The organism is Nocardia amamiensis (genome assembly GCF_015477605.1).
In the GTDB taxonomy this organism is placed as follows: Bacteria; Actinomycetota; Actinomycetes; order Mycobacteriales; family Mycobacteriaceae; genus Nocardia; species Nocardia amamiensis_A.
In genome coordinates, this window is sequence record NZ_JADLQX010000033.1 from 1 (window position 1) to 54673 (window position 54673).

A 54673-nucleotide genomic window follows, 5' to 3' on the forward strand; every position below is an offset into this window, starting at 1 on the left:
GGTGGACGCCGTGGTCGCGGTGTGGGCGGTGCAGAAGGCCGGTGCGGCCTGCCTGTTCGCGGGTGACCGCACGGCCGACGAGCTGACCGCCGCGGGCGCCGGATTCGGGATCACCCGGGAGCCGCTGCCCGACAGCGACATCCGCTGGGTGGCACTCGACGACCCGCAGGTGCGTCAAGACCTCGCCGCGGCCCCGCCGCACCCGGTGTCCTACGCCGACCGAGTACGCCCGCTCGGCGAAGAACACCCGGCGTTCGTCGTCACCACGGCAAACGGAGTCGTCACGCTCTCCCAGTCCGAGGCGCTGGCCCGGGCCGAACAGGTGCGCGAGCAGTACGAGATCACCTACGAGTCGACCACGTACACCACCGCCACCTCCGGCCACCCGGCCGTGCTGGAGTTCCTGGCCTCCGCCACAGCGGGTGCCCTCGCGGTCCTCCCGACCGGCGACCTGGCAGCCGACCTCACCGAAGCCGAGGTCACCCACTGGTTCGTCGCACCGGGCGAGCCGACCGACTCCGCCGACGACGAGATCACGATCGTCGTCGTGGAGTAGGGATACGACGAGTGAGTTCCGCCGATGAAGGGCACAGATCCGTGCCCTTCATCGGCGGGTTCGTCTCGGTCGGTCGGATAGACTCGAACGGAATCGGCGGCGATTTTTCGCCATCGTTTGACGAGGTTGGAGGTGGTTTTCATGGCGATGCCGGTGCCGCGCGCCGACAGCTGGACGGCTGCCGACCTCGATCACATGCCCGAAGACGGATTGCGTTACGAGGTGTTGAATGGTCAGCTCGTCGTGAATGCCGCGCCGAAGCCTCGGCACCAGTTGCTGATCAGATGGCTGGGGCGTGCTCTCGACGCGGTGTTGCCGCCAGATCGGCTGGTGGTGGAAGGCGTCGGCGTGCTGATCGGTGACGACGAACCGATTCCCGACCTCATGGTGGTGACCGACTCGATCGAATTGGATGCCAGGGGAGTTCCTGCTGATCAGGTAGAACTCGTGGTAGAAGTGGTGTCCAAATCTACGACGTTGCAAGACCGCATGGTCAAACCTGTGGTCTACGCGGAGGCGGGTATTCCGAACTACTGGCGGTTCGAGCCCAATCCGTTCAAAGGGCAGCTGCCGGGCGAGTCTCTCCCCGTCCTGTTCGCACACGAACTCGGGGCCGACCGCACCTACGAGCTGACGCACAGGGTGGCCGCTGGTAATGCGGTCACCCTGCGCAGTCCTTTCGAATTCACGATCGATCCCGGGTCGCTGCTGCCCTGATCGCTGTGGACAACTTTCGCTGACACCTCAGAGCGCGACGGCGTGTTCCTCGGCGAAGACCTTGCGGCATACCGGCGCGCAGAAGGCGTAGTCGGTGCCGTCGTGGGTGAGGGGGTAGCGGGCGGTGGACAGGTCGACGGTCATGCCACAGATCGGGTCGATCGCGTGGCCCTCCGGAGCTTCGGCGTGGTCGCCGGAGGCCCGGTAGTCCTCGGTCATCAGTTTGGTGATCTCGGTGACGGTGAGCGTCCGGCCGAAGGTGCCGAGGTTGTGTTCCCGCAGGCCGATGATCTGCACTACACAGTGCGGGTCGCGGGTCAGTCGGTGGTTGTCGGTTTCGGACTCGGCGATGGCCTTGGTGACCAAGGGGATCACGTGGCCGCCGAAGTCGCTGTTGTTGGCCCATGCTCCAGGGACGGTGAGTCGCACCAGGTAGCGCGGCGCAGTGAGCTGGTCCGGCCCGCCGGTAGCCCATGCGTCGGCGCGGTGCACCAGTACATGGGTCAGCTCACGGGCTTTCGCGAGCACCGATTCCGGCGCACCGGGTTCGGTGGTCAGGTCGCGCAGGATGCGTTCGGCGAGTGCTTGTTTGCGGTCGGTAGTCAGCGTGTCGTCGGAGACGAACAATTCGACGGTCATCATGAGCGTGCTTCTTTCGCGTAGCGCAGGGTGGTCAGCACGACGAGCAGGAAGGCCACCAGGGCGCAGGTGGTGCGGGCGAAGTGGAATGCCTCCCAGCGGCTGAGGATTTCGGCGTAGTCGGACGGAGGGCCGCTGACGGCCCACACCTTGATGTGCTGGTTGATCGGGACGTTGCCCAGGCGCGTGATCAGGAATGCCGCTACGGCGAGCACGGCCGCGCCGCCCGCGAGCAGGCGGGACCTGCCGGTAGAGCGGACGGCGAGCACCAGGGTGCTGAGGATGGTCAGACCCATCAGCGACTGCATGACCTGGCCGTTGACGCTCATCAGCGCCGTGTGGAAGGTGAAGCGCACCTCCAGCGGTACCCGGCGGAAGGCGTACAGGACGTTGACCGCTCCATACCCGAACGCACCCGCCAGCAGTCCTCCGAAAAGCAATGCGAAGGCCCATGCCAGACGCGGTCTTTCGATCATCTTCACGCGCGGCGCTCCACCGCTGGGACCAGCGCGAGCAATTCGTCTACCGACCATTGGTCGTAGACGTGCGCGCCGAGCTTCGCCGCGAGGACGCGCCCGCCGGGAGCGATCAGGAAGTCGGCGGGCAAGCCGAGACTGCCGCCCTCGGGCTTGGCAGGCGGGGCGGCCTGCCTGCCGCGGAGTGTCGCCCAAGCATCGTGTGCCACGCCGCGCAATATCGCGGGCCAGCCGCGCGGGTCGAGCAGCGCGCGAGGCGAGGTCTCGACGCCGAACTCGCGGTAGAGCTTTCGGCTCGGATCGGCGATCACGTCGAGCGGCAGCTCGGCGGTGTACTTGCGCAATTCCTCGGCGCTGGAGTGGAAGACGACCACTTCGCGAATGTTCGCCGCGGCGATCTCGTGGCGGCGGGCGACGATCGAGCGCAGGTGCAAGTTGCACACCGGACATCCGGCGAATCGGCGGAACTGCAGGTGGATCAGGCAGTCCGGGTCCGGCACCTGGACTTGCGCACCGGAGACCGTGACGAGAGTCCGGTCGGAAACGGCGGTCGGTAGCGACATGGGGCTCCTTTCGTAGGTGTACGTAGTACGCCTACGACCAGTATGCGCGTAGCTTGTACGCTGTCAACCCGTGCCCCGTCCTCGCTCGCTGACCACCGCCGATCTGGCCTCGGCGGCCCTGGCCGTGCTCGACCGCGACGGCCTGTCCGCGCTCACCATGCGTGCGGTGGCCAAGGAACTCGGCGTGGCCACCATGGCGCTGTACCGCTACGTCCGCGACCGCGACGAACTCGAAGTGCTGGTGGCGGATCAGGTGTTCGCCTCGATCGACACGACGCTGCCCGCCGGTAGCGATTGGAGGGCGCGCGCGGCGGTGCTGCTCGACCACATCCGAGCCGGATTCGCGGCCCATCCCGCGGCCGTGCCGCTGGTACTGCGGCATCGGCAGTCCTCGGTCGAATCGCTGCGCGTGATGGAAGCGATGCTCGCCGTACTCACCGAGGGCGGTTTCACCGGACGCGCCCGCGTGATCGCCCAGCGCACGCTGGTCGCCTTCCTGATCGGCTACCTGCAGAACAAGCACTACGCGCCGCTGCCGGGGCGGGGGACGATCCTGATGGCCCAACTGTCCCCCGAGGACTATCCGCATCTGGCGCAGACCGCAGGCCAGGCCAAGGACATGTCGGCCGAGGACGAATTCCGGGGCGGCCTCGAGATCGTGCTGCGCGGCCTGCGGCCTTAGCGGGCGATGGGTCGTAGTGTCGCGCGGCGGCCTGACCCGATCCGGGGCCTCAACCGAAAAGCGCTGCCACCTCGACGGTCTCGGCCATCGCGCGAGCGCCCGCGTCGTTGAGGTGCATGCCGTCGCCGCTGTCGAATTCGGGGCGGATGAAATCGGGTCGCTCCGGGTCTTCGACCGCCCGCGCCACGTCGAACACCGAGTCGAAAACGTCGGTACCGCGCAGCCATTCGTTCACGCGGCGGCGGGTGGACAGTGTCTCGGCGACGGTCACGCCCTCGTAGATGCAACCGGCGTAAGGCCCGATCGTCGCGGCGTGAATGGGGAGTCCGGCCGCGTGGGCGCGGTGCGCCAGCGTGGTGAGGCCTTCGATCAGTTCGTCGGCGGTCGCGGGTGGCTGGCCCGCCATGCCGCCGAGAATGAAGTCGTTGATGCCGAAGTTCACCAGGACGCTGGTTACGCCGGGCACGGTGAGCGCGTCGCGGTCGAAGCGCGCCAGGCCGGGCTCGCCGATGTCCTGAGTCAGCAGCCGGTTTCCCGAGATGCCCTGGTTGACCGCCCAGCCGTGGTCCAGCCGCGCGTTGAGGAAGTCCACCGAGCGGTGGTTGGCGCCGATCGTCGTGCCGAAGCCTTCGAACCAGGAGTCGCCGAAGGCGACGGCCACCGGCGTGCCCGCGGGCGCGAGGACGTCGACGCCGACGACGTAGAACCGCGTCGGCACCTCCTCGGCGGCGGAGAGCGCGGCGTCCGATGCCGTGTTTCCGGCTGTGACGTAAGCGATTTCGCCCGGCTGCTGGGAGAAGGTCGCAAGGCCGGTGGGGCCGGGCAGATACAGGCTCAACGCCAGGTCCGCGCCCGCCGACACGCTCAGTTCGACCGGATCGCTGACGACGTCGGCGCCTGCTGGAATCACCACCCGCTCCGCGCCGTCGAAGCGCAGCGCCGTGTCGGTCTCGGTGACGATCTCGCTGCCGGTCTTGCGTATTGCAACGCGAGCGGCTCCGATGATCAGCGGCGCCTTCCCATAGCGGTTGGTCAGCCTGATTCGCACTTGCGTACCCCCGCCCGCCAAGCGCAGCACTTGGCGCACGGTTTGGTCGTCGAACGCGCGCGACTCCGCGAGTTTGATCTCCTCGTCCGGGCTGATCACCGCGGAGCGGAATCCGGCGAGCCAGGTGTTCGATGACATGAGAGCCTCCAGTAGTTGCCATGAGGATTAATGCGTCTGCATATTTCTACACTGGCTTATTCCTCTCGTCAACTATCCCCACGGCAAGTATTGCGGGTAGTCTGCCCGCATGGACGTGACCGACCTGTTCGACGATCCGCGCCTGACCGCCATGGGCTTGCTGTTCGAGGCGCATGCCGGCGTGGTGGCCAAGCTGGAACCGGTCTGGAACGCGCACGGGTTGTCCGGATTGGCCTTGAACGCGCTGATGCGGTTGAGTCGTTCACCGGCCCGGCGGTTGCGCATGTCGGAGCTGGCGGTGCAGACCTCGCTGTCCACCAGCGGGGTCACCCGATTGGTCGATCGGCTGGTGGCTGCCGGTCTGGTCGAACGCGAGCTGGATCCAGAGGATCGGCGCAGCGCCTACGCGGTGCTCACCGAGGCGGGCGCGGCACGGCTCGCGCAGGTGCTGCCGGACTATCTCGCCACTCTAGAGCGCTGGTTCGTCGGATTGCTGACCCCCGCACAGCTGGAAGCATTGGTCGAGGCGCTGCGGATCGTTCGGGACGCGTCCAATCCGGAGGCGACGTTCGGCGTGAGCTGATCGTCAGTCGGCGGATGCGGCGAGCAGTCGCTCCAAGCCGTCGAGGATCAGGTCGAGGCCGAAGGCGAAATCGGCAATCCCCGTGTGCTTTCCGTCGATCACGAGCTGGGCCAGCGCGTTCATGTGGGGATATCGGTCGGCAGGGATACGCGGCAGGAACTCCTCTGCGGCGGAGCCGTATTCGGACGGATCGAGCGGGAAGTTCAACTCCTGCAGAGTGAAACCGTAGAGGTGGCTGTCCAACGCGTTCCATGCGCGGTCTGCCTGCGGCAGTGAGAAACCCGCCGCCCGCAGGCATCCCACCGTGGCATCGATGTAGCGCAGCATGGCGGAGCCGACGTTAATCCTGGTGCCGATCAGTCCGGTCGCCCATGGATGACGCAGCAGCACCTCGCGAGCGGAGGTGGAGCGGGCGCGCAGGGCGGCCTTCCAGTCGCCCCCGATCTCGGGCGGCGCCATCTCCGCGACCACCAGATCCGCGATGCCGTCGAGCAGGTCGTCCTTGTTCGCCACGTGGTTGTACAGCGACATCGCCTCGACGCCGAGCGTCTGCGCCAGCTTCCGCATGGACAGCGCGGCAAGGCCGTGCTCGTCGGCGAGCCGGACGGCGGCACGCAACACCGCGTCCCTGGTCAGCGGCGTGCGGGCCGGGCCGGTTGCGGGCATGGTTCCCTCTCTTGACGTACTTACGGTGTAAGCGTACCGTCGGCGGTGTCGTACTTACACTGTAAGTAACCTGTGAACACGAGGGTCGCCATGTCCGAGGCCGAGGGCCAGCAGTCCACCATCGACAACGCCACGATGATCGCGATCGCCGCGCCGCGATACGGCTCCAGTGATGTCCTCCGGACGGAGGTGGTGCCGCGGCCCGTCGCTCGCGACGGCGAGGTGTTGGTCCGCGTGCGCGCGGCGGCGGTGTGCAGTGGCGACGTGCACTTGCTCACCGGCAAGCCCTACGCGATCCGGCTCGGTTTCGGCCTGCGGCGGCCCAAGTACCGGATCATCGGGCACGACCTGGCCGGCGAGGTAATCCAAATCGGTGCTGGCATTACCGGATTCGCAGCTGGAGACGTGGTTTTCGGTGCGGTGGATGGCGGTGCGTTCGCCGAATACGTCAGCGTGCCCGTCGAACGACTCGCGCACGCTCCCGCCGGCCTGACCATGGAAGAGGCTGCCGCGCTGCCGGATTCCGGGATGACCGCACTCCAGGGCCTGCGCGACGTCGGCGGGCTGTGTGCCGGGCAGGCGGTGCTGATCAACGGCGCTTCGGGCGGCGTCGGCACCAGCGCGGTGCAGATCGCCAAGGCGCTGGGCGCGCAGGTGACGGCCGTATGCAGCACACGCCACGTCGAATCGCTGCGCGCGCTCGGCGTCGACCACGTAATCGACTACACCACAACGGATTTCACCCATGCCGGACACCGCTATGACGTGCTGCTCGACCTGGTCGGCAACCGATCGCTCACCGCGTGCAGGCGGGTGCTGGCTCCGAAGGGCGTCTTCGTCTCGTCGGCGGGCGCGCCCGGCGGGAACTGGCTCGGGCCCGTGGTTTGGGTCGCCAAAGTGCTGCTGACCGGCCTGGTGGTCAGCCAGACGATGCGCCCCTTGCTGATGCGCCCGCGCCGGGCGGACCTGGAGTACCTGGCCGGGCTGGCCGCGGAGGGCAAGCTGCGCCCGGTCATCGAACGGCGGTATCCCCTTGGCGAGGCGGCCACGGCGGTGGGCCACGTCGCCGAGGGGCATGCCCACGGCAAGACCGTCATCGTCATCTGAACTCCTGCGGCGGGAATCCGGCCCGGTCCGGCCGACCAGATCCGCGACCGGTCCCGCGGTGCGCCGAGGGTTTGGTTCTACCGGCCGGGCGGCGTGGCGGGTCGGTGTGTATCACTCGGATCGGTCCTGGTCGCGGTAGCGGCGGACCTTGCTCAGGTTGCCGCAGCGGTCCATCGAGCACCAGCGGCGACGGCCCGGGCGCGACGCGTCCACGAACAGCAGACCGCAGTCCTCGGCCGCGCAGACGCGGATACGCGCGGCCAGCGGGCCGGTGAACAGGTCGATGGCGTCGCGCGCGAGCGTGGACAGGGCCGCGGCCGCGGTCGGGTCGGCATAGCCGCCGGTGCCGTCCACTCGAAGCTCCGGGATCAGCGGAGGCAGGGCGGCGACGGTATTGATCGTCGCGATGTCGTTGGGGAACAACGGTTCTCCAGCCGCGGCGCGGTACGCCGCATTGGTGACGGCAGTGCGCAGCCTCCGCATGGCGGGCAGATCGGACTCGTCGGCGTCGAGCTCGTCCAAGTCGAGGATCACCGCCAGCCACCGGACGAGGTCCGCTGCGGTGTGCACGATCTCCCACACCGCGAGCGCACCATCGCCTCCGGTGTGCACGAGGTCGAGCGCGGGGCGGCCGGTGCGGAAACGGCGGCGCAGATCGGGGGGCAAGGCGCGCCAAGCCCTGGCCAACTTGCAGACCTGCCTCGCCGCCGCGGGCGCCTCGATCGAACACGTGGTGAAGTGGACGATCCTGATCCGCGAGGGCGAGTCGCTGCAGGACGGATTCGCCGCGTTCGGCGAGGTGTGGGGTCGTCGCCCGAACCCGCCCGCGATCACCGTCGCGCAGGTCGCGGGTTTCGCCGTGCCAGGCGCCGTCTGCGAGCTCGAAGCTATCGCCGCCGTACCGGCCTGAGCCGGGTCAGTCGACCGCCGCGCCCAGACGAGCGGTGAGCTCGCGGATGTGCGCGATGAGTTCGGGCGGTTCGTGCACCCGGAACGGGAAGCCGAAGGTGGCGACGTAGATCGCCAGCTCGTCGAGCGAGTTGGCTCCGGTGCGGAGTACACAGCTTTCGGCGTCCAGCGCCTCGATCACTCCGATGGTCGGAGGGACGCGTTCGGCGGCGACTTCGGCGGGCACGCCCAGGGTGATGCGGGCCGGGTAGGCGTACGGCGCGGTCGTGACGCCGCGTGAGAGGTACCCGGACAGGTCGGCATCGGGCGACTCGCGCGGCATGAAGCGGGGGCCGGTGGGGATGCGGGGCTGCATGCGGTCGACGCGATAGGTACGCCAGTCGTCGCGGTCGACGTCCCATCCGACGAGGTACCAGCGTCGGCCGGTGTGGGCCAGCCGGTGCGGCTCGATGGTGCGCAGCGACGCGACGCCGTCGTGACCGCGGTAGTCGAAGCGCAGACGGTGGTTGTCGCGGATGGCGCCCGCGACGGCGGTGAGCGTGTCGGGGTCGACGGTGGGCCCGCCCGCAGGCACCGTGATCGTGGCCGCCTGGAGCATGCCGACGCGGTGGCGCAGCCGCGAGGGCAGGACCTGCTCGAGTTTGGCGAGGGCGCGCAGCGAACTGTCCTCGATGCCTGCGATGGTGCCGCCCGCCGCGGTGCGCAGGCCGAGGGCCACGGCCACCGCCTCGTCGTCCTCCAGCAGCAGGGGTGGCAGCTTCGCGCCCGCGCTGAGCCGATACCCGCCCACTCCGGGCGTCGCGTCCACCGGGTAACCGAGATTGCGCAGCTTGTCGATGTCGCGCCGGACGGTGCGCACGTCCACATCGAGCCGTTCGGCCAGTTCGGCTCCGGTCCAGTCGCGTGCGGTCTGTAAGAGCGACAGCAGGCGCAACAGTCGCGCCGAGGTTTCCAGCATGGGAAAAGTTTGCCGGAATGCTAGGGCAAAAGCTGTCCTAGGCGGGTCATACGGTCGAAGGCATGAGCAACGACATCCACCCGTTCCACATCGACATTCCGCAGGAGCAGCTCAACGATCTGCGCTCCCGCCTCGACGCCGCGCGCTGGCCCGCCCCGCTGCCGGGCGACGGCTGGGACACCGGGACGCCGACCGCTTGGCTGCGCGCGCTGGTCGACTACTGGCGCGCCGAATACGACTGGCGGGCAGCCGAACAGCAGCTCAACGCATACCCGCAGTACACGACGGAGATCGACGGGCAAACCATCCACTTTCTGCACGTCCGTTCGCCCGAAGCCGACGCGCTGCCCCTGCTGATGACGCACGGCTGGCCGGGCTCGGTGGTCGAATTCCTGGATGTGATCGGGCCTTTGACCGATCCGCGAGCGCACGGAGGCAATCGGGCCGACGCCTTCCACCTGGTCATTCCTTCGCTGCCGGGATTCGGGTTCTCCGGACCCGTCGCCGAGGCGGGCTGGACCATCGATCGGATCGCCGCGGCATGGGACGAGCTCATGCGCAGGCTGGGTTACGCGCGCTATGGCGTGCAGGGCGGTGACATCGGGGCTGCGGTGAGCCCACAGGTCGGCCGCACGGCGCCCAGCCGGGTGGTGGGAGTGCACGTCAACGGCGGGCCCGGTCCCTTCCCGCCGCTGCCGCTCGCGGAGGAGGAGCTGGCGAGCCTGACCGATCTGGAACGCGATCGCATCCGGCGGATCGAGGCGTTCATGCAGGAGGAATTCGGTTACATCGCCATCCAGTCCACCCGGCCGCAGACCCTGGCCTACGGGCTGGTGGACTCCCCGGTGGGGCAGCTCGCCTGGATCATGGACAAGTTCCGGGAGTGGACGCATCCCCGAGGCGTCGACCCGGACAAGATCATCGACCGGGATCGCTTGCTGACCAACGTGATGTTCTACTGGCTCACCGGCACGGCGGGTTCGGCGGCCTACGTCGGCTATGCCCAGGACGCCCCGTGGGGCGAACCGAAGCCGAACTCCGGCGTGCCGACAGCGGCCTTGGTCTTCGCTCACGACATCGGTATCCGCCGCTACGCCGAGACCGAGAACACCGTCACGCGCTGGAACGACGTCGACCGTGGCGGTCACTTCGCTGCTATGGAGGAACCCGTCCTGCTCACCGCGGATATTCGCGAGTTCTTCCGCGACTTGCGCTGAGAACCGATATCGATGCGCCTGTTCCGGCATGTCGTCGCCGGAACAGGCCCACAATCGGAGAGCAGGACCGTTGGCGCTCAGGAGCGACCGCCATGTGCGAACCGAGACCCCTTTCCCAGGACCGCCGCGAGGAATTCTGGCGCCGGTGCGGATGGTCACCCGAGCTGCCCGACCAAGAGCGCGACAAGATCGAAAGCGCCTGGGACGACGAATCGATCGTCGCGGCGGAGCTTTTCGGCTGGTGACGCGATCAATCCGCTAGACGGTGAGCTCGCCGGCCGATCGCCAGGAGTTGCGTTCGGCGGCGAATGCTTCCGCTTGCCTCGCGCGGAAGGCCTCGATGGATTCGGCATTGTCGGCGAGGAACTTCCGGTAGTCCGCCAGGCGGAATTCCCCGTCTTCGGCTCGTACGCCGACCTTGCCCGCGGCGAAATCGGCGCGCAGGTCGTTGAGTTCTTCCGCGTCGACCGGATACCACCGGATGCGATCGAAATACCGGAGCAGCCAGGGTGTTTCAGTTCCGGAGCCGGTGCGATCGGCACCTGGCGGCAGCGCGGGCGTCGCCGCGGCGCGGTGATTCCACACCTGGGTGGTACGCCCGACGAACTGGTAGCCGCCCGGTCCTTCCATGCCGTAAACGCACAGGTAGGCGCCACCGATGCCGACCGCGTTCTCCGGGGTCCAGGTACGGGCCGGGTTGTACTTCGTGGTGACCAGCCGGTGCCGCGGGTCGGTGGGGGTGGCGACCGGCGCGCCGAGGTAGACGTCGCCCAGTCCGAGGACCAGATACTCGGCCCCGAAAACGGTGTCGTAGACATCGGATACGGTGTCCAGGCCGTTCATACGACGAATGAACTCGATGTTCCACGGACACCACGGCGCGTCGGCGCGCACGCCGTGCATGTAGCGGGTGATGGCCTCGCGCGTGGACGGGTCGTCCCAGGACAGCGGCAGGTGGACCACGCGGCTCGGCACCACGAGCTGGTCGGAAGCGGGGAGCCGCGCCTCGGCCTCGGCGAGCAGGTCGAGCAGCGCGGGCACCGGCAAGACGTGCGGATCGACCCGGATCTGCAACGAACGGATGCCGGGCGTCAGTTCGGTCACTCCACGCATGCGAGCCGCCAGCAGGTGCTGGTGCAGGGCGTGTACGCGGGCACGCAGGCCCAGATCCAGGGTCATGGCACCGTATTCCACGAGCACGCCGTCGTCGCCCGCGCGGCGGTAGGTCACGGCGATCTCGTCGTCCACGTGGGCGCGGCGCAGCACGCCGTCGTCACCGTCGCCACCCGTCGACAGCACGGTCGGCCACGCGGCACGGCGCTCGGTCCCCAGCTCCCGGATCGAGGCGGCGCGGTCGCCGCGGATGAGTACGAAACGCACGGTGTCGCCGGGGGACAGCTGGCCGAGCTTCCAGCGGTCGGCCGCCACGACGGTGACCGGGCAGACGAAACCGCCCAGGCTGGGTCCGTCGGGGCCGAGCAGGATGGGGGTGTCGCCGGTGAAATCCAGCGCGCCGACCGAATACGGCGTGTCGTGGATATTGGACGGGTGCAGCCCCGCTTCGCCGCCATCGGTCCGGGCCCATTCCGGCTTCGGGCCGATCAGCCGGACGCCGGTGCGATCGGAATTGAAGTGCACCTCGTAATCGGTCCCGACCACGGTGTCGAAGTCGGCGCGAGTGAAGAATTCCGGTGCGCCGTGCGGTCCTTCGGTGACCGCGAGTTCCCAGCGCCGGGTCAGCACGGGCTGATCGTCCATCGGGACTGCCGCGACAACCCGGCCGTGGTGGGCCCCCAACGAAAGCGATTCCCCGGCGCACAGCGCCCCGCCGGTACTGCCGCCGAATCGGCCGAGCGTGAACGTGGCGGCGCTGCCGAGGTATCCGGGCAGATCGATGCCGCCCGCGAGCAGCACGTAGCAGCGCATGCCCGGCCCGCGCACGGCGCCCACGTCCAGCACGCCTCCCGCGGGCACTCGCACGGTGCGCCACTGCGGCACACGGATGCCGTCCACGGTCACGTCGGCCGGTGCGCCGGTGACGCACACCCAGGTCGCCGCGGTGAACCGGAGCGCGGGACCGCTGAGGGTGCATTCCAGACCGGCGGCGCCCTCGTCGTTGCCGAGCGCGCGATTGCCCAGCCGGAACGAGAGGTCGTCCATCGGTCCCGACGGCGGGACGCCGATATGCCAGTATCCGATCCGGCCGGGCCAGTCCTGCACCGTGGTCAGCATCCCGGGACGAACGACCTGCACCGTGTTCGGTTCCGCTGCGCCGGAGCGCGATCCGGTGCCTACCGGGAGTTGGGCGACGGTCATCGCGACACCACCATGCGTACCGGGGTCGGATCGAACCCGTTGCAGGGGTTGTTGATCTGTGGACAATTCGAGACCAGCACCAGCGTGTCGATCTCGGCGCGCAGGGTGACCCGCTTGCCCGGTGCGGACCGTCCGTCCACGATGCCCAGCGTGCCGTCCGCCTCGACCGGCACGTTCATGAACCAGTTGATGTTCGACACCAGGTCTCGTTTGCCGAGTCCCCAGCGCAACCCTTCCGCGAGGAAGTTCTCCACACAGGCATGCTGGTGCCGGGTGTGGTGGCCGTAGCGCAGCGTGTTGGACTCCTGTGAGCAGGCGCCCGCGATGGTGTCGTGATTGCCGACCTCGTCGGCCACGACGGTCATCAGCGCCGATCCCGCGTCGGTGCGCAGCACACTGCCGGTGGTGAGGAAGATGTTGCGCTGCGCGGCGACCGTGGCCTGCGCGCTGTAGCGCTCGGTGTGGTCGGCCGCCGAGTACAGCAGGCAGTCCACCGCCTGATTGCCGTGCAGATCGATGATCTCCCAATGGTCGCCCGCGCGGACCACGGCGGACCAGGGGGAGCGTGCGGGAACGGTCTCGTCGAGCACGATGGTGCGAGCCGTGGTCATGCGGTTGCCTCCAGAGTCAGTGCGGCCGTCCATGCCCGTTCGGTGTTCTGCACGGCCCGTAGGTATTCCGGGTCGTCGTTGACGGTCGCGGCGAGGTCTTCCGGCGCAGCCCACGCCACGACGTCGAGATCCGTGGCGGGTCGCTCGTCGATCGGGTGTGCGGCGTTGGCGACGAGCACGGTGACCGGAAGATGCACGAGCAGGTCGACGGAAGCGCCGGGGGAGGCGCTGCCGGTGGCCGTGAGCGTTCCGTCCGGCTCCACCCGGACGCCACGGAAGAATGCGATCGTCGGTCCGATGTCGCGTGGGTCGAGTCCATGTTTGGCGCCTGCCAGCCGCAACTGGGCGCGGGCCGCAGCGGTGGGTCCGCAGAGCGTGTCGTGGTGGCCGGAGGTGTCGGCGAGCACGGTCGCCAGGATGCGTCCCTGATCCGACAGAAGCGGGTGACCACCCCCCAGGTACGCCTGCCACGGCACCTTCATGGTGTCGGCGACGTTCAAGCGCTCCCACGGCGCGTCGGTGCGAACCAGCAGCAGGTGCGCGCATGCCGCGCCCGCCGGGTCGGACAGGCGGGCACGGGTGCCGCGGCCGAGCGCGACGTTCGCGTAGGCGCCCGACGGAATACGCTGGGCAAACGTGATTTTCGATGCCGGGACCGTGGAGGGCAGGTCGGGACCCGCAATGGCCGCCGCCGCGGCCTGCGATCGTGCGTGCGCTCGTGCGCCGGATGTATCCGCGGTGCTTGTCACGGTTCATTCCTTTCGTGCGCTGGTTGTGGTGACTGCGTGGCCCATAGGGGCCGACGCGGGGTCGGTGGTCGCAATGTCCGGACACGTCCGACTGGTACATGCGGTCCGGCAGGGCTGACGTGGGACCGGCGGATCTCGAGTGGCGCGGGCATTCCCGGTCGCCTGCGGCGGCGGGTCGCGGCGCGAGATTTTCGGTCCGGCCGCGGACTCCGAGGCCGAGCCTCGCCGATGCGGAGCTGTCGGAGAGTCCGATCATGCGGGTACCGGGTTTCATGTGGCCGAGGCCGGGTGCGGCGTTTGCCCGGCATCCTCGTCGCCGCACCCGGTGCCGATCAGGCGGCTTGGGGTGCTGGTTCCAGACTTTCGGCGCTGCGTCCACCGCCGACTACCAAGCGATGCACCAGCATGCCGACGCCGAGCACCAGCAGCACGAAAAGTGGTGCCGCCCAGAGCATCCACCAGCCGCCCCCGTCCGGGGCGTAGACCTCCGCGCGTGGCCAGGCCAGGTTCACCACCATGGCGATGCCCCAGGCCACGGCGAGCGCGTTGACCGGAATGCCGAAGCGGCCCAGGCTGAACAGGCGCGCATCGGTTCCCGGGTCGGGCAGCCCGGTGTACCGCCGGATCAGCAGCGGCACCGTCACCAGCAGGTATGCCAGGTACAGCGTGACGATGCAAACACTGGCCAGTGTCGTGAAAACGGCCGCGTTGCCGAGGTTGAGCAGCAGCAGGCCGATGCCGAGCGCGCCGATCACGACGGCGGGCAGCACGGGCGTGCCGTAGCGCGGGTGCACCGCGGCGAGCCTGTGTGCGAACGGCAGCTTCCCGTCTCGCGCCATCGAGAACATCAGCCGCGAGCCCGCGGTCTGAATCGCCAACGTGCACACGGTAACCGCCACAGCGACGCAGCCCAGCAGCACCTTGCCCGCCGGGCTGTCCAGCTTGGCCGTGAGTACGTAAGCCAGGCCATCGGTGGCCAGCGCGCCATCGGACAGGCTCGGCGCGGCCATCAGCGCACCGAGCAACATCAGTCCGCCGCCGAGCGCCGAGACCGACAACGCGGTGAGAATGGTGCGCGGCGCGACGCGGCGCGGTCTCTTTGTCTCCTCGGAAAGCTCACCCGCCGAATCGAATCCGACCATCACATACGCGGCCATCAACCCCGAGACCAAGAACGCGGCACAGTAGGGACCGGGCGCGGCCTGATCGGTGTGCAGCACAACGCCGGGGCCGCGCTCGGTGGTGGTGAAGAACAGCGCGATGATCGCGAGGACGCCGACGATCTCGACGGTGACGCCGATCGAGTTGATCCGTGCCATCAGGTCGATGCCGATCACGTTGATCACCGTGGTGAGCGCCAGCAGAATGCTGCCCAGCACCACGGCATTGGTCGCGCCGGATGGCGAGGTGAGCGCGGTGTCCGTGCCGATGAGCTGGAATCCGCTCCAGATCGATGGCAGCACCACCTGCAGCGCGATCGCCGCCGCGGCGGCCGTGACGATCTGCGCGATGATCATCATCCAGCCCGCGAACCAGCCCACGAGCTCGCCGCCGAGCCGTCGGGACCACTGATAGATGCAGCCCGAAATCGGATAGCGGGCGGCGAGTTCGGCGAAGTTCAGCGCCACCAGGAACTGTCCGGCGAACACGATCGGCCAGGTCCAGAAGAAGGCGGCTCCGCCGAACGAATAGCCGAAGCCGAAGAACTGGAAGATCGTGGTGAGGATGGAGACGAACGAGAAGCCCGCCGCGAACGAGGCGTAGCGGCCGAGCTTGCGATGCAAGACGGGCTGATAACCGAATCCGGCGAGGTCGGCGCTGTCGCCGCTGAGATCGGAGGAGAGGGTTGGGGCGAGGGTGGTGGCCATGGGCGGTCCTTCGGGATGCGGCCAATAACTATCAGACGACAGTTTTGCGGTCGCGATCGCGCTTTCGGTGACCTCCGTGTATCGCTTCGGGGACGTGCGGTAACTTCTGCGTTGCCGGTATTTCTATCAAGTGACAGAAAACGCGCCGAGTTCCGTGGGCAAACCGACCGGACGGCTACCGCGCCCGGGCCGCCTGCCAGAATGGCGGCGTGACGAACCTCGGTCCCGGTCGTCCGCGCGTCGCCCAGCGACGACGCCGCGGGCAGACGCCGCGTGCCGAAATCCTCGACGCCGCAGGCGAACTGTTCACCACCAACGGCTACGCCAACACCTCCACGCGTGCGGTCGCCGACGCCGTCGGCATCCGGCAGGCCTCGCTGTATCACCATTTCGCCGCCAAGGACGACATCCTCGACGCGTTGCTCGCCGAAACCATCGCGCTGCCGATCGAGCTGGCCGAACGGCTGCGCGAGGCGCCCGAACCGGCGCAGGTGCGGCTGTACGCGCTGGCCCTGTTCGATGTGCGGCAGCTGTGCGCGTCGCGCTGGAATCTGGGTGCGCTGTACCTGCTGCCGGAGCTGCGCACCGAGCGCTTCGCCGCGTTTCGCCTGCGCCGGGACGAATTGCGCGGGCATTATGAGACATTGGCCGCGCAGGTGCTGGCCGAAGGCGGCGGCGCGAGCACACCGGGCGCGGAGCTGCTGCCGTTCCGTTTGGTGGAGACCGTGATCAGCATCCGCTCCGACGAGGGCACCGCGCCCGCCTACGCGGCGCAGACGATCCCGGGGGCGGTGCTGCGCACGCTCGGCTGGCGCGGCGACCTCGACGCGATCCGTGCCGAGGCGGCCGAGCTGCTCGACCGCTTGGCGCCGCCGGCCCGATGATCAGGACTTGCCTTCGCCCCGCACCCAGTTCAGGCCCCAGCCGTAGACCTTGTCCACCTCGGTGACACCCCAGCGTGGGCGGTTCGGTGGCGGCGGGACGAAGCGGCCTTCGCGGCGCACCACCAGTTGCGTGCCGGTGTTCTCGATCAGCGCGAGCACCACGTCACGGGAGTTGTCCGCGCAGCCTTCCACGCTCACCTCGATCGGCGGCGCTGCGATCGGGTACAGCGTCGCGGTCGCCCGGATGCCGCGGAGGTCGGCGGCGCCGTCGTAGAGGGTGGCGAAGACCAGGATTCGGCGGAATGCCGCGGTGTGATCGAGATCGACCTGAAGGTTCTCCCCGGCGGCCGCTCCGGACCGGTCGTCGGCGTCCAGCCGGATGAACGGTGCCTGGTCCAGCGCGCCGAAGTTGCCGACCGGACGGATATCGCCTTTGCGACCGTCGGCCAGTTCCCAGAAGCAGCACAGGTCGAGATCCAGCGCGGACGCACTCGAGCCCACGACCGTGGCGGTCCAGTTCAGGTTGATCCGCATGATGCCGGAGGTCGCGCCCTGCTCGCTCAGCGAGACCGAAGGGAAGTTCCCGGTCAGCGCGATCTTGTCTGCGTACCGGTTTGGAATTCGGCCAGGTGATGCGACTGGCTGGCCCGGAGACATCGGGTACTGGCGTGCCGGGGGTGTGTATTGGCTTGGTGCTGGCGAGTGTTGGCCTGCTGGAGGCGAGTGCTGGCCCGGCGGGGTGTACTGGCCGGGCGGTGGTGTGACGTGGCCGTGCCATGTTGTCGCGCCGGAATCCGGTGCCGCCGGCGAAGGGTGCGCGGCGAACTGGCCTGGCTCTGGCGGAGACGGCGCCGTTGGCGGCGCGAATCGGTTCAGCTCCGCGGGTAGGGGTGCTGGTGGCGATGGGAAGGGATTCGCCTCGGATGGAATCGGCGCGAACGGCGGTGACAGCGCGCCGAAACGGCTCGGTTCGGGTGGAACCGGCGCGGACGGTGGTGGCGGCGTGAACTGGTGTGGCGGCGCTGGAGGCGGTGGCGGCGGGGCGTATTCGTGCGGCGGCGCGGGTGCGTCGTCCACCGCGATGCCGTAATCGGCGGCCAGCCCGGCCAAACCGGAGGTGTAGCCCTGGCCGACCGCGCGAAACTTCCACCCGGCTTGGCGCCGGTAGAGTTCGCCCAGCACGATCGCGGTCTCGGCCGTCGCGTCGACGTCGTCGAAACGCGCGATCTCCGCTCCGGTACCCGAGTCGACGAGCCGCACGGACAGTCCGTCGAGCTGCCCGATGGAGCCGCCGTCGGTGGACGCCGCGATCACGACGGCGTCGATCTGCGGCTCCACTCGTGCCAAATCCGCCGACAGCACGTCCACCAGCGTGGAGCCCGCGCGTTTGCCCTCGTGGCGGACCGCGCCGGAGGGGTGGGCGGGCTGGTTGTAGAAGACGAAATCGCTGTCGGATCGCACCTTTCCGGACACCACGAGCAGCGCGGAGGCATCGGCATCCGGCGCTCCCGTCCCGGCCCGCCAGGCCACCTCGATCCGGACGGCGGACGCCGGTACCGGCACGTTGGCGCCCTTCTGCATCGACACATCTGTCAACGTAACCGAAACCCAGGCATGGCGTCTCGGATGCGATCAATCCACCCGCGCGGCTATGAACGTCGGGGTGGCGTGGTCGCGGCGGTGGCCTTCGGCGTGCGTCCGGACTCCCCTCGCCCACGGACCTCAGTGCGTCGGCGGCGCGATCTGCCAGTGCTCGTGCAACGCGCCCGCGATCTGCGGAAGTACGGTGACCGGAATCCGCTTACGTCGCAGGATCGCCCGGATCTCCGTGACCTGATCGCGTTTGCGCATGTCGTAGGCGCCCGCGACTGGGCGGACCACCGGCGGTATGGACAGCAGGACCAGCTCGCCGTGTGGTTCGTCGCCACCGGACAGGTCCAAAGCCAGCGACCAGCGGGCGCGTTCGTCCAGGGTGAAGCGACCGGCCACCACCCGATCCCAGGAGATGCTGGAGACGGTCCATGGTGTGCGCCGGTAGATGGCATGGTCGGTGAGCACGACCGCGTCCCTGGTGAACAGCGCGGCCAGCACCGCGACCCCGACGACCGCGCCGGCCAGCAGTCCGGTGAACACGCGGTGCACGCCGAACGCGACGACGAACGAGCCGCAGATCGTCACGGTCGCCAGGATGCCGAGCACGCTGTAGAGCGCCGCCCGCTGTGTCGGGACCACACCCGCCCGCACCGTTGTCATCTCATCTACCTGCCTGTGGTGCATTTCCGGCACACGCTACCGCCAGGGGCGCCGGGCCACATCTGGTGATTCCCACTTGTGGCCGCCCCAGGCGCCGCTTCACACGGTCAGCGCGACCGCCGCTTCCGCGGTGTACACCAGGAACGTCAGGCTCTGCTGGAAGTACAGCTGGACCGACGTGGCGTCGTGCGCCAGGTAGCCGATGGACAGGTCCTGTCCGATGCGCAGATCGAAGTCGCCGCCGCGGGTGGTGAGCACGATCGCGCCGGTGATGGCGGGCGCCCAGATGATCTCGCCCTCCGGGATCAGCCGTTCGATGTGGGTGCGGATCGGATGGCCGTGATCGGAGGTCTCGCTGACCGCGGTGTACAGGTCGGCGCTGAGCAGCACCGAGTACGGTCCGTCTACACCGGCCAGCCGCAATGCGCTCAGCGCCTGGGCGATCGCCTCCGGCACCTGCCGGGGGTCGCTGGGCACCGTGATCGCCTGGTTGGAGGAACTGGCCCGGATGCCGATGATGTGCGCGGCCGGGTACCCCTCGAAGATCGCGCGGTCCTCGGCGAAGGCGATCTTCTTCGCGGCGTCCTTCACGGGGTCGAGATCGGTGTCCTTGGCGCCGCGCTCGACGTTGTCGAGTTCCTCGCGGGAGAGGGTGAACGGCACCCGCAGTTCGACCAGCGGCAGGACCACCCGCCGGCGGGCGTGCACGCCTTCGGCGGGCGCCTCGATCGCGGTGGTGTGCCCGGTGCTCACGCCGGAGTACTCGGTGCCGTGCGGGCCGGACAGGTCGACTACGCGGCGGCCGGCGATGTGCCGTTTGAACGTGCGCGTCGCCTCCTCCTCGATGGCCGCCCACGCCTCGGAGGTGATCGGCGCGAGTTCGCGATGGAGGTTGTTCATGGCCGGGTGCTCCTTTTCAACGTGCCGATGCCGAGTGAGCCGTCCCCCGCAAGCGTGGCGGCGCCGGACGGACCGGCGCCGTCGAGGGACACCGCCGCTTCCGCGGTCTCCCACGGCGCGGGTGGCAGATCCTCGAGGAAATCGACGGTAGGGGCGAAGAACGAGGTGCCGGTGACCGCGACGGAGAAATCCAGGATGCGGTCGTAGGCGGCCTCGTCGGTGCCGAGGAACATGCGGGTGAGCATGCGTTCGATGACGCTCGGCGTGGCCGCGTAGGCGATGTAGTAGGTGCCGAACTCACCGTCGCGCACGCTGCCGAACGGCATGTTGCCGCGCAGGATCTGCCGTTCGGTGCCGTCCGGATCGATCAGCGTGTTGACCGCGACGTGCGAGTCGGCGGGCTGGTCCTCCTCGGACAGTTCGAAGTCTTCCAGCTTGGTGCGGCCGATCACGCGCTCCTGCTCCTCGACCGACAGGGCGCGCCAGTCCGCCAGCGGATGCGTGTACTTCTGCACGGTCACGTAGCTGCCGCCGGCGAACTCCGGGTCCTCGTCGCCGACCAGCGCCGCGGCGGCCGCGGCGCGCCCTTCGGGGTTCTCGGTGCCGTCCACGAAGCCGAGCAGGTCGCGCTGCTCGAAGTAGCGGAAGCCGACGGTCTCGTCCACGATGGTCGCCGCGCCCGCGAGTCGGTCGGCAATGGCCATGGCCAGCTCGAAACAGGCGTCCTGCACCTGGGCCCGGAGGTGGAACAGCAGGTCACCCGGTGTCGCGGGCGCGGTGTGGCGCTCGCCGGCGAAACCGGGGAACTCATGCAGCTCAGCGGGTTTCGGCCCGGCGAAGAGCCGGTCCCAGGCGGCGGAGCCGATCGACGTGACGCAGCTGAGACCCGCGCCGGGAAGGCGGAAGCCCACCGAACGGCGCAGGCCGTTGATGTCGGCGAGCAGATCGCGCACCGTCGCTTCGCCACCCTCGTCGATCGTGGCGACCAGGAAGATGGCGGCCGGTGTGAGCGGTTCGAGGATCGGCTGCGGCTCACCCATGATCGAACACACTAGTGCTCGACCGGCACCGCCGCCGGGCTGGCCCACCCGCGCGTGGCGACTACTTGGCTACCGTCAACAGGAACGCGACGTCGTCGACCGCCTTGACGCTGTGCCGGGCCCTGGGCACCACGATCAGGTCGCCCGCCGAGCCCTTCCATTCGTTGGCGCCGCTGATCAGCGTCAGCGTTCCGCTGAGCACCAGCAGGGTGGCCTCGCCGTAGTTGTCGTGCTCGGCCAGGCTCTGACCGGCCGTCAAGCCGACCACGGTTTGCCGCAGAGCATGCGTATGACCGCCGTAGATGGTTTGTGAACTGCGTCCGCTCGTGGCGGTGGCAGCCAACTTCAGTTGTTGGCGCGCGACCGCAGTCAGCGATTTCTTGTCCATGGACCGCCTTTCGCAGATCACCACAGCCGATGCCGGGCTGATGGCAACGGCTCAAGGCGCTCGGACGGACAAACGTCCGGCCGCCGCATATCGGTGAGTATGCCCGACACCGCCGCGGCGCGCGTCCGGTTTGACGGGGACCGTCGCCGCGCGGTGTGTTGCACGCCGGCCTACGCGCCCGGCTGCCCATCGTCCTGACTCCATTCGGCAAAGGACGGTGAGCGGATGTCGTCGGCCCCGTGATTCGGGGACGGTGTCGGCTCGGCGGGCGTGCGGCAGTGGCCACTCTGGTTCGGCGGCGCCGGTTGCGGCCTGCCGAAGCAGTGACCCGGCTGGGCGTGTCGGCTGTGGACGCGCCTATTCGGCAGCCGAGTCCACACGGGTGTAGTGACGGATGCGAAAGCGCAGTCCCGTGCTCGAGGTACGCCAGGGCTCCGGTTCATCGGGCTTCCATTCCGGCCCGATCGCAGGTGCGTAGGCGTCGCCATCGACCGCGGTGTCGATTTCCGTGACGCACAGTTCGGTTGCGAAATCCAGTGCGGCGCGGTAGATCTCACCGCCACCGGCGACCCACACCGGGCCGGACCCGCAGCGGGCCAGCGCCTCGGGCACCGACGCGACGCGTTCGGCGCCTTCCGCCGACCAGTCGGGCTGCCTGGTCACCACGATATTGCGGCGGCCGTCGAGCGGGCGGAACCGGGGCGGCAGGGAATCCCAGGTCCGCCTGCCCATCACCACGGGATGACCCCAGGTGACCTGCTTGAAGTGCGCCATGTCCTCGGGTAGGCGCCAGGGGATGGTGTTGTGGTAGCCGATCACCCCGTCCAGCGTCTGCGCCCAGATCAGCCCGATCGTGCGGGTCACGACCGCCGGTCGTTCGGCGCGCTGTGTGGCCGGTTCACCGCTCACACGGCCACCGGGGCCTTGATGGCCGGGTGATGCTGGTAGCCGACCACTTCCACGTCCTCGTAGCGGTAGTCGAACAGCGTCGGCGCGGGGCGCAGCCGCAGCGTGGGGAACGGATAGGGGTCGCGGGTCAGCTGCTCGGTGACCTGCTCGGAGTGATTGTCGTAGATGTGACAGTCGCCGCCGGTCCAGATGAGATCACCGGGCGTGAGCTCGGTCTGCTGCGCGACCATGTGGGTGAGCAGCGCGTAGCTGGCGATATTGAACGGGACGCCGAGGAACAGGTCGGCGCTGCGCTGGTACAGCTGGCAGGACAGCCTGCCGCCTGCCACGTAGAACTGGAAGAACGCGTGGCAGGGAGCCAGCGCCATCTTGTCCAGCTCGGCCACGTTCCACGCGGACACGATGATGCGCCGGGAATCCGGGTCGGTGCGCAGGGTCTGCAGCACCTGGGAGATCTGGTCGATGTGGGTGCCGTCCGGCGTCGGCCAGGACCGCCATTGCACGCCGTAGACCGGGCCGAGCTCGCCGTGGGCGTCGGCCCATTCGTCCCAGATGGAGACGCCGTGCTCGTGCAGCCAGCCGATGTTGGAGTCGCCGCGCAGGAACCACAGCAGCTCGTAGACGATCGACTTCAGATGCACTTTCTTCGTGGTGACCAGCGGGAACCCGGCGGAGAGGTCGTAGCGCAGCTGATGACCGAAGACGCTGCGGGTTCCGGTCCCGGTCCGGTCGGCCTTGTGCGTGCCGGACGTGAGCACCAGCCGCAGCAGGTCCTCGTACTGGGTGTCGGGGGTGGAAGCCGGATCGAGCGCGTCAGGGGCCACGCCTGGCAACTCTAGTCCTCCTGGCAAGCTCGCCCGCATGCGCAAGCTCTACGTGATCGGCATCGGCGCCGGAGATCCCGGCCAGGTCACCCTGCAGGCGGTCGAAGCGATGCGGCAGGTCGAGGTGTTCTTCGTGATCGGGAAGGGCGAGGCCAAGCGGGAGCTGGTCGACGTGCGGACCGCGATCCTGGACGCCCAGCTGGACCGGCCGTACCGGATCGTGCCGATCGCCGATCCGCCGCGCGACCGCACGCCTGCCGACTACCTGGAGGTCGTCGAGGACTGGCACGACCGCAGGTCGGCGCTGCTGGAATCGGCCTTCGCCGAGGTCGACGGGGTCGGCGGCATCCTGGTCTGGGGTGACCCCTCGCTGTACGACAGCACCCTGCGGATGATCGAGCGGGTGCTCGCGCGCGGCGTGGCGCGCTTCGATTACGAGGTGATTCCCGGCATCACGAGCGCGCAGGCGCTGGCCGCACGTCATCGCATCGTGCTGCACGGAATCGGGGAACCGCTGCGCATCACCACCGGCCGCCGCCTGCGCGAGGAAGGGCTCGCCGCCGAGAACGCGCTGGTGATGCTGGACGGCGATTGCTCGTTCACCGCGATCACCGACGAGGACGTGCACATCTGGTGGGGCGCGTATCTCGGCATGCCGGACGAGACGTTGATCGAGGGCCCGCTGCCCGCGGTGCGGGACGAGATCGTCCGCCGCCGTGCCGAGCTGCGCGACCGCAAGGGCTGGATCATGGACATCTACCTCCTACGCCGTGGCGGCTGAGCGTCGTAAAGACACCTTTGGTCGTCCTACCCAGGCCAATCGGCGCTCCGTGTATGTACTTGACAGTGCTGGGCGCGGTATGTACCGGGCAGTGCTGGGCGCGCTGGGTGCCGTACCCGGCTTACCTTCCGCAGTCGTGCGCGCACCTCCGGTCCCAGCTCAGTCGACCGGCTGTGGTTGCGCGTTGACCTCGGAACATCGACGGGAGTCGAATGGTGGCTGGGGGGAGTGATCAAGCCGCCATTCGACTCCCGTCGATCAGCCGCCAGGTGGTCGGTGCGGCTGGGTACTCTGGAGCGCGTGCCCGAGCTACCCGAAGTGGAGGCGTTGGCGCAGTTCCTCCGGGAGCATGCGGTCGGCGCGGTGGTCGGGCGTGTCGACGTGGCTGCGTTGAGTGCGGTGAAGACGTTCGAGCCGCCGGTGACGGCCCTCTCCGGCCGGGACGTGACCGGCGCGGGGCGCTGGGGCAAGTTCCTAGGCATGGCATGCGACGGGCTGTGGCTGATCACGCATCTGTCGCGGGGCGGGTGGCTGCGCTGGATCGACGAACCGAGCCCGGCGCCGCCGAAGCCGGGCGGCAAGAGCCCGCTCGCGCTGCGGGTGCATTTCTTCACGCCGGAGGGGGCGACGCCCGCGTTCGATCTCACCGAGGCGGGCACGAAGAAGCGGCTCGCGGTGTACGTGGTGGAAGATCCCAAGATGGTGCCCGGCATCGCGCGTCTGGGCCCCGACGCGCTGGAGGTCACCGAAGCGCAGTTCGCCGAGATCCTGCACGGCACCTCGCAGCGGATCAAGACCGCGCTCGTCGACCAGGCGTTGCTGGCCGGCGTCGGCAACGCCTACTCCGACGAGATCCTGCACGCCGCGCGGATCTCACCGTTCGCGAACACGAAGACCCTGCCCGCCGACAAGCTGGCCGAGTTGTACGCCGCGATGCGCGAGGTGCTCACCGACGCGGTGCGGCGGTCGGTCGGCCAGGACGCCGCCCGCCTCAAGGGCGAGAAGCGTTCCGGCATGCGGGTGCACGCCCGCACCGGGCTGCCCTGCCCGGTCTGCGGCGACAACGTCCGCGAGGTCTCCTACGCCGAGCGATCCTTCCAGTACTGCGCGACCTGCCAGACCGGCGGCAAGGTGCTCGCCGACCGGCGGATGTCCCGGCTGCTGAAGTAGCGTCCGCGGGCTCAGGTCAGCGTCGGCACCCGAACGCCTTGCCAGGCGAGCCTTTTCGCCTGGTCCGGATCGTGTTCCACACGCGTCGGGTAATCGATGATCAGCGTCGATCTGCGTGCCTCGGTATAGGCGGGCCAAGAGGGCAGCGGGGCGCCGGTGCGGGCGAAGGCGAGCCAGTTGTCCTGGAACTGCTCGGTGACCGCCCGCAGCCCGCGTCGACCGCCCGCGGCGGTCAGCGCTCGGCCGAACGGGGAGTCGGCGGCGCCGAAGACCGGAATGAGGTCGGTGGCGTGCGTGGCGCCGAGCCCGGCCAGATGCAATGCGCGCGGGGCGAAGTCGTAGCGGTAGGCGTAGGTCGGGGCGTGCCTGCTGTGGCCTTCCATGACGGTCAGGGAGGGACGCCAGAAGGTGAAATCGCCGCCCGCGCGTACCGCGGCCCTCGGCTGCGGGTAGCCGGGATACGCTGCGGCGATCCTGGATTCGGCGCCCTCGCCGGAGCGGGCGAGCGCGGCGCGCAGCCGCCCGGGTGTGGTGGGCAGCTCATCGGCGAACCTGGCGAACAGCGTTCCTTCGTCCCGGTTCGTGCCGATGATCAAAGGCACCCGCTGGGCGCTGCCCGCGACGATCGCGTCGATGGGAGACTGCGGCAGGAAGTCGCCGTCCACGACGGGACAGGCGGGGAAGACGCCGGGTTGTTCGCGCAGCAACTGGTTCAGAGTGCGATCGACCGCGCGCCGGATGTCGTTGGCGCCCGCGGTGCGCAATGCGGCGCCCGCGTTCTCGGGTGTGGCGCCCAGCGCCGCCACGCAGCGGCGGGCGAAGGCGCGAGCCTCCTCGGCCGTCACCGCCCAGTCGGCGGGCGGGCTCTGCGAAATGGCCCGGTGGAAAAGCCCTTTCGCCGCCGGAGCGGCCATGAGTCCGAGCACGGCGTGCGCGCCGGCCGACTCGCCGAAGATCGTCACATTGCCGGGATCGCCACCGAAAGCCGCGATATTGGTGCGCACCCACTCCAGTGCGGCGACCTGGTCGCGCAAGCCCAGGTTCGTGTCGAACGGCTGCCCCGGCGTGCCGAACTCGCTGAAATCGACATAGCCGAACGCGCCGAGCCGATAGTTCATCGACACCACGACCGCGTCGCCGCGCACCGCGAGCCGCGCACCGGAATACAGCGTCAGCGCGGAGGTGCCGATCAGGTAGCCGCCACCGTGGATGAAGACCAGCACGGGTCGCGGACGCGTGGCCGGCGTCGCGGGTGCGGTGACATTCAGTGTCAGCGCGTCCTCGCTGGTCGGCTGGTAGGCGCGCGGTCCGATCCTGGCCCCGGAGCGATGCTGCATCGCGGCGGAGGTGAACTCCGTTGCCGAACGCACGCCGGACCACGGCTGCACCGGCCGCGGGGCGCGAAATCGCAAGTCGCCCACCGGAGGAGCAGCGTAGGGAATGGACCGCCAGCGGAATACGCGGCGGCCACGGCGGCCGCGGACGACTCCGTCGGCGGTCGCGATATCCGTTGATGCCACCATCCACCGATGGTAGCTATGCGCGCCGCGCCTCCAACAGGCGCAGCCAGAACTCACTGACCGCGGGAAAAGCGGGCACCGCGTGCCAGAGACGCGTCAGCGGCACCCCGCCGACCACCGCGATGGTGGCCGCATGCAGTTGCTCGCCCATATCGGGACCGACGAAGGTGGCACCGAGCAGGGTGTCGGCGGCCCGGTCGATCACCAGCTTGGCGCGCCCGGCGTAGTCGTCGCGGGACAGCGCCGAACCGGCCACCGCGATGTCGAGTTCGACAGTCTCGACCGCGTGGCCCGCGTCCAGGGCCGCGGCTTCGGTCAGGCCGACGGAGGCGACCTCCGGCGCGGTGAACACCACCTGCGGCACCTTGCCGTGGTCGGAACTCGCGACGAACCGCCCGTCATCCAGCGGCTTGCCCTCGGCACGCGCCGCGATCACGTCACCGCACACCCTGCCCTGGTACTTGCCCATATGTGTGAGCAGCGCGCGGTGGTTGACGTCGCCGATCGCGTACAACCACCCGCCGTCGACGCCACGGACGGTGAGATGGTCGTCGACCGCCACATAACCGCCGGGCAGTCCGACCGCGGCCAGGCCCAGCCGCTCGGTGGCGGGCGCGCGTCCGGCGGCCACCACGAGTTCGTCCACTTCTAGGGTCGATTCGCCGTCCGGGCCGCGCAACCGCAGCGTGACCGGATCGCCGTGTATCCACCCTTCGCCGGTGTCCTTCGCCACCTGGCGCTCGACGGCGGTGGGCTCGGTGCCGAACCGCACTCGCGCGCCCGCTGCGGTCAGTGCCGCGGCCACTCGCTCGCCGGCGAACGGTTCCGCCGCGGCCAGCAACGCCGAGCCGCGCACCAGCACGGTGACCTCGGCGCCGAGCGCGGCCAGCCAGGTCGCCGCCTCGCAGGCCACCACGCCACCGCCGATGACGGCGACCCTGCGCGGGATCTCGTGCAGGTTGGTGACGTCGCGGGAGGTCCAGGGCAGCGCGGCGCGCAGGCCGGGCACGTCGGGGACATTGGCGATGGTGCCGGTGGCCAGCACCACGGCGTGCCTGGCGCGCAGCCGCCGTCCGTCGACGTCGACCAGGCGCTCCCCGGCCAGGCTCCCGGTGCCGCGCACGACGTCGATCCGGTTGTCCTTCGCCCAGTCGACCTGCGCGGAGTCGTCGTGGTCGTGCACGAACGCGTCGCGTCGTCGCAGGACCGCCTCGACGTCCGGGCCGTTCGCCGCGACACCGGGCATCGCCCGCGCGGCCGCCAGCACATGCCCTGGCCGCAGCAGGGCCTTGCTCGGGACACAGGCCCAATAGGAACATTCGCCGCCGACGAGTTCGCGTTCCACGATGGCGGCCGTGCGGTCACTGCCCGCGGTGGCATAGGCGGCGGCGTTCTCGCCCGCCGGACCGCCACCGATCACGATGACGTCGTATTCCGTCGTTGTACTGGACATGGTCGTGGCTACTGCAGGTAACCCTCGACCTGCGAGACGGAATTGGGCTGGACGGCATCCGCGGACTCGCCGAGCCCGAGCCGCGCCCTGCGGTGCCGCAGCAGGTCCCACGCCTGATCCAGCATCACTTCGAGTTCGGCCAAGCGCTGGCGTTCGGTCTTCGGGTCCAACTCGCCCCGGGTGGCCTGCGAGCGCAGCTCATGCTCCTGGTCGACCAGCTTCTTGATGCGCGCCAAGATGTCCTGTTCGCTCATGCGGACAATGCTACGGGCCGGGCCAGGCACTCGGCGGCGATCGGGACGGCGGTCACCAGATCCGGCCAGGACAGCGCGGTGTAGCCGAGGGCGACGCCGAAGTGATCGCGGCGGGAGCCGAGATGATGCCTGGCCAACCCGTCGAGCGCGACGCCGCGACGCTGCCCGGTCGCGATAACGCGCTCTTCGGCGTCGGCCGAGTCCACCGGAACGACGACATGCGAACCGGCGTCGTCTCCGATCACGTCGAGCCCGCGCCTGCGCAGCTCCGTCACCACCAGCGCGCGCCGTGGCGGCACGGCGCGGCGCAATCTACGCAGGTGCCTGGCCAGATCGCCGTGCGCGGCCAAGGCCACCAGCACCTGCTGACCCGCCGGGCTCGGGCCGGTGCCGGTGCGCTCCCGGTGGGCGAGCACGGCCTCGGCGATCTCCGGTGCGGCCAGCAGCCAGCCGACGCCGAAGCCGGGGGACAGGATCTTGCTCGTCGTGCCCAAGTGGACGACGACATCGGGAGCCATGGTGGCGAGCAAAGGCAGCGGCGCGGTGTCGTAGCGCAGTTCACCGTCGTAGTCGTCCTCGATGACGACGATCCCGGTCCGTCGCGCGTGCTCGATCAGCTCGACCCTGCGGGCCGCCGGCATCCGTGCGCCGAGCGGAAACTGGTGTGCCGGAGTGCAATACACCGCCTTGATCCCCGGCGGCAACAGATCGACGCGCAGGCCGTGCGCGTCCACCGGAACGGGCAGCACATCGATCGCTGCGGCCGCGAACGCGCCGGCGGCCCGCTGATAACCCGGGTCTTCCATGGCGACGGCATCGCCGGGACGCAGCAGGGCCGCCGCCAATTCGCCAACGGCTGAACTGGTTCCGGCAGTAGCCAGCAATGTGGTGGCGCTGCCCGCGCCGAGCCCGCGGTGACGCAGCAGGTGTTCGGTGACCGCCGTACGGAATTCCGGTTCACCCGCGCGGTCTTTGCGTACCAGCGGCGGGTGGTCGGCGGCGGCCCGCCAGGCGCGGCGCCACGCGGCCGGATCGATGGCCTCGATACATGGAGCGCCCGGGGCGAGGTCGAACAGGTCTGATGCGACGTCCGTGTGGTGGGACGCGGCAGCGGGCGCGGGCGCCGCGGCCGGGGCGGTCGTCAGATACGTGCCGGAACCACGCTTGCCGCTGATCCAGCCTTCCGCGTGCAGTTGGTCGTAGGCGGCTGCCACCACTGTGCGGCTGACGCGAAGACGATCGGCCAGCGCGCGGGTGGACGGCAGCCGGTCGCCACCACGCAATCGTCCGTTGGTCGCGGCATGCCGTAGCCGGTCGGCGATCTGCACCGACAGCGGTTCCGGCAGGTCCCGATCCAGCTCGAGAGGAAGGTCGTCCAGCACGGTTCCTCCTCGGAATGGACTGCCGGAATTCTGTTGAATTGGCACTTTGATAATGCCATTTCTGCTCCGATGCTTGGTTCATGACCGAATCAGCCAGCTCACGGACCCCTCTCTCGCCGACACCTCGCAGCACACCGACCCGGTACAAGGACCGGGTGCGCACCGATCGCGCCGACCTGGACACGGTGCTCGACGCCGGGCTGGTCTGCCACCTGGGTGTCCTGCTCGGCGGTACGCCGGTCGTGCTGCCGACCATCTACGGCCGCGACGGCGACACCCTCTACATACACGGCTCGACCGGCGCAGGCAGCCTGCGCGCGGCGATCGCCCACGACATCTCGGTGGCGGTGACCCTGGTCGACGGCGTGGTCTACGCGCGTTCGGCCATGCACTTCTCGATGAACTACCGCTCCGCCGTCGTGCTCGGACGCGCCGTCGAGGTGACCGGCTACGACGAATGCCTGCACGGACTGCGCGTCATCGTCGAACACGCCGCGCCGGGCGCGTGGTCGCGCGTGCGCCCGCCGAACAAGAAGGAACTCGCCGCGACCAAAGTGCTCGCCCTCGATCTCACCGAAGCGTCCGTGAAGGTCCGCGCAGGCGGCCCCATCGACGACGCGGCGGATATCGAGGCGGGCGGTGTGTGGGCCGGTGTGCTTCCGCTTCGCCAGGTGTGGGAAGCGCCGATCGGCTCGGAGGATCTGGCGCCGGACATCGCCGTCCCGGGCGATGTCCTCCGGCGGTGCGAATCGAGCCTGGTTCCGATCCGCTGACCGGCGAGCAGCCCCGAGGCTGCAAGACCTCACGCAGTCCTCCGAGCAGTTCGCGGCGCCGCTCAGTTCTTCGCACGCCCATTATCGGGATGGTCATGCGGAGGATCCCGATGCCACGAGCGCGTGCCGGTGCCGGGTCGGTTCAGAACACGAAGTGGGGGCCGTATCCCGTCGTTTGCGCGATGCCGTTGGTGGCCTGGACACGGGCGGTGATGAATGGCATGGCCGATGCCGGGGAGAGACATCCGTTGACATTCAGCGGGGTATTGCTGTGCGCGAAGGTGAACGGGAACGTCGACTCGTCGTCCAGGTCCGCCTCGGCGATCACCGCCGCGGTCACACTGCCCGGGAGAAGATTCACCGTGATCTCACCGCCCAGTTCCCCGTTGACACCGAACGTGGTGTCCGCACCGAGGGCGACGGTGGGAGCGACAATGACTGGAAGTTCCTCGAGCATCCCGAACTCGTTGAACCCCCCGAAGTCGATCCCACCGAACTCGATTGCGATTCCGGGGGTGAAGTCGACGCCGGCACCCGCGGCCGCGGCGATGGATACCGAGATGCCGTCGGAAATGTCTACCGCGCAGCCGATCAGATATCCGGCGACGATCTGCCCCTCACGCAGCGATGCGGGTCCGTCGGAGACGACCGAGAAATCTCCGGACACCTTGGCCGCGTGCGCGAACGGGACTCCCATTGTCAGAGCGCCTCCGGTGGGCAGGACATGATTGGCATCCACCGACGCGATCAGGTGCAAGCCACCGGTGCCTACCTCCCCCGGCTCCGCGTCCGCCGCGGTCACAGCACCGATGGTGGTAAGCGTCACCGCGATGATCGCGGCCAGAGTACGCGAATGCTTGCGGTTCATCATGCTCCAGTCGAGTAGCTGTCGAAACGGAACTTCGGACGCAAACGGAATCGCACACCAGTGATCGCCGCGGACTCTTCTCGGCGTGTGCGGCCGAAACTCTACCGGTAGGTGCAGCTCAGGCGCGGACAATTGGGCACGGCGCGGCGAGTCGACCGACGCGACCGGTGTTCGGTCCGCGTCGGCATCGCGGGCAGGACTGTGCACCGTAGCAAGCCGTGTACTGTTCCGGCTCGAGTTTCGGCTTCATTTCGTCCGAATTGTCGGCCGCGTAGGCATTTCCGCACGGTTCTGCGTCATCAGCCAGATGCGGTCGAGATCATCGCGGTAGTCGTAGGGACCGTCTCGGCTCCGTTGTGGAAGCTCGTATCCGAACCGCTGGCCGAGAACTCACCACGCGCGCGCCCGCAGCCCGGCCGAGGCCGCGGTGCGCAAGGCCAGCTCGCGTAGCGCCGCTGCGGATGCGATGCGATCCGGGTCCAGGCTCACCAGACTCAGCACGTAGTCGTCGGCTACGCGGCACAGGTAGCCGGAGAGCCTGGTGCGCGGCAGTCGCGCGGCGGTCAGGCCGGGATGGATGGCGCGGGCGGCGACGCCGGTGCAGCGATGCGGGCCGAGCGTGCGCAGCGAGGCGGGCAGCGTTCCGATATTGGAGCACAGGATGTCTCGCTCGCCCGCGCCCTTGGACAGGGCGTAGGCCCAGCGATCCGGAATTACCTGGAGCAGCTCTTCGGGCATGCCGCCCGGCGCGGACATGCGGTGTTCGTAGGCCGAACGGGCCAGTGCGCGGATGGTCGCGGGGCTGTCGGCTCGGCCGATCGCGATCTGGGTCATGGCGAGGTCGTTGTCCACACGTGGCTCGGCGCGGGTGTCGACGGGAAGACTGGCCTCGATCGTCTCGGCGGGAAAACCGCTGTTCCACAGCATGGTCGCGACGAGATGGATGAACAGGCTGTTGGGCGTGCCGCCCTGTCCTGCGGCAGCGCGATCCCATTCCGCGGCCGAACATTGCAGGATCGCGCTGTGGGTCATCGTTCCGTGGGCGCTGCGCGGCCTTTCGTCCCGGAGCGGGGCGGATGGCTGGCGCGGTATGCCGTGCCGCAACGCCGCGGCGGTGCCGCGCAGGACAGTCGCCCATTGGTGCCAGGCGTCGCGCCAATCCGATTCCCGCGCAGCGGCGTTCAACCTCGGGGCGGGCTCGCCGCCCAACGCGTCGTCCACGGCGAGCGCCAGCGCCCGTCCGTCGGCCAGCGCGTGGGAGCAGGTGAGCGCGACGAGGGAACCGCCGTCGTCCAGCGCCGCGGCCGCGAGCCGCCATCCGGGACCGTATTCCGGATCGAGACCGTAGCCTTGCGCGTCGGCCCAGTCGAGCAGTTCGGCGATGGAAAGGATGCCTTCGGCGGACCCGAGCGCCGGCGAGGCGCTGGCATGAGCGATCGGATACGCGCGGACGTTCGGTTGCCAGGATCGGCGAGCGCCGGGCACACGCGCCCGAACGACCCTGCGTCCCAAAGCCCCGGAGCGCAGTGCGTCGTGCACTCGCGCCAGCAGGGCGTGGTCCACCCGGTCGGCCGTTCGCCAGAGGCCTTGCAGCGCGATCGGAGTGCCCAGTCCGCGGTGGGTGCGCAGAAAGATCTCGTCGACGACGCTCAGCCGGGTCATCGGAGTCAGGCGGGACCGCCGTGCCTGCCCGCGCCCGCCGCGAAGCGCTGTGCGCCATCCAGAGCGCCGCCCGCCAGCGCCGTCAGGCCGTGCCGGAACTCGTTGCGCAGCGCGGCCTCCTCGCTCATCCCGTCCTGCTCGAGCAGCGACATCCGATCCGAGCGCAGACAGGTCTGGGGCAGCGCGGCCAGTTCCGCGGCGAGTTCCTCCGCTGCCCGGCGCGCTTCGCCGGTGGGCACCACGCGGTTCACCAGACCTATCTGCAGCGCCTCCTCGGCGCCGACCGCACGTCCGGTGAGCACGAGGTCCATGGCGCGGCCGGTGCCGATGATGCGTGGCAGCCGGATGGTGCCGCCGTCGATGAGCGGGACGCCCCACCGGCGGCAGAACACGCCGAAGGTGCTGCTCTGCTCGGCGACCCGCAGGTCGCACCACAGCGCCAGTTCGAGCCCGCCGGCCACCGCGTAGCCGGAAACGGCGGCGATCACCGGCTTGGACAGCCGCATGCGCGTCGGCCCCATCGGGCCGTCGCCGTCCTCGGTGGCCTGGTTGGAGCGCTCGGTGCCGAGTGCCTTCAGGTCGGCGCCCGCGCAGAACGTGCCGCCGTCGCCCCACAGCACGGCGACCGCCGCGTCGGGGTCGGCGTCGAACTCGCGGAATGCGTCGGCCAGCGCGGCGGCGGTCGGCCCGTCGACCGCGTTGCGTGCCTCGGGGCGGTGCAGGATCACGGTTGTCACCGGGCCGTTGCGTTCGATCAGTACCGTCACGAGGTCGACCATACGCCGTAAAAGCACCCTTGTGTGAAGAAATGAATTCGTGCTTCACTTCTTGTGTGGCCTACCGCAGAACCCCCGCCGTGCAGGCCCGCCTGGACGCGCAGGCGGGGCTGATCGTGCAAGCCGCGACCAAGGTGCTGTCTCGCGGCGGATATGCCGCGCTGTCCATGGCCGCGGTCGCGGCCGAGGCCGGCGTGGCCACCGGCACCGTCTACAAGAACTTCGACGGCAAGTCCGTCCTGGTGCGCGCGGTCTTCCGCAAGGTGGTCGCCCGTGAGGTCGCCGCGGTGGCCGCCGCCGGTGCGCACGGAACCGCGCTCGAACGGGTGACCGCGGCGGTGGAGACCTTCGCCGGTCGTGCGCTGAAGAACCCGAACCTGGCCTACGTGCTGCTCGCTGAGCCGGTCGACGCCATGGTCGACAGCGAACGCTTGCACTTCCGGCGCGCCTTCGCCGAGACATTCGAATCGGCGGTGGCCGAGGGTGTTTCGCGGGGCGAACTGCCGCCGCAGGACCCGAGAATCAGCGCAGCGGCCTTGGTCGGCGCGATCGGCGAGGTGCTCGTCGGCCCGCTCGCCGACGCGCCGCACGGGGAATTCGTCGTCCCCGAACTCATCGCTTTCGCGATACGCGCGCTGGGCGTGCGCGAGAACCCGGGCGCCGACGGCGCTCGACTGGAATCAGGAGTGTCAGATGCAGACGCATGAAGTCTTCAACCAGGTGCCCGACATCGTGCCGTTCGACTTCGCGCGCAACCCGGCGCTGATCGAGGGCTTGCACCGGGAAGGCGCGGGCTGGGCCGAGGCGGAGGTGCGTGAACTGGGCGCGCTCGCCGGCGGCGCCGAGGCGCAGGAGTGGGGCAGACTGGCCAACGAGTACCCGCCGGTGCTGCGCACCCACGACCGGTACGGCAACCGCATCGACGAGGTCGAGTTCCACCCGCACTGGCACGACCTGATGCGTGTCGCCGTCGAGCACGGTCTGCACGGCGCGCCGTGGCTGGACGACCGGCCGGGCGCGCACGTGGCGCGCGCGGCGAAGTTCTATACCTGGGGCATGGCCGACGCGGGCCACATGTGCCCGATCTCGATGACCTACGCGGTGGTGCCCGCATTGCGGCACAACCGGGAGCTGGCGGCGAAATACGAACCGCTGCTCGGCTCCCGCGTCTACGAGTTCGGCCTGCGTGAGCCGTCCACCAAGGCCGGACTCATCGCGGGCATGTCGATGACCGAGAAGCAGGGCGGCTCCGACGTCCGCGCCAACACCACGACCGCGACACCGCAGCCGGACGGCTCGTACCGGATCGTCGGGCACAAGTGGTTCACCTCCGCGCCCATGTCCGACATGTTCCTCACGCTGGCGCAGGCGCCCGGTGGCCTGTCCTGTTTCCTGCTGCCCCGGGTGCTGCCGGACGGCACCCGCAATCCCATCCGCATTCAGCGGCTCAAGGACAAGCTGGGCAACAAGTCCAACGCTTCCTCCGAGATCGAGTATGAGAACGCCGGCGGCTGGCTGGTCGGACAGGAAGGCGCCGGCGTCAAGACCATCATCGAGATGGTGAACATGACCAGGCTGGACTGCGTGATCGGCTCGGCCACCGGCATGCGCGCGGGCGCGGTCTACGCGGTGCACCACGCCCGGCACCGGAAAGCCTTCGGCGCCGAGCTGATCGACCAGCCCGCGATGCGCAACGTGCTGGCCGACCTGGTGATCGAATCCGACGCCGCGACCACGGTGATGATGCGATTGGCCGGGGCCACCGACCGGGCCACGCAGGACCCGGCCGAGGCGGCGCTGCGCCGCATCGCGTTGGCGATCACCAAGTACTGGGTCTGCAAGCGGGCGCCGTCACACGCGGCCGAAGCGCTGGAATGCCTGGGCGGCAACGGATATGCCGAAGAATCCGGCATGCCGCGGCTGTATCGCGAGGCGCCGCTGATGTCCATCTGGGAAGGCTCGGGCAACGTCGCCGCGCTGGACGCGCTGCGCGCCATGGGCCGTCAGCCGGAGACCGTCGAGGCGTACTTCAACGAAGTGTCGCTGGCGAAGGGCGAGAACCCGCGGCTGGACGACGCGATCGCGCGCGTCGGCAAGGAGCTGTCGGATCTCAACGAGATCGAATACCGCGCTCGCCGCGTGGTGGAGCTGATGGCATTGGTTCTGCAGGGGGCGCAACTGGTCCGGCACGGCCACCCCGCCGTCGCCGACGCTTTCTGCGCCACCCGGCTGGGCGACGACTGGGGCATTGCGTTCGGCACACTGCCCACGGGGGTGGACACCGGCGCGATCGTCGAGCGCGCGTTCGTCTGACGCGCCGCTTTCCCGCTGCGGACCTGCTGCTGATCGGTGGACCTTGCCAGTCCTGAGTCGAGCAGCGCTTCGCAACTCAGGAGGGCCGAGTCAGCACGCGTTCGACCAACGCTGTGTCACAGTGTTCGACCACTTCGCGCAGCTTTCCTTCGGCGACGCGGAAGATGAAGCAGTAGGTCTGGTCGTAGCTTTCGCCACGGGTGGTCACGGCGTGGGCGCGGGCCTGCACCACGACGCGGTCACCCTCGGCGACGATCACGTCGGCGGCACTGCGGTATTCGCTGAACTGGGCCATGAGCGGACGCAGGAGTTGGCCCAGCACCGTGCTTTTCGGTTCCCACGTGCCGCTCCAGGACCAGTCGCCGGGGAACACCCAGCGGAAGTCGTCGGCCATGGCGTCGCTCAGCGCGCGGGTATTGCCGAGGGCCATCTGCTCGAAGATGTCCTCGAGCAGCTTCTTGTTCTCACTCATGCCACCGACGCTATGGGCAGAAAATTCATGCGACAAGCGAGACTCTGACATGCTTGGTATGAGTAATCCGCATGAGTGAGTTCACAGTCGTAGGGCTGCGCGTAGTACGGGAGGCGGCCATCTCCGGGTCTTTCTCGACGGCCGCGGAGAACCTCGGCTACACACAGTCCGCGGTGTCGAGGCAGATCGCATTGATGGAGCGAGCGGCCGGGCGCGCGCTGTTCGAGCGGCACGCCCGCGGCGTCCAACCCACCGACGCGGGGCGTGTCATCGTGCGGCACGCCGAGATAGTGCTGGGCGAGCTGGAGAACGCCCGGCACAATATCCGCCACCTGCAGGCCCGCCCACCGGGTCGGTTACGGGTCGGCGCGTTCTCGACCGCGATGGCCGCCCTCGTGCCGCAGGCGATCGCCGCCCTGGTCGGCGACCAGCGTGCGCGGATATCGCTGCGGGAGGGGCTGAGTCCCCGATTGCTCACCGCCGTCGCCCGGGATCGACTCGACGTAGCGGTTGTGACCGCGCCCGAGGCGCCGCCCCCGGGAGTGGAGATCGAACCTCTGCTCGACGACCCGCTGCTCGTCGCGCTCGCGCCCACACACGCCCTCGCAGGCGCCACCAGCGCAACCCCCGCGATGCTGCGCGAGGAACGATGGATCACCGGAAGCCAAGAGCTCGGCACCACCCTGCTCGGCGCCTGGCGCGATCCCGGATGGGAACCGGATATCGCGTTCGTCGCCCGCGACTGGTTCGCCAAACTCGGCCTCGTCGCCGCGGGGCTCGGTGTCACTGTGGTCCCCGGCATCGCCGTTCCCGTAGTGCCTCCGACCATCGCGCTTCTCCGCATCGATCACCCGTCCGCGGTCCGCCGGACCTTCCTCGCCCACCGCCGTGACCGCGGCACCTCCGCACTCCGGCAGGCGTTCGCCGAAGCGCTGCGCGACCACGTGGCCGTGCTGGCCGCCCAGGTACGTCAACGTGTTCGGTAGTCGTGCGCCAGATCCGTCTGCGGACCCGCGATACGCGGGTAGCAGCTGGAACGGCAGTAGTGTGGCGCTGGTGGCAGGGGAGTTCGTCGAGAGGCCGTTGAGCTGGCTGGTGCGGCGCGTGCGGGATCGGGCAGGGGAGGGACGGTATCTGCTCGGCATCGCGGGGCCGCCGGGCGCGGGCAAGTCCACATTGTCGGTTAGGTTGCGGGACGCGATAAATGCCGAGGCGGGCGGCGCGGTCGCCGAAATCGCGCCCATGGACGGATACCACCTGGCCAACGATGTCCTGCGGGCGAGGGGAAGTCTTGCGCGCAAAGGCGAGCCGGACACATTCGACGTCGACGGGTACGTCGCTGGACTGAGCCAGTTGCGGAGTACACCGCTCGGCCGCCCCGTTGCCTGGTCAACCTTCGATCGGACCATCGATGCGCCGGTACCCGGTGGCGTGGTGTTCGACCGGCAGTCCATCGTGATCACCGAGGGCAACTACCTGCTGCTGGACGACTCCGAGACGCGGCGATGGTCGGCGGTACGCGCGCTGCTGGACGAGTGCTGGTACCTGGATGCGGCGCGGGACGTGATCGAGGATCGCTTGCTGCGCAGGCACATTCGCGGCGGTCGCACGCCCGACTCGGCCGCGAAGAAGGTGCGCGACAGCGACCTACGAAACGCGGACCTGGTCGCCACGACGAGCGCACACGCCGATCTGGTGCTGTGCGAGCGTGCTGGGGACTATGCGGTCCGCGAGCGCTGAAGCGGTCCGGCGCGCCGATGCATCTCCGTTCCGCAGCGCCTGACATGCGGTGACGCTCGGCCACGCCGCGCACTCCACCAGCTCAGTGACGTGATCGGCGCGCGTACTTACGAACGGTGCGGGCCAATGTCACCGGTTGCCGGGTTCAGCGGTTCGCGCGGTACCAGCGGATGAGCGTGTCCGTAGACGAATCATCCTGTGGCTCGGGGTCTTCCGCTGCCGTGAGCAGCGGGGCCAGCGCGAGCGCCTGCTGCTTGCCGAGTTCGACGCCCCACTGGTCGAAGCTGTCGATGCCCCAGATGGCGCCTTCCACGAAGACTTGATGCTCGTAGAGGGCGATGAGCTGACCGACGACCGACGGGGTGAGCTGCGGCGCCAGAATGGCGGTGGACGGACGATTGCCCGGCATCACCTTGTGCGGCACCAGCCTCGGGTCGGTGCCCTCGGCGGCGATCTCCTCGGCGGTCTTGCCGAAGGCGAGCACCTTGGTCTGCGCGAACAGATTGCTCATCAGCACGTCGTGCATGCTGCCGGTGCCGTCGATCGTCGGCAGATCTGCGGTGGGGCGCGCGAAACCGATGAAGTCGGCCGGGATGAGCCGGGTGCCCTGGTGCAGCAGTTGGTAGAAGGCGTGCTGGCCGTTGGTGCCCGGTTCGCCCCAGAAGATCTCGCCGGTGGAGGTGGTGACCGGGGTGCCGTCGGCGTGCACCGACTTGCCGTTGGACTCCATGGTCAGCTGTTGCAGGTAGGCGGGGAAGCGGGCCAGGTCATTCGAATACGGCAGCACCGCATGCGACTGCGCGCCGAAGAAATTCGAGTACCAGACGCCGAGCAGGCCGAGCAGCACTGGCGCGTTCGCCTCCAGTGGCGCGGTGGCGAAATGCCGGTCCACGGTGTGCATTCCGGCGAGGAACTCCGCGAAGCGCTCCTTGCCGACGGTCGCCATCACCGAGAGCCCGATCGCCGAGGCCACCGAGTAGCGGCCGCCTACCCAATCCCAGAAGCCGAACATGTTGTCGGTGTCGATGCCGAACCGCGCCACCCGCTCCGCGTTGGTCGAGACCGCGACGAAATGCTTGGCGACAGCGTCCTCGCCGAGCGCGGCGACCAGCCAGCGCCGGGCCGCCGTCGCGTTGGTCAGCGTCTCCAGGGTGGAGAACGTCTTGGACGCGACGACGAACAGCGTGGCGGCCGGATCCAGGCCGTCGAGCTTCGCGAGCAGATCCGCGGGGTCGACGTTGGAGACGAACCGCGCGCCGATGCCCGCGTCGGCGTAGTGGCGCAGCGCCTGATGCACCATCACCGGCCCCAGATCCGACCCGCCGATGCCGATGTTCACCACGGTCTTGATGCGCTCGCCGGTGGCGCCGCGCCAGGCGCCGGCGCGCACCGCGTCGGTGAACTCGCCCATCCGGCGCAGCACTTCGTGCACCTCGGCGCCCACGTCGACGCCGTCGATGATCTGGCTCTCGTCCTTCGGCAGCCGCAGCGCGATGTGGCCGACCGCGCGGTCCTCGGAGGTGTTGATGTGCTCGCCGCGATACATCGCGTCCCGGCGCTCCGGCACGCCCGCTTCCCGCGCCAATTCCACCAGCAGGTGCAGGGTTTCCCTGGTGACGCGGTGCTTGCTGTAGTCGATGTGCAGGTCCCCCACCTGGACGGTCAGCTCGCTGCCCCGGGCCGGGTCCTCGACGAAGAACTCCCTGAGGTGTCGTCCGGCGATGGCGCTGTGGTGATCGTGCAGTTTCCGCCATGCCGCCGTCGCGGTGATGTCGCTGCTCACGTTCGCCGAGACTACAAGCAGCCACGGCGGTGCGCACGGGACGTCCGCGGAGAGTCGGTCCGGCAGCGCCACCGGAGGTGATCGCGCCGCGTGCCGATCCGTGCGGCTGCTTCACTTCGGTCCGGCCCGGCGCGGGCTTACGCTGGCTGCATGGTGTCCGAACGTGAACTTCTCGATTCCGTACCCACGCGGCTGTGGATCGGCGGACCTGTCGACGCCACCGGCGCAGGCACTTTTCCGGTGCACAATCCGGCTACGGGGGAGGTGCTGACGCAGGTCGCGGACGCGACGCCGGAGGACGCGCTGCGCGCCCTCGACGCCGCCGTCGCGGCGCAGCAGGAATGGGCGGCCACATCGGCGCGCGAGCGGGGCGAGATCCTGCGAAAGGTGTTCGAGCGGATCACCGCCCGCGCGGAGGAATTCGCCCTGCTGATGACTCTGGAGATGGGCAAGGCGCTGCCGGAGAGCCGCAACGAGGTGCGCTACGGCGCCGAATTCTTCCGCTGGTTCAGCGAGGAGGCGGTCCGGGTGCACGGGCGTTATCTGCACGCGCCGTCCGGCACCGGGCGGATCATGGTGCACAAGCAACCGGTCGGCCCCTGCCTGGCCATCACGCCGTGGAACTTCCCGCTGGCCATGGGCACGCGCAAGATCGGCCCGGCGCTGGCCGCCGGCTGCACGATGATCGTCAAGCCCGCCTCCGCGACGCCGCTGACCATGCTGCTGCTGGCCCAGTTGTGCAGCGAGGCCGGTCTGCCCGACGGTGTGCTGTCGGTGCTCACCACCAGCCGCTCCAGCGCCGTGACCCAGCCGCTGCTGGACGATCCCCGGCTGCGCAAGCTGACCTTCACCGGCTCCACCGAGGTCGGCAGGAAGCTGGTGGAGAAGTCCGCGAACCGGCTGCTGCGCACCTCCATGGAACTCGGCGGGAATGCGCCGTTCGTGGTGTTCGACGACGCCGACGTCGACGCGGCCGTGCAGGGCGCGATGCTGGCCAAACTGCGCAACGGCGGCGAGGCGTGCACCGCGGCCAACCGGTTCCACGTGCAGAACGGCGTCCGAGCGGAGTTCACCGCGAAACTGGTCGAGGCGATGTCCGGCCAGGTGCGGCTCGGGCCGGGCACCGATCCCGACACGACACTCGGTCCGCTGATCAACGAGGATCAACTCCAGACGGTCGGGGAATTGGTGGACGATGCCGTCGCGGCGGGCGCACAGGTACTGATCGGCGGCAAGGCGCCCGGCGGCCCCGGCTGGTTCTACCCGGCCACCATCCTCGCCGACGTCCCCCCGCAGGCCAGGATTCTGCGTGAGGAAGTGTTCGGCCCGGTGGCCCCGATCATCGGCTTCGAGACCGAGGAGGAGGGCCTCGCCGCGGCCAACGACACCGAATTCGGTTTGGTCAGCTACGTCTACACCCGCGACCTCGATCGTGCGCTCCGGATCGCCGAAGGCCTGGAATCCGGCATGGTGGGCGTCAATCGCGGCGTCATCTCCGACCCCGCCGCCCCCTTCGGCGGCGTCAAGGCGTCCGGCTTCGGCAGGGAGGGCGGCACCGAGGGCATCGAGGAGTACCTGTTCACCAAGTACATCGCCCTCACCTGAGGCGTACCGCCCGGGTAGCGCATGCCACCCGGGCGGTTTCCCTTCAGCTCCGGTCCTCGATCGCGGCGTCGATCTCCGCGTCCGTTGCGCGGCTGACTCCGAGCTTGTCGGCCATCCGGCTCAGTGTGATATCCAAGCCGAGCACATGGCGATGCGTCTCGTACATGATCTCGCCATAGCTGGTCTCGATGTCGGTGACGCGACCTTCCAAAGCCGTCACACGTCGTTCGAGATTCATCGTGATTCCCCCTTCGCCAGGCCCCGCGGGCTGATCAATGCGCGCGAAGCCTATCCCAGACCCCCGACAGACACACCGGATCCGGACATGAAACGACCGCCCCGGGGTGTGCCCACCCGGGGCGGCCTTGTGGTGCGACGGTCTTGCGAGCGCGCCGCGTAGTTGTCAGTGGCCCAGGCGACCGCGACCGAGACGAAGCAGCAGCATGGCGAGGGTGTGGCCTTCCTGGCCGAGTTCGCTGAAGCGCTCGAGCACCTTCATTTCCCGACTGTGCACCAGGCGCGGCCCGCCGGACGCCATCCGCGTCCGGCCGATGATCCGGGAGATCTCCGTCCGGCGCTTGATCGCGGCGAGAATCTCGGCGTCGAGACGGTCGATCTCCTTGCGGAGCTTGTCGATCTCGGCCTCGGTCTGCGGCAGCGCGGCATCGGACCCGGTCGTCGTGGCAGGGGTGCTCATCATTCATCTCCTCGTGTCAGAACGTGGATCGGAGCGTGCGCTCGGCTCGTTACCGATCGTTCTTTCACCGTGAAACAGACCTGGTGGGGCCTTGCATTATCCCCCCAGAAGGTGCGCTCAGGCATAGGCTCCGCGATCCCGACGTCCGGCAGGTAACCGAAGCGGAGGTATCGGGGAAGCGCTGAGCATTCCGCCAGTCTGCCACGGGCTGGAAGGTATGCAAAACGACTACATTTGTGAATCGCCCGAGAACCCCAGGTCGTTTCGCTGCGGCTTCCCAGCAGTGGCGGGTCATGCGTTTGCGAGCCGGTGCCGAACGGAAACCGAAGCGTCAGGGGCTTCAGGTCTGTCGGTGCCCGCCGGTAGCGTGGATGGGCGATGGACATAACGGTGGCTCCCAAGACGCAGACGGGTCGGGTCGTGCACCCGGATCCGACATCGAAACCGCTGGCCGGCAGGAACGACGCGGAGCGGTCGCAGCATGCCCCCGTGCCGCAGGCGCCGCTTTCGGACGCCGAGCGCGAACAGCAGCGTGCCGAGCGGGAGAAACGGCGTGCCGAGGAGGCCGAGCGGCTGCTCGACGGCCTGAACCCGCAGCAGCGCGCGGCGGTCGTGCACACCGGCTCGCCACTGCTGATCGTGGCGGGCGCGGGTTCGGGCAAGACGGCCGTGCTCACCCGCCGCATCGCCTACCTGCTCGCCGCGCGTGGCGTGACCCCCGGCCAGGTGCTCGCGATCACCTTCACCAACAAGGCCGCCGCGGAGATGCGGGAGCGGGTGAGCGGGCTGGTCGGCCCGCGGGCGAACGCCATGTGGGTGTCCACGTTCCACTCCAGCTGCGTCCGGATCCTGCGCACCCAGGCGGCGCTGCTGCCCGGCTTGAATTCGAATTTCTCGATCTACGACGCCGACGATTCCCGGCGTCTGCTCACCATGATCAGCCGCGATCTGGACATCGACGCCAAGAAGTACTCGGCGCGCCTGCTGGCGACCGCGATCTCGAATCTGAAGAACGAGCTCATCGATCCGGCCAGGGCCACCGCGGACGCCGAATCCGACGATGCCGAGCTGCCCGGCCTGGTGGCCAGGGTCTACACCGAATACCAGCGCAGGTTACGCTCGGCGAACGCGCTGGACTTCGACGACCTGATCGGTGAGACGGTGGCGCTGCTGCAGAACCATCCGCAGGTCGCCGAGTACTACCGTCGCCGCTTCCGGCACGTCCTGGTGGACGAGTACCAGGACACCAACCACGCGCAGTACGTCCTGGTGCGTGAGCTGGTCGGGCACCAGGAGGACGACGGAACAGCCCCGCCGCAGGACCGTGTCCCGCCGAGCGAACTGTGCGTGGTGGGTGACGCCGACCAGTCCATCTACGCCTTCCGTGGCGCGACCATCCGCAATATCGAGGAGTTCGAACGCGATTTCCCCGATGCCGAAACCATCCTCTTGGAGCAGAACTACCGTTCCACGCAGCACATCCTCTCCGCCGCCAACGCGGTGATCTCCCGCAATGAGAACCGGCGCGAGAAGAAGCTGTGGACCGATTCCGGCGAGGGCGATCTGATCACCGGCTACGTCGCCGACAACGAGCACGACGAGGCGTCGTTCGTGGCGCGCGAGATCGACCGGCTGGTCGACCAAGGCGAAGCCAACTACGGCGACGTCGCGGTGTTCTACCGGACCAACAACAACTCGCGCGCGCTGGAAGAGATCTTCATCCGGATGGGACTGCCATACAAGGTGGTCGGCGGTGTCCGCTTCTACGAGCGCAAAGAGGTGCGCGACATCGTCGCCTACCTGCGCGTGCTGGAGAACCCGGAGGACGCGGTGAGCATGCGCCGCATCCTCAACACGCCCCGCCGCGGTATCGGCGATCGAGCCGAGGCGTGTGTGGCGGTGCACGCCGAACAGCGTGGGATCGGTTTCGCCGCCGCACTGCGCGATGCCGCGGACGGGAAGGTGGCGCTGCTGAACACCCGCTCGCAGCGGGCCATCGCGGGTTTCCTCGACCTGCTCGACGAGATCCGTGCGGCGGGCGAACGCGCGGAATCCGACTTTCCCGATGTGGGCAATGTCGTCGAGGCGGTGCTCGAGCGCACCGGCTATCGCGCCGAGCTCGAGGCGTCCGACGATCCGCAGGACGGCGCACGACTCGACAACCTCAACGAATTGGTCAGCGTCGCACGGGAATTCAGCTCCGAGGCACACAACAATGCGGAGGCGGCCCGGCAGGAGGGGCTGGTGCCCGAAGCGGGCGAAGGCGAGCCCGACCCGGGTTCGCTCGCCGCGTTCCTGGAGCGGGTTTCCCTGGTTGCCGACACCGACCAGATTCCGGACGAGGGCTCCGGCGTCGTCACGATGATGACGTTGCACACGGCCAAGGGCTTGGAGTTCCCCGTGGTGTTCGTGACCGGTTGGGAGGACGGACAGTTCCCGCACATGCGGGCACTGGGCGATCCGACCGAGCTGGCCGAGGAACGCAGGCTCGCCTACGTCGGCATCACCAGAGCGAGACGGCGCCTGTATCTGACGCGAGCGGTGGTGCGCTCCGGGTGGGGCCAGCCGGTTTCCAATCCGGAATCGCGCTTCCTACAAGAGATTCCGGGGCATCTCATCGATTGGCGCCGCCTCGAGCCGGCTGGATCGCCCGCGACCAGGGGTATCCGGCGGCGCGGCGGTGACGACGACGGGCTGGAGCGCGACTGGACGCGGGGCGACGGCTGGTCGGAGCCACGGCCGGGCTTGCGGGACCGAGGGCCGCGCAGGCCCGCGCCCGGCGGCGCGACGCGCAACAACACGAATTTGGTGCTCGCCGTGGGCGATCGGGTCAGTGACGACAAATACGGTCTCGGCCGGGTGATCGCCGCCGAGGGCTTCGGGCCGCTGGCCACCGTGACGATCGATTTCGGCACCGCGGGCAAGATCCGGCTGATCCCGCAGTACAGCCGAACGCTGGTCAAGCTCTGAGCGTGCGGGCCGCCCCCAGCGTGGGCCGGTCCGTGCGACAGGGCCTTTCGGCCCTGCCCGTGGTCGCAAGGCGCCGGTAGGGTCCGCGGCATGGACACGATCGCGCAGCACATCCTGTGGTTTCTGCCCATGCTGTGGCTCGGCATGGTGCTGGCCATCTCGTTCCTGGAGGCGCCGTTGAAATTCCGCGCTCCCGGCGTGACGCTGCAGCTCGGTCTCGGCATCGGTCGCTTGGTGTTTCGCGCGCTGAACGCCGTCGAGGCCGCGCTCGCGGCGCTGCTGGTGATCGCCGCGCTGATCGTGGCGCCAGGCCCGGCTACCTGGTCCTGGCTCGGCGTCGCCGTGGCGCTGCTTGCCCTCCAGATCCTGGTGGTGCGCCCGCCGCTGTCCCGCCGCGCCGACCGTGTTCTGGCGGGCGAGAACCTGCCGCGTTCGCACGCCCACTATTGGTACATCGGCTTGGAGGTCGCCAAAGTGATCGCATTGCTCGGCCTCGCGATCGCTGCCGCGCCATAAGGCTCTGTGCCACAGGCGATTCGGGCAGCACTGACTGCGAAACCCGTGTACGGGTCCGCCCACAGTGCGGCCAGGCGGGTCGGTCAGTCGCGCATCTGTCCGAGGCCGATGCCGCGGGTGGCCAGCCAGGGGACCGGGTCCACCTTGTCGACGCCGTTCAACCAGACCTCGAAGTGGCAGTGCGGTCCGGTGGAGAACCCGCGGTTGCCCATCGTGGCGATCTGGTCGCCGGCCAGCACGCGCTGGCCCTGCGAGACCGTGGCGGTGTCGATGTGGCCGTAGATGGTGACGGTGCCGTCGTCGTGGAGCAGGCGGACCCACATACCGAAGCCCGCGGCGGGGCCGGCCTCGATCACGGTGCCGTCGGCAACCGCGTAGATCGGGGTGCCGATCGGACCTGCGATGTCGATGCCGAGGTGCTGCACGCCCCAGCGGGCGCCGAATCCTGAGGTGAAGTTGCCTGCGGCGAAGAACTTGTGGAAGAGCGGGCGAAGTTTCGCGGACTCCTGGGCGGCGAGATCCTCCGCGTACTTCTGGCCCTTCTGCAGGATGTCGTTGAACTGGTCCAGGTTGGCGGGCGCCGAAACATTGAGCACTTGCGGCGATTCCGGCGAGGCGCTCGGGTCGGCCACGTTCATCGACTGAGCGGCGATCTCGTGGATCTGCCCCGCGGCTTCGTAGTCGACGGTCTGCGACGGCTGCTCGGGCGAGGCGAACGCGGCCTGCCCGGCGGCCACGACCGCTCCGGCTGCGACGGCGGCGACCGCGGCGCGGCCCTTGAGGGCGGCGGGCGGCGCGGGCACTCGGTGCGCGCCACCCCGCTTGTTCGCGGAGCGGCGGGCGGGAATCACGGTCGGCACGGCGGGGAGCTCGGCGCCGGTGTCGCTCACGTCGGGTTCGGCGGTCTCCGACGCCCAGGATTCCTCCGGGGCCCAGCAGCCGGTGTCCTCGGCGACCCACTCGTTCGCTTCCGGCGTCCAGGGCTGCTCTTCGGCCCACGCCTCACCGGAGTTCCACGCGCCACCGTCGGACCACGAGTCCTGCTGCGACCAATCCTGTTGGGCCCAGGCGTTGTTCTCGGCCCAGGAGCCGTCGTAGCCGGTGCTCTGGTAGGCCGCGGGGTCATACGCCGCGTGGTCGTAAGCCGCGTCGTGAACCGGCGGTTCGAACGACGCGTGATCGGTCGCGAAACCGGGACCCTGGTCCGCGGCCGCGTGGTACTCGTACTGCGAGCCCGCGACGTATCGGGAGTCCCGATATCCGTCGATCGGGGCGGCTGCGTACGGGGTCGCCCCGCCGTAGGACTCGTCGTCCTGGCGGTAACGATGTCCGGACCGGAGGCGATCATCGGAGGCGAAGGTGGAGCGGTGGTTCATCGGCGGTGCCACATCGTGAAGCGGGAAAAACTCGAATATCCGCTGGTAAGCGGTGTCGATCGGTCGCGTGCGGAGCGGCTCTGCGGCTGCGGAGTGCTGTGCTGCGTCAAAGCTTGCCGTCCTCCTAGTCGTGACCGTGTTGTGACATCGACCGCAATGACGGTAACGAAACGATTGCACCCCCACAAGCGGTGCGGACATTCCGTAACAAACATGTGAGATTGATCACTTTCCGCGCGCCGAGTATCTCACCGCGATATGGGCACCCCGGAGAGGTTGCTCGACGACAAGCTGTAGTAGAAGGCCGCCCGATTCGGGTTCGGCGGCTCTACCTGGTATGCCGCCAGCAACCTACTCGTCAGTAGTGTTGGCCAGGGGTTTTGCCGCCGCCCGGCATCGGTCCGTGACCTGCGCCACTTAGGATGTACGTGGCCGATTGGCCCTCCATGTGACTGGTTAAAGTCCGACCCGACCCGCTTCCGACGTCGGGCCGCCAACAAAGACGTTGTCATCACAACGCAGACGAGACGGTGAGTACATGGATCTCTTCGAATATCAGGCGAAGGAGCTCTTCGTTAAGCACGGAGTGCCTTCGTCCGAGGGCCGCGTCACGGACACGGCCGAGGACGCCCGCGCGATCGCGGCGGAAATCGGCAAGCCGGTGATGATCAAGGCCCAGGTGAAGGCCGGTGGCCGCGGCAAGGCGGGTGGCGTCAAGTACGCCGCCACCCAGGACGACGCATTCACCCACGCGCAGAACATCATCGGCCTGGACATCAAGGGCCACATCACCAAGAAGATCCTCGTCGCCGAGGCCAAGGACATCGCGGAGGAGTACTACATCTCCTTCCTGCTGGACCGTGCCAACCGGACCTACCTGGCCATGTGCTCGGTCGAGGGCGGCATGGAGATCGAAGAGGTCGCCGCGACCAAGCCGGAGCGGCTGGCCAAGGTTCCCGTCGACGCGGTCAAGGGCGTCGACCTGGCGTTCGCGCGCTCGATCGCCGAGCAGGGCCACCTGCCCGCCGACGTGCTGGACGCCGCGGCCGTGACCATCCAGAAGCTGTGGGAGGTGTTCGTCAAAGAGGACGCCACCCTGGTCGAGGTCAACCCGCTCGTGCGCACCCCGCAGGACGAGATCCTCGCGCTGGACGGCAAGGTCACCCTGGACGAGAACGCCGAGTTCCGCCACGACGACCACGCGGCGTTCGCGGACAAGGACGCGACCGACCCGCTCGAGCTCAAGGCCAAGGAGAACGACCTCAACTACGTCAAGCTGGACGGCGAGGTCGGCATCATCGGCAACGGCGCGGGCCTGGTCATGTCGACCCTGGACGTCGTCGCCTACGCGGGCGAGAACCACGGCGGCGTGAAGCCCGCCAACTTCCTGGACATCGGCGGTGGCGCCTCGGCCGAGGTGATGGCCGCGGGCTTGGACGTCATCCTGAACGACGAGCAGGTCAAGAGCGTGTTCGTCAACGTGTTCGGCGGCATCACCGCCTGTGACGCGGTTGCCAACGGCATCGTGAAGGCGCTGGAGATCCTGGGCGACAACGCGAACAAGCCGCTGGTGGTCCGCCTCGACGGCAACCGGGTCGACGAGGGCCGCAAGATCCTCGTCGAGGCCGCGCACCCGCTGGTGACGCTGGCGCAGACAATGGACGAAGGCGCCGACAAGGCCGCCGAACTGGCAGCCGCCCGATAACGACGGCCGAGTAAGGACGAAAAGAATGTCTATCTTCCTGAACAAGGATTCCAAGGTCATCGTCCAGGGCATCACCGGCGGCGAGGGCACCAAGCACACCGCGCTGATGCTGAAGGCGGGCACCCAGATTGTGGGCGGCGTGAACGCGCGCAAGGCGGGCACCACCGTCGCGCACACCGACAAGGACGGCAACGCGGTCGATCTGCCGGTGTTCGGCACCGTCGCGGAGGCCATCAAGGAGACCGGCGCCGACGTGTCCATCGCGTTCGTGCCGCCGAAGTTCGCCAAGGACGCCATCATCGAGGCCATCGACGCGGAGATCCCGCTGCTGGTGGTCATCACCGAGGGCATCCCGGTGCAGGACACCGCCTACGCGTGGGCCTACAACGTGGAGAAGGGCGCCAAGACCCGGATCATCGGCCCGAACTGCCCCGGCATCATCACTCCCGGCGAGTCGCTGGTCGGCATCACCCCGGCCAACATCACCGGCAAGGGCCCGATCGGCCTGGTCTCGAAGTCCGGCACGCTGACCTACCAGATGATGTACGAGCTGCGTGACTTCGGCTTCTCGACCTCCATCGGCATCGGCGGCGACCCGGTCATCGGCACCACCCATATCGACGCCATCGAGGCGTTCGAGAAGGACCCGGAGACCAAGCTGATCGTCATGATCGGCGAGATCGGCGGCGACGCCGAGGAACGGGCGGCGGCCTACATCAAGGCCAACGTCACCAAGCCGGTCGTCGGCTACGTGGCCGGCTTCACCGCACCCGAGGGCAAGACGATGGGCCACGCCGGCGCCATCGTGTCCGGTTCGTCGGGCACCGCCCAGGCGAAGAAGGACGCGCTGGAGGCCGCGGGCGTGAAGGTCGGCAAGACGCCGTCCGAGACCGCCGCGTTGGCCCGCGAGATCCTGGAGAAGGCCAGCATCAGCGCCTGATCGATCCGCGACCCCGCACGAAGGCCGCCTCCGAATTCGGGGGGCGGCCTTCGTCATGTGTGGCCGGTGGGCTCAGGCTTGGGCAGCAGCCGAGCGTCCTGACCAGCCACGCGTGGAACCATTGGTCTCTCGGGGCTCGTGCGGTTTCCTCCTCTTGACACGAGGCAGCCGGACGAATGGTTCACCGGCTTGTGGCAGTGTTCATTCCCCGTGCTCGAGAACACGGCAGTGTGAGAACAGCCACCGCGGGCAACAGTTACGTAAGCGGTCGGTGGTCTCGCTAGAGGCTGCGGTCGGACCTGGGCGGATTCGCTCGTCCCGGCAATTGGCGCAGGGTGACCTGGGCCAGGCAGTGCAGTAGCGTCAGAAGTAATCCAGCCGTGAAGACCATGAACGACTCGATTTAGGAGACGACGACATGTCTTACCCGACCGGGGGCTCCGGGTACAACGCACCCTCGCCCTCAGCGCCGTCCAGCCAGAGCCCGGCCGCGGGTGGCGCCAGTTCAGGTTCGAGCGCTACCGGTTCCGATGCCAAAGGTCTGCCGTTCTTCCTGGTGGTCGGGGTAGCGGCGCTCGGCGTGATCAGCTTCCTGCTCGGCTTCCTGCCGTTCCTCGGCAGCAAACCGATCGATCTCGGCGGCCGCCGGGTCAGCGAGCCGGAGACGGCCAACCTGTTCGAGGTGTCCGGCTCGGCGCTGCTCGGGCTGCTGCTGCTCGGCGGCCTGCTCGCCGCGATGTCGCTGCTGCCGAAGCAGAACTGGATCGGCGCCGCCGCCGCGGCCTCGACCGCGGGCTTCATCGCGCTGCTGTTCCAGTCGTTCAACTTCGGTGAGGGCACCGAGCTGGAGGTGGGCGCGTACATCCTGCTGGTCTTCGCGTTCGTGCAAACCGCGGTCGCGATCGCCGCGGCGCTGTTCGACGCTGGCATCGTGAAGGCGCCCGCGCCGCGCCCGGCCGCCGCGCCGAGCGGTTTCGGGCAGGCCGGTTACGGCCAGCAGCCGCCATCGTTCGGGCAGGCGCCGCAGTCCTTCGGCCAGGGGCAGCCGAGCCAGCCCGGCTACGGACCGAGCGGGCCGTACGGGCAGTCCGGCTACGGCCAGTCCGCCCCGCCGCAGTTCCCGTCCCAGCAGCCTTCGCCCTACGGGCAGAGCCAGCCGAGCTACGGCCAGAGTCAGCCGGGCCAGCCCTACGGGCAGCCGCAGTCGCCCTACGGGCAGAGCCAGCCGACCACGGCCTACGGTGCCTCCCAGCAGCCGGGTTCGCCCTACGGCGCGCAGCCGCGTCCGGACGAGAGCGTGACCCAGCATTTCGGCGGGCAGCCCTCCGGCCAGCAGTCGCCCTACGGCTCGTCGGGCTTCGGACAGCAGCCGAGTCAGCCGAGCCAGCCGAACAAGCCGTTCGGTGGCGAGCAGGGTGGGGATCCGTCCTCCGACGCCACCCAGGCATTCCGTCCCTCGGACGACAACAACAAGTAACACCGCGCCGCTACCCGGCGCGACGGCAGCGTGGCAGTCCTTCCCGGCGCGCCTGACCCGCTCGCGCCGGGGAAGCTGCCACGCTGAAAAGCCATGAGCTCCCCCAGAACCTCCTCGACGCGCCGAACCGGCGCGTCGCCGCCGCACCCCGATGCGGACGAGGCCGGGTTTCTGTCCCTGACTCCGGAGCGGTCCAGGGTGCTCGTCTCGGTCGCGGCCCGTCCCGCGGCATTCGGCCTCACCACCTTCGCCGTTCTGGTGCTGTGCACGCTGCTGACCTCGGGCAGTGATCTCGCGGGCGCCTCCGGCGCGGTCGCCGCCAGCTGGCTGGGCGCGCACCAGGTTCCGCTGGTGATCGGCAAGACCTCGCTGGGCCTGCTTCCGCTCCTGCCGACCGCGCTGCTGGTCTGGCTGGCCGGGCGGGAATGCGCGCGGGCCGTGGAAACCGACTGCACCAAGGCCGATCTCGGGTGGATCGTCGGCGCCGCGGTAGGCGGTCCACTGCTGGTCACGTCGGTCTGTCTCGCCGTCGCCGAAGACGCGTCGGGTGTCATCGCGCTGCAACCACCGAACCCCCTGGCCGCGTTCGCGTGGGTCACGGTGTTGTATCTGCTCGCCGCCGTCGCCGGCATCGTCATTCGTATCCGAAGACTGCTGTTCGTGCTGTTGCCGGTACCCGACTGGGCCGTGTCGGGGCTGTACGGCGCGGGCCGGTCCGTCTTGCGTCTGCTCGGCTGCGCGACCGCGGTCGTGGTCGTGTCGTTCCTCGCGCACATCGCGCGGGTCGATGACACCTATCAATTGGCGGGCAACGCTGTGGGCGTGATCGGACTGACCCTGCTCGCGCTGCTGTATCTGCCCAACCTGGTAGTCCACACGGTGGGTGTGCTGGTCGGCTCCAGCGCGCATATCGGCGCCGCCTCGTTCGGCGTGTTCTCGGTGGTCGGCGGCCCGATTCCGGCCTTCCCGCTGCTCGCCGCGGTACCGACGGGTCCGGCGGCGGGATGGTGGCCGGTGCTGTTGCTCGTCCCGGCCGCGGTCGGCGTGCTCGGCGGGTTGGATTGCGCCCGTACCTCGACCGACCGGATCACCGCACCGTGGGCGACGCTCAGCTCGGCCGCGCTGGCGTCGCTCGCCTTGGCGGTGGCGGGCGCGGTCGCGGGTGGCGAACTCGGCACGTTCGGCCGGGTCGGGCTCGATCTGCCGATCTTCACGCTGATCACCTTCGCCTGGCTCGCGGTTCCCGGCTACGCGGGTCTGGTGTTCGCACGCTGGTTCCTGCTGCCGGTCGGCGTCCCGCCTGCCGACTACCGCGATTCCTACGACGACTACGTCGACCACGACGACGAAGACGACGACTACTACGCCGACTCGGACTACGACGACTACGCGGACGACGACTACGCGGACGACGATTACTACGACTACCGCGACGACCGCTCGCTCGACTACGACAGGCCGGAGCTGGAAGACGCACTCGACGCCGAGCTCGTCGACGAACCGGCGGCGATCGAGACGGGCGGCGCGCGCCGCGGCGACCCCATGGCCGACATCGTCGACGCCGAGGTGGTCGAGACGGACCTGCCGGACAGTGACCGGGTGGACGGCCGTTAGGCTTTAACCCGGCGGTGCCGCATTCGTACGCCATACCGATCGATCGCAGGAGTATTACGCTGACGTCCTCGCACGCCCCGTGGAAGCCCGCAGCGGCTCCGGCCACCGTCGTCGTGCTGGCGTCGGGCACCGGCTCGCTGTTGCGCGCACTGTTGGACGCCGCCTCCGCTCCCGGCTACCCGGCGAAGATCGTCGCCGTGGGTGTCGACCGCACCTGCGCCGCCACCGGCCACGCGGACGCCGCGGGCGTGCCGCATTTCCGGGTGGCGCTGAAGGACTTTCCCGACCGCGCCGCCTGGGATGTCGCGTTCACCGACGCGGTCGCGGCCTACGACCCGGATCTCGTGGTGTCGGCGGGTTTCATGAGGCTGCTCGGCCCCGCCTTCCTGGACCGGTTCGGCGGCCGGATCATCAACACCCACCCCGCGCTGCTGCCCTCGTTCCCGGGCGCGCACGGAGTGCGTGACGCTCTTGCCTATGGAGCGCGGGTCACCGGCTGCACGGTGCATCTGGTGGACGAGGGCGTGGACACCGGCCCGATTCTCGCGCAGGAGGCGGTGGCGGTTCGGCCGGATGACGACGAGGCCACTCTGCACGAGCGCATCAAGGTTGTCGAGCGACGGTTGCTGGCGGAGGTTGTCGCCGCCGTCGCCATGAGAGGCATTGTCTCCGACGGACGAAAGGCAGTTATCCAGATGAGCGAGTTCTCCGGTGAGTGAACGCAAGCCGATCAGCAGGGCGCTGGTGAGCGTCTACGACAAGACGGGTCTCATCGAGCTCGCGACCGGTCTGCACGCCGCGGGCATCGAGCTGGTCTCGACCGGATCCACCGCGGGCAAGATCGCCGACGCGGGCATCCCGGTGACCAAGGTCGAGGACCTGACCGGGTTCCCGGAGACCCTCGACGGCCGGGTCAAGACGCTGCATCCACGGGTGCACGCGGGCATCCTGGCCGACTCGCGCAAGCAGGAGCATGTCGATCAGCTGGTCGAGCTCGGCGTGGAGGCGTTCCAGCTGGTGGTGGTGAACCTCTACCCGTTCACGCAGACCGTGGCCGGCGGGGCGAGTCCCGACGAGTGCGTGGAGCAGATCGATATCGGCGGGCCCTCCATGGTGCGGGCCGCGGCGAAGAATCATCCGTCGGTGGCGGTGGTGGTCGACAGCCGCGACTACGACGACGTGCTGGCCGCGGTGAAGTCCGGCGGCTTCACGCTGGCCGAGCGGACCGGCCTGGCCGCCAAGGCGTTCCAGCACACCGCGAGTTACGACGTCGCGGTCGCCAGCTGGCTGACCAACGTGCTGGCCGCCGACGCCGAGGCCGACGCGGCGACCCGGTTCCCCGAATGGCTCGGCGGCACTTGGGAACGCTCGGCGGTGCTGCGCTACGGCGAGAACCCGCATCAGGCCGCCGCGCTGTACACCAACGGCGACGGCAGCCTCGGGCTGGCGCAGGCACAGCAGCTGCACGGCAAGGAGATGTCGTACAACAACTACGTCGACGCCGACGCCGCCTGGCGGGCGGCCTTCGACCACGACGACCCGGCCGTCGCGATCATCAAGCACGCCAACCCCTGCGGCATCGCGCTCGGCGCGGATATCGCCGAGGCGCACCGCAAGGCGCACGCGTGCGATCCGGTCAGCGCGTTCGGCGGGGTGATCGCCGCGAACCGCGAGATCACCGTGGAGATGGCCGAGCAGGTCGCGGAGATCTTCACCGAGGTGATCGTCGCGCCGTCCTACGCCGACGGCGCGGTGGAAGTGTTGCAGCGCAAGAAGAACGTGCGCATCCTCGTCGCCGAGCCGCCCCGGCGCGCGGGCGCCGAAC

The 54673-nt window shown here is 68.9% G+C and carries 55 protein-coding genes (1 of these 55 cut by a window edge); 25 read left to right on the plus strand and 30 right to left on the minus strand.

What is annotated here, in order from left to right:
• Both IU459_RS30555 and IU459_RS30560 read left to right on the plus strand, forming a co-directional pair.
• Positions 1-556 (plus strand): hypothetical protein (locus tag IU459_RS30555; protein WP_195133069.1); only part of this gene is annotated, 556 nt, incomplete at its 5' end.
• A 147-nt stretch (positions 557-703) separates the two neighbouring features.
• Positions 704-1273, plus strand: coding sequence for a Uma2 family endonuclease (locus IU459_RS30560; protein ID WP_228838758.1), 570 nt, complete (start codon positions 704-706; stop codon positions 1271-1273).
• Positions 1274-1300: 27 nt separating this feature from the next.
• Here the strand turns inward: IU459_RS30560 and IU459_RS30565 are convergent, their stop codons facing one another.
• Genes IU459_RS30565 through IU459_RS30575 form a run of 3 tightly spaced genes read right to left on the minus strand, consistent with a single transcriptional unit; the run spans position 1301 to position 2951 of the window.
• Positions 1301-1915 carry a YHS domain-containing protein gene (locus IU459_RS30565; RefSeq protein ID WP_195133071.1) on the minus strand — a complete coding sequence of 205 codons (615 nt, stop codon included), beginning with the start codon at positions 1913-1915 and terminating at the stop codon, positions 1301-1303.
• Positions 1912-2388 (minus strand): DUF1772 domain-containing protein, encoded by a 477-nt coding sequence (locus tag IU459_RS30570; protein WP_195133130.1) that lies wholly within the window; start codon positions 2386-2388, stop codon positions 1912-1914. The genes IU459_RS30565 and IU459_RS30570 overlap by 4 nt, the downstream gene beginning before the upstream one ends.
• A 2-nt stretch (positions 2389-2390) precedes the next feature.
• Positions 2391-2951, minus strand: coding sequence for a peroxiredoxin-like family protein (locus IU459_RS30575; protein WP_195133072.1), 561 nt, complete (start codon positions 2949-2951; stop codon positions 2391-2393).
• Between the two features lie 70 nt (positions 2952-3021).
• Between IU459_RS30575 and IU459_RS30580 the strand changes: the two genes are divergently transcribed.
• On the plus strand, positions 3022-3633 hold the full coding sequence (locus IU459_RS30580) for a TetR/AcrR family transcriptional regulator (RefSeq protein WP_195133073.1): 612 nt from the start codon (positions 3022-3024) through the stop codon (positions 3631-3633).
• Positions 3634-3682: 49 nt separating this feature from the next.
• On the opposite strand, the gene IU459_RS30585 is transcribed toward IU459_RS30580, so the two are convergent.
• On the minus strand, positions 3683-4819 hold the full coding sequence (locus IU459_RS30585) for a GDSL-type esterase/lipase family protein (protein ID WP_195133074.1): 1137 nt from the start codon (positions 4817-4819) through the stop codon (positions 3683-3685).
• Between the two features lie 109 nt (positions 4820-4928).
• Between IU459_RS30585 and IU459_RS30590 the strand changes: the two genes are divergently transcribed.
• Complete coding sequence (locus tag IU459_RS30590) at positions 4929-5402, plus strand: MarR family winged helix-turn-helix transcriptional regulator (RefSeq protein ID WP_195133075.1); 474 nt, start codon at positions 4929-4931, stop codon at positions 5400-5402.
• A 3-nt stretch (positions 5403-5405) separates the two neighbouring features.
• Here the strand turns inward: IU459_RS30590 and IU459_RS30595 are convergent, their stop codons facing one another.
• Positions 5406-6068, minus strand: coding sequence for a TetR/AcrR family transcriptional regulator C-terminal domain-containing protein (locus IU459_RS30595; protein ID WP_195133076.1), 663 nt, complete (start codon positions 6066-6068; stop codon positions 5406-5408).
• 90 nt (positions 6069-6158) lie between these two features.
• On the opposite strand from IU459_RS30595, the gene IU459_RS30600 reads away from it, so the two are divergent.
• Positions 6159-7175: an NAD(P)-dependent alcohol dehydrogenase gene (locus IU459_RS30600; RefSeq protein WP_195133077.1), complete on the plus strand. Its 1017-nt coding sequence runs from the start codon at positions 6159-6161 to the stop codon at positions 7173-7175.
• A gap of 111 nt (positions 7176-7286) precedes the next feature.
• Here IU459_RS30600 and IU459_RS30605 read toward each other — a convergent pair whose 3' ends face one another.
• Positions 7287-7862, minus strand: a complete 576-nt coding sequence (locus IU459_RS30605; protein ID WP_228838754.1) for a CGNR zinc finger domain-containing protein — start codon at positions 7860-7862, stop codon at positions 7287-7289.
• Position 7863: 1 nt separating this feature from the next.
• Here IU459_RS30605 and IU459_RS38820 point away from each other — a divergent pair, with 1 nt between their 5' ends.
• Positions 7864-8085 carry a RidA family protein gene (locus IU459_RS38820; protein WP_228838755.1) on the plus strand — a complete coding sequence of 74 codons (222 nt, stop codon included), beginning with the start codon at positions 7864-7866 and terminating at the stop codon, positions 8083-8085.
• A gap of 6 nt (positions 8086-8091) precedes the next feature.
• Here IU459_RS38820 and IU459_RS30615 read toward each other — a convergent pair whose 3' ends face one another.
• The gene (locus tag IU459_RS30615; protein WP_195133079.1) at positions 8092-9042 is read right to left on the minus strand and encodes a helix-turn-helix transcriptional regulator; all 951 of its coding nucleotides are present in this window, start codon (positions 9040-9042) and stop codon (positions 8092-8094) included.
• Positions 9043-9104: 62 nt separating this feature from the next.
• Between IU459_RS30615 and IU459_RS30620 the strand changes: the two genes are divergently transcribed.
• Both IU459_RS30620 and IU459_RS30625 read left to right on the plus strand, forming a co-directional pair.
• Positions 9105-10259 (plus strand): epoxide hydrolase family protein, encoded by a 1155-nt coding sequence (locus IU459_RS30620; RefSeq protein ID WP_195133080.1) that lies wholly within the window; start codon positions 9105-9107, stop codon positions 10257-10259.
• A gap of 92 nt (positions 10260-10351) precedes the next feature.
• Complete coding sequence (locus tag IU459_RS30625) at positions 10352-10504, plus strand: hypothetical protein (protein ID WP_195133081.1); 153 nt, start codon at positions 10352-10354, stop codon at positions 10502-10504.
• Between the two features lie 13 nt (positions 10505-10517).
• Here IU459_RS30625 and IU459_RS30630 read toward each other — a convergent pair whose 3' ends face one another.
• The 4 genes from IU459_RS30630 to IU459_RS30645 all read right to left on the minus strand — a co-directional run bounded on the left by IU459_RS30630 (position 10518) and on the right by IU459_RS30645 (position 15803).
• Complete coding sequence (locus IU459_RS30630; RefSeq protein ID WP_228838760.1) at positions 10518-12491, minus strand: 5-oxoprolinase/urea amidolyase family protein; 1974 nt, start codon at positions 12489-12491, stop codon at positions 10518-10520.
• Between the two features lie 80 nt (positions 12492-12571).
• Positions 12572-13186, minus strand: a complete 615-nt coding sequence (locus IU459_RS30635) for an urea amidolyase associated protein UAAP2 (RefSeq protein ID WP_195133083.1) — start codon at positions 13184-13186, stop codon at positions 12572-12574.
• Positions 13183-13935, minus strand: a complete 753-nt coding sequence (locus IU459_RS30640; RefSeq protein WP_195133084.1) for a DUF1989 domain-containing protein — start codon at positions 13933-13935, stop codon at positions 13183-13185. The genes IU459_RS30635 and IU459_RS30640 overlap by 4 nt, the downstream gene beginning before the upstream one ends.
• A gap of 332 nt (positions 13936-14267) precedes the next feature.
• Positions 14268-15803 carry an amino acid permease gene (locus IU459_RS30645; protein WP_195133085.1) on the minus strand — a complete coding sequence of 512 codons (1536 nt, stop codon included), beginning with the start codon at positions 15801-15803 and terminating at the stop codon, positions 14268-14270.
• Positions 15804-16012: 209 nt separating this feature from the next.
• Here IU459_RS30645 and IU459_RS30650 point away from each other — a divergent pair, with 209 nt between their 5' ends.
• Positions 16013-16687 carry a TetR/AcrR family transcriptional regulator gene (locus IU459_RS30650; RefSeq protein WP_195133086.1) on the plus strand — a complete coding sequence of 225 codons (675 nt, stop codon included), beginning with the start codon at positions 16013-16015 and terminating at the stop codon, positions 16685-16687.
• Here IU459_RS30650 and IU459_RS39460 read toward each other — a convergent pair whose 3' ends face one another.
• The 7 genes from IU459_RS39460 to IU459_RS30685 form a co-directional block, all read right to left on the minus strand.
• Positions 16688-18268, minus strand: coding sequence for a TerD family protein (locus IU459_RS39460; protein ID WP_195133132.1), 1581 nt, complete (start codon positions 18266-18268; stop codon positions 16688-16690). It abuts the gene before it with no gap.
• A gap of 141 nt (positions 18269-18409) precedes the next feature.
• Complete coding sequence (locus IU459_RS30660) at positions 18410-18940, minus strand: hypothetical protein (protein ID WP_195133087.1); 531 nt, start codon at positions 18938-18940, stop codon at positions 18410-18412.
• Positions 18941-19039: 99 nt separating this feature from the next.
• Positions 19040-19840: a family 1 encapsulin nanocompartment shell protein gene (locus IU459_RS30665; protein WP_195133088.1), complete on the minus strand. Its 801-nt coding sequence runs from the start codon at positions 19838-19840 to the stop codon at positions 19040-19042.
• Positions 19837-20880, minus strand: a complete 1044-nt coding sequence (locus tag IU459_RS30670) for a Dyp-type peroxidase (RefSeq protein WP_195133089.1) — start codon at positions 20878-20880, stop codon at positions 19837-19839. Before IU459_RS30670 ends, IU459_RS30665 begins: the two co-directional genes overlap by 4 nt.
• 61 nt (positions 20881-20941) lie before the next feature.
• Complete coding sequence (locus IU459_RS30675) at positions 20942-21268, minus strand: cupin domain-containing protein (protein ID WP_195133090.1); 327 nt, start codon at positions 21266-21268, stop codon at positions 20942-20944.
• A 357-nt stretch (positions 21269-21625) separates the two neighbouring features.
• On the minus strand, positions 21626-22177 hold the full coding sequence (locus tag IU459_RS30680; protein ID WP_324199092.1) for a dihydrofolate reductase: 552 nt from the start codon (positions 22175-22177) through the stop codon (positions 21626-21628).
• Positions 22174-23001: a thymidylate synthase gene (locus IU459_RS30685; protein ID WP_324199093.1), complete on the minus strand. Its 828-nt coding sequence runs from the start codon at positions 22999-23001 to the stop codon at positions 22174-22176. The genes IU459_RS30680 and IU459_RS30685 overlap by 4 nt, the downstream gene beginning before the upstream one ends.
• 37 nt (positions 23002-23038) lie before the next feature.
• Between IU459_RS30685 and cobF the strand changes: the two genes are divergently transcribed.
• Positions 23039-23782, plus strand: a complete 744-nt coding sequence (cobF, locus tag IU459_RS30690; RefSeq protein ID WP_195133092.1) for a precorrin-6A synthase (deacetylating) — start codon at positions 23039-23041, stop codon at positions 23780-23782.
• Between the two features lie 300 nt (positions 23783-24082).
• Positions 24083-24952 (plus strand): Fpg/Nei family DNA glycosylase, encoded by an 870-nt coding sequence (locus IU459_RS30695; protein ID WP_195133093.1) that lies wholly within the window; start codon positions 24083-24085, stop codon positions 24950-24952.
• A gap of 11 nt (positions 24953-24963) precedes the next feature.
• Here the strand turns inward: IU459_RS30695 and IU459_RS30700 are convergent, their stop codons facing one another.
• The 4 genes from IU459_RS30700 to pdxR are packed head-to-tail and all read right to left on the minus strand — an operon-like array spanning position 24964 to position 29561.
• Positions 24964-26475 (minus strand): carboxylesterase/lipase family protein, encoded by a 1512-nt coding sequence (locus IU459_RS30700; RefSeq protein WP_195133094.1) that lies wholly within the window; start codon positions 26473-26475, stop codon positions 24964-24966.
• Positions 26476-26488: 13 nt separating this feature from the next.
• Positions 26489-27925 carry a dihydrolipoyl dehydrogenase family protein gene (locus IU459_RS30705; RefSeq protein ID WP_195133095.1) on the minus strand — a complete coding sequence of 479 codons (1437 nt, stop codon included), beginning with the start codon at positions 27923-27925 and terminating at the stop codon, positions 26489-26491.
• Between the two features lie 8 nt (positions 27926-27933).
• The gene (locus IU459_RS30710) at positions 27934-28179 is read right to left on the minus strand and encodes a DUF2630 family protein (RefSeq protein ID WP_195133096.1); all 246 of its coding nucleotides are present in this window, start codon (positions 28177-28179) and stop codon (positions 27934-27936) included.
• A complete protein-coding gene (pdxR, locus tag IU459_RS30715) occupies positions 28176-29561 on the minus strand; it encodes a MocR-like pyridoxine biosynthesis transcription factor PdxR (protein WP_195133097.1) in 1386 nt (461 codons plus the stop codon). Before pdxR ends, IU459_RS30710 begins: the two co-directional genes overlap by 4 nt.
• Positions 29562-29641: 80 nt before the next feature.
• On the opposite strand from pdxR, the gene IU459_RS30720 reads away from it, so the two are divergent.
• On the plus strand, positions 29642-30334 hold the full coding sequence (locus IU459_RS30720; RefSeq protein ID WP_195133098.1) for a pyridoxamine 5'-phosphate oxidase family protein: 693 nt from the start codon (positions 29642-29644) through the stop codon (positions 30332-30334).
• A 142-nt stretch (positions 30335-30476) separates the two neighbouring features.
• Here IU459_RS30720 and IU459_RS30725 read toward each other — a convergent pair whose 3' ends face one another.
• From IU459_RS30725 to IU459_RS30735, 3 genes are all read right to left on the minus strand, one after another.
• Positions 30477-31202, minus strand: a complete 726-nt coding sequence (locus tag IU459_RS30725) for an MspA family porin (protein WP_195133099.1) — start codon at positions 31200-31202, stop codon at positions 30477-30479.
• Positions 31203-31592: 390 nt separating this feature from the next.
• Positions 31593-32864 (minus strand): hypothetical protein, encoded by a 1272-nt coding sequence (locus tag IU459_RS30730; RefSeq protein ID WP_195133100.1) that lies wholly within the window; start codon positions 32862-32864, stop codon positions 31593-31595.
• Positions 32865-32869: 5 nt separating this feature from the next.
• Positions 32870-33643, minus strand: a complete 774-nt coding sequence (locus IU459_RS30735) for a crotonase/enoyl-CoA hydratase family protein (RefSeq protein WP_228838756.1) — start codon at positions 33641-33643, stop codon at positions 32870-32872.
• A gap of 53 nt (positions 33644-33696) precedes the next feature.
• Between IU459_RS30735 and IU459_RS30740 the strand changes: the two genes are divergently transcribed.
• On the plus strand, positions 33697-34347 hold the full coding sequence (locus tag IU459_RS30740) for a TetR/AcrR family transcriptional regulator (protein WP_195133102.1): 651 nt from the start codon (positions 33697-33699) through the stop codon (positions 34345-34347).
• Complete coding sequence (locus tag IU459_RS30745) at positions 34334-35953, plus strand: acyl-CoA dehydrogenase family protein (protein ID WP_195133103.1); 1620 nt, start codon at positions 34334-34336, stop codon at positions 35951-35953. The genes IU459_RS30740 and IU459_RS30745 overlap by 14 nt, the downstream gene beginning before the upstream one ends.
• 76 nt (positions 35954-36029) lie before the next feature.
• On the opposite strand, the gene IU459_RS30750 is transcribed toward IU459_RS30745, so the two are convergent.
• Positions 36030-36425: a nuclear transport factor 2 family protein gene (locus IU459_RS30750; protein WP_195133104.1), complete on the minus strand. Its 396-nt coding sequence runs from the start codon at positions 36423-36425 to the stop codon at positions 36030-36032.
• 71 nt (positions 36426-36496) lie between these two features.
• On the opposite strand from IU459_RS30750, the gene IU459_RS30755 reads away from it, so the two are divergent.
• Both IU459_RS30755 and IU459_RS30760 read left to right on the plus strand, forming a co-directional pair.
• The gene (locus IU459_RS30755; RefSeq protein ID WP_195133105.1) at positions 36497-37411 is read left to right on the plus strand and encodes a LysR family transcriptional regulator; all 915 of its coding nucleotides are present in this window, start codon (positions 36497-36499) and stop codon (positions 37409-37411) included.
• A gap of 70 nt (positions 37412-37481) precedes the next feature.
• Positions 37482-38165 carry a nucleoside/nucleotide kinase family protein gene (locus tag IU459_RS30760; protein WP_195133106.1) on the plus strand — a complete coding sequence of 228 codons (684 nt, stop codon included), beginning with the start codon at positions 37482-37484 and terminating at the stop codon, positions 38163-38165.
• Between the two features lie 145 nt (positions 38166-38310).
• Here IU459_RS30760 and pgi read toward each other — a convergent pair whose 3' ends face one another.
• Positions 38311-39948: a glucose-6-phosphate isomerase gene (gene pgi, locus IU459_RS30765; RefSeq protein WP_195133107.1), complete on the minus strand. Its 1638-nt coding sequence runs from the start codon at positions 39946-39948 to the stop codon at positions 38311-38313.
• A 150-nt stretch (positions 39949-40098) separates the two neighbouring features.
• On the opposite strand from pgi, the gene IU459_RS30770 reads away from it, so the two are divergent.
• Positions 40099-41553: an NAD-dependent succinate-semialdehyde dehydrogenase gene (locus IU459_RS30770; RefSeq protein ID WP_195133108.1), complete on the plus strand. Its 1455-nt coding sequence runs from the start codon at positions 40099-40101 to the stop codon at positions 41551-41553.
• Positions 41554-41596: 43 nt separating this feature from the next.
• Here IU459_RS30770 and IU459_RS30775 read toward each other — a convergent pair whose 3' ends face one another.
• A complete protein-coding gene (locus tag IU459_RS30775; RefSeq protein ID WP_195133109.1) occupies positions 41597-41791 on the minus strand; it encodes a hypothetical protein in 195 nt (64 codons plus the stop codon).
• A 165-nt stretch (positions 41792-41956) separates the two neighbouring features.
• The gene (locus IU459_RS30780; RefSeq protein ID WP_040782921.1) at positions 41957-42250 is read right to left on the minus strand and encodes a chorismate mutase; all 294 of its coding nucleotides are present in this window, start codon (positions 42248-42250) and stop codon (positions 41957-41959) included.
• 378 nt (positions 42251-42628) lie between these two features.
• Here IU459_RS30780 and pcrA point away from each other — a divergent pair, with 378 nt between their 5' ends.
• Both pcrA and IU459_RS30790 read left to right on the plus strand, forming a co-directional pair.
• Entirely contained in the window at positions 42629-45220 is a 2592-nt protein-coding gene (gene pcrA, locus IU459_RS30785) for a DNA helicase PcrA (RefSeq protein WP_195133110.1), read from the plus strand.
• 90 nt (positions 45221-45310) lie between these two features.
• Positions 45311-45736 carry a hypothetical protein gene (locus IU459_RS30790; protein ID WP_195133111.1) on the plus strand — a complete coding sequence of 142 codons (426 nt, stop codon included), beginning with the start codon at positions 45311-45313 and terminating at the stop codon, positions 45734-45736.
• A gap of 83 nt (positions 45737-45819) precedes the next feature.
• Here IU459_RS30790 and IU459_RS30795 read toward each other — a convergent pair whose 3' ends face one another.
• Positions 45820-47112 (minus strand): M23 family metallopeptidase, encoded by a 1293-nt coding sequence (locus IU459_RS30795; RefSeq protein WP_195133112.1) that lies wholly within the window; start codon positions 47110-47112, stop codon positions 45820-45822.
• A gap of 538 nt (positions 47113-47650) precedes the next feature.
• Between IU459_RS30795 and sucC the strand changes: the two genes are divergently transcribed.
• From sucC to purH, 6 genes are all read left to right on the plus strand, one after another.
• Complete coding sequence (gene sucC / locus IU459_RS30800) at positions 47651-48817, plus strand: ADP-forming succinate--CoA ligase subunit beta (RefSeq protein ID WP_195133113.1); 1167 nt, start codon at positions 47651-47653, stop codon at positions 48815-48817.
• 25 nt (positions 48818-48842) lie between these two features.
• A complete protein-coding gene (gene sucD, locus IU459_RS30805) occupies positions 48843-49757 on the plus strand; it encodes a succinate--CoA ligase subunit alpha (protein WP_195133114.1) in 915 nt (304 codons plus the stop codon).
• A 418-nt stretch (positions 49758-50175) separates the two neighbouring features.
• Positions 50176-51234, plus strand: coding sequence for a DUF5336 domain-containing protein (locus IU459_RS30810; protein WP_195133115.1), 1059 nt, complete (start codon positions 50176-50178; stop codon positions 51232-51234).
• 93 nt (positions 51235-51327) lie between these two features.
• Complete coding sequence (locus IU459_RS30815; protein WP_195133116.1) at positions 51328-52848, plus strand: cell division protein PerM; 1521 nt, start codon at positions 51328-51330, stop codon at positions 52846-52848.
• A 53-nt stretch (positions 52849-52901) separates the two neighbouring features.
• On the plus strand, positions 52902-53567 hold the full coding sequence (gene purN / locus IU459_RS30820; RefSeq protein ID WP_440446544.1) for a phosphoribosylglycinamide formyltransferase: 666 nt from the start codon (positions 52902-52904) through the stop codon (positions 53565-53567).
• Positions 53560-54673: the 5' portion of a bifunctional phosphoribosylaminoimidazolecarboxamide formyltransferase/IMP cyclohydrolase gene (gene purH / locus IU459_RS30825; protein WP_195133117.1), read on the plus strand. Its footprint extends 455 nt past the window's final position; 1114 of the gene's 1569 nt are visible here — the first part of the coding sequence; its start codon is at positions 53560-53562; its stop codon lies beyond the right edge, outside the window. The genes purN and purH overlap by 8 nt, the downstream gene beginning before the upstream one ends.

What these genes read in the sequence shown, in the direction of transcription:
- IU459_RS30775 (WP_195133109.1), bottom strand. Translation starts at nt 41,791, where the DNA reads ATGAATCTCGAACGACGTGTGACGGCTTTGGAAGGTCGCGTCACCGAC.
- IU459_RS30815 (WP_195133116.1), top strand. Translation starts at nt 51,328, where the DNA reads ATGAGCTCCCCCAGAACCTCCTCGACGCGCCGAACCGGCGCGTCGCCG.
- IU459_RS30750 (WP_195133104.1), bottom strand. Translation starts at nt 36,425, where the DNA reads ATGAGTGAGAACAAGAAGCTGCTCGAGGACATCTTCGAGCAGATGGCC.
- IU459_RS30810 (WP_195133115.1), top strand. Translation starts at nt 50,176, where the DNA reads ATGTCTTACCCGACCGGGGGCTCCGGGTACAACGCACCCTCGCCCTCA.
- IU459_RS30795 (WP_195133112.1), bottom strand. Translation starts at nt 47,112, where the DNA reads ATGAACCACCGCTCCACCTTCGCCTCCGATGATCGCCTCCGGTCCGGA.
- IU459_RS30660 (WP_195133087.1), bottom strand. Translation starts at nt 18,940, where the DNA reads ATGACAACGGTGCGGGCGGGTGTGGTCCCGACACAGCGGGCGGCGCTC.
- IU459_RS30665 (WP_195133088.1), bottom strand. Translation starts at nt 19,840, where the DNA reads ATGAACAACCTCCATCGCGAACTCGCGCCGATCACCTCCGAGGCGTGG.
- cobF (WP_195133092.1), top strand. Translation starts at nt 23,039, where the DNA reads ATGCGCAAGCTCTACGTGATCGGCATCGGCGCCGGAGATCCCGGCCAG.
- IU459_RS30745 (WP_195133103.1), top strand. Translation starts at nt 34,334, where the DNA reads ATGCAGACGCATGAAGTCTTCAACCAGGTGCCCGACATCGTGCCGTTC.
- sucC (WP_195133113.1), top strand. Translation starts at nt 47,651, where the DNA reads ATGGATCTCTTCGAATATCAGGCGAAGGAGCTCTTCGTTAAGCACGGA.
- IU459_RS30735 (WP_228838756.1), bottom strand. Translation starts at nt 33,643, where the DNA reads ATGGTCGACCTCGTGACGGTACTGATCGAACGCAACGGCCCGGTGACA.
- IU459_RS30625 (WP_195133081.1), top strand. Translation starts at nt 10,352, where the DNA reads ATGTGCGAACCGAGACCCCTTTCCCAGGACCGCCGCGAGGAATTCTGG.
- IU459_RS30730 (WP_195133100.1), bottom strand. Translation starts at nt 32,864, where the DNA reads ATGACCCGGCTGAGCGTCGTCGACGAGATCTTTCTGCGCACCCACCGC.
- IU459_RS30790 (WP_195133111.1), top strand. Translation starts at nt 45,311, where the DNA reads ATGGACACGATCGCGCAGCACATCCTGTGGTTTCTGCCCATGCTGTGG.
- IU459_RS30575 (WP_195133072.1), bottom strand. Translation starts at nt 2,951, where the DNA reads ATGTCGCTACCGACCGCCGTTTCCGACCGGACTCTCGTCACGGTCTCC.
- IU459_RS30595 (WP_195133076.1), bottom strand. Translation starts at nt 6,068, where the DNA reads ATGCCCGCAACCGGCCCGGCCCGCACGCCGCTGACCAGGGACGCGGTG.
- IU459_RS30710 (WP_195133096.1), bottom strand. Translation starts at nt 28,179, where the DNA reads ATGAGCGAACAGGACATCTTGGCGCGCATCAAGAAGCTGGTCGACCAG.
- IU459_RS30620 (WP_195133080.1), top strand. Translation starts at nt 9,105, where the DNA reads ATGAGCAACGACATCCACCCGTTCCACATCGACATTCCGCAGGAGCAG.
- IU459_RS30585 (WP_195133074.1), bottom strand. Translation starts at nt 4,819, where the DNA reads ATGTCATCGAACACCTGGCTCGCCGGATTCCGCTCCGCGGTGATCAGC.
- IU459_RS30675 (WP_195133090.1), bottom strand. Translation starts at nt 21,268, where the DNA reads ATGGACAAGAAATCGCTGACTGCGGTCGCGCGCCAACAACTGAAGTTG.
- IU459_RS30770 (WP_195133108.1), top strand. Translation starts at nt 40,099, where the DNA reads ATGGTGTCCGAACGTGAACTTCTCGATTCCGTACCCACGCGGCTGTGG.
- IU459_RS30725 (WP_195133099.1), bottom strand. Translation starts at nt 31,202, where the DNA reads ATGAACCGCAAGCATTCGCGTACTCTGGCCGCGATCATCGCGGTGACG.
- IU459_RS39460 (WP_195133132.1), bottom strand. Translation starts at nt 18,268, where the DNA reads ATGCAGAAGGGCGCCAACGTGCCGGTACCGGCGTCCGCCGTCCGGATC.
- IU459_RS30565 (WP_195133071.1), bottom strand. Translation starts at nt 1,915, where the DNA reads ATGATGACCGTCGAATTGTTCGTCTCCGACGACACGCTGACTACCGAC.
- IU459_RS30615 (WP_195133079.1), bottom strand. Translation starts at nt 9,042, where the DNA reads ATGCTGGAAACCTCGGCGCGACTGTTGCGCCTGCTGTCGCTCTTACAG.
- IU459_RS30780 (WP_040782921.1), bottom strand. Translation starts at nt 42,250, where the DNA reads ATGAGCACCCCTGCCACGACGACCGGGTCCGATGCCGCGCTGCCGCAG.
- IU459_RS30560 (WP_228838758.1), top strand. Translation starts at nt 704, where the DNA reads ATGCCGGTGCCGCGCGCCGACAGCTGGACGGCTGCCGACCTCGATCAC.
- IU459_RS30755 (WP_195133105.1), top strand. Translation starts at nt 36,497, where the DNA reads ATGAGTGAGTTCACAGTCGTAGGGCTGCGCGTAGTACGGGAGGCGGCC.
- IU459_RS30590 (WP_195133075.1), top strand. Translation starts at nt 4,929, where the DNA reads ATGGACGTGACCGACCTGTTCGACGATCCGCGCCTGACCGCCATGGGC.
- IU459_RS30570 (WP_195133130.1), bottom strand. Translation starts at nt 2,388, where the DNA reads ATGATCGAAAGACCGCGTCTGGCATGGGCCTTCGCATTGCTTTTCGGA.
- sucD (WP_195133114.1), top strand. Translation starts at nt 48,843, where the DNA reads ATGTCTATCTTCCTGAACAAGGATTCCAAGGTCATCGTCCAGGGCATC.
- pcrA (WP_195133110.1), top strand. Translation starts at nt 42,629, where the DNA reads ATGGACATAACGGTGGCTCCCAAGACGCAGACGGGTCGGGTCGTGCAC.
- IU459_RS30645 (WP_195133085.1), bottom strand. Translation starts at nt 15,803, where the DNA reads ATGGCCACCACCCTCGCCCCAACCCTCTCCTCCGATCTCAGCGGCGAC.
- IU459_RS30630 (WP_228838760.1), bottom strand. Translation starts at nt 12,491, where the DNA reads ATGCTGACCACGGTGCAGGACTGGCCCGGCCGGATCGGATACTGGCAT.
- IU459_RS30635 (WP_195133083.1), bottom strand. Translation starts at nt 13,186, where the DNA reads ATGACCACGGCTCGCACCATCGTGCTCGACGAGACCGTTCCCGCACGC.
- IU459_RS30720 (WP_195133098.1), top strand. Translation starts at nt 29,642, where the DNA reads ATGACCGAATCAGCCAGCTCACGGACCCCTCTCTCGCCGACACCTCGC.
- IU459_RS30705 (WP_195133095.1), bottom strand. Translation starts at nt 27,925, where the DNA reads ATGTCCAGTACAACGACGGAATACGACGTCATCGTGATCGGTGGCGGT.
- IU459_RS30670 (WP_195133089.1), bottom strand. Translation starts at nt 20,880, where the DNA reads ATGGGTGAGCCGCAGCCGATCCTCGAACCGCTCACACCGGCCGCCATC.
- IU459_RS30600 (WP_195133077.1), top strand. Translation starts at nt 6,159, where the DNA reads ATGTCCGAGGCCGAGGGCCAGCAGTCCACCATCGACAACGCCACGATG.
- IU459_RS30700 (WP_195133094.1), bottom strand. Translation starts at nt 26,475, where the DNA reads ATGGTGGCATCAACGGATATCGCGACCGCCGACGGAGTCGTCCGCGGC.